Origin of the sequence: Undibacterium sp. RuRC25W, assembly GCF_049339825.1 — a bacterium.
Taxonomy (GTDB): Bacteria; Pseudomonadota; Gammaproteobacteria; order Burkholderiales; family Burkholderiaceae_D; genus Undibacterium.
Genome location: NZ_JBMPPD010000002.1, coordinates 115344 through 173014 on the forward strand (window position 1 = coordinate 115344; position 57671 = coordinate 173014).

Consider the following 57671-nt stretch of genomic DNA (forward strand, 5'->3'; position numbering starts at 1 on the left):
TCAACTAGCAGGAGCAGCTGTAATATTGATCGGCATTGTCCTCTGGCGTGGCGAACAATGGACCGCCTGGAATCAGATTACCTGGATCAGCATGTTCTTTCAAAGCGTGATTGTGGCTTTTGCCAGCTACCTGGCATGGTTCTGGCTGATGCGCCGTTATTTGGTGTCCCGTTTATCGGTTTTTTCTTTTTTGACGCCACTTTTTGGGGTGGCGGCAGGCGTGATGCTGATGCACGATACAATTAGTCCACGTTTTGCAATTGGCGCGGTCATGGTACTCGGTGGTATCGTGCTGGTGAATGTCAAGAAACAAACACCCTAACTGAACAAACCAATTGAACAAAATCACTGAATCCTATTTAGATCTTTTTTAATGCGCCTTCTTTACTCATTCATCTGGGGTTTGTCCCTTCCCTTCGCCTTATTTCGTTTGTGGTGGCGAGGTCGCAAGGAACCCGGCTATCGACAGCATATCGCTGAGCGTCTGGGCTTTTACTCACGCTACGACAGCACGCCAACGATCTGGGTACATGCTGTCTCTGCCGGAGAAACACGCGCTGCCGAGCCACTGATCCGTGCCTTATTAGCAACCTACCCACAGCATCAACTGTTGCTCACGCACATGACCGCCACCGGACGCGAAACCGGCGGCAAACTATTTGCAGATGTGCAAAACCGCCTACGACAATCGTATTTACCCTATGACATCAATTGGATGATACGCCGCTTTTTGATGCATTATTCACCACAGTTATGCATCCTAATTGAAACAGAAGTCTGGCCAAATCTGATTGCGCAATGTCAACAACATCATATTCCAGTCACGCTCGTCAATGGCCGCTTATCAGCCAAATCGCTCAGAAAAGCACAACGCATGGCGTCACTGATTTTACCTGCAGCACACGCCATCAGCGCCGTTGCAGCACAATCCAATCCGGATGCCGAGCGTTTAAAAGAATTAGGCATCAGCCATCCCATCATTACTGGCAACATCAAGTTTGACGTCACACCGCCAATCGTTATGGCGGAGCGCGGTGCCGCGCTGCGGCGTAGTCTTGGAGATCGTGCCGTTATTTTGTGTGCCAGTACCAGAGATGGCGAAGAAGAATTGATTCTCGACGCTTTTCTGGAGCAATTTCCCCTACTGGAGCAGCCACCGCTACTGATGATCACGCCGCGCCATCCGCAACGCTTTGATGAGGTAGCACAAATGATCGAAGCGCGCGGTATTGCCTACGTGAGACGCTCTGCATTTGATCACAATCTCGTCACCCCAATTTCCGAGAAAGTACAGTTGGTGCTAGGAGATAGCATGGGCGAAATGTATATGTATTACGCCATGGCAGATGTCGCATTTGTCGGTGGTAGTCTGGTATCACTGGGTGGCCATAATCTGATTGAGGCTTGTGCGATGGGCAAACCCGTATTAACCGGATTGCATACCTTCAATTTTTCAGAAATTACCGATCAGGCGATCGCTGCTCATGCCGCTGTGCGCGTTGATGGCGCACGTAGTATGCTACGGGAAGCACTGGCTTTAGTGGGTGACGACAAAAAACGCCAGCAGATGGGCAGCAGCGCTCATGCCTTCTTTCTGCAACACCAGGGGGCCACGTCCAGAACGATGGACATATTGAAACCTTTCATCCACTAAACCCGGCCTTTATCCATGCTGCACTCAATGATAAGCAACTACCTTGAGCCGCAGCATCAGCTACGCATCAAAAGCAACGGATCAATACTGAGTGAAATAGTTTAATAAAGTACAAGAATTCCCCCTGATCCAGGCATCTTGATGAGAGTCAAGGCGCCTAGGTCTTCGCCGTCTATACTGATACGGTCAGGTACGCAGTTCACCTGAAATGATCATGACCGGCGACATCACCAGACGAACGACTCTCTCTGATTACATAAAGTACAACTTAAGCACAACATGAACGCCAACGAAAAAATCCTAGGAATCACTGACATGGCTCCTCAAGAAATATCCCTCGATGTCTTGCTAGAAAAATACGCTAAAGGTAATGAGGCCAGCATCCACGATGTGCAGGCACGTGTCGCCAAGGCCTTAGCCAGCGTCGAGCAAGCAGATACCCAGGCTTACTACGAAGAAAAATTCTTGTGGGCACAAAAGAATGGCTTTGTCCCAGCTGGTCGTATTAATTCAGCGGCAGGCATGGATTTGCATGCGACCCTGATCAATTGCTTCGTGCAACCAGTCGGTGACTCTGTTTCCAGCCCAACTGATGGCAAGCCAGGTATTTACGCCGCCTTAGCAGACGCCGCAGAAACCATGCGCCGTGGTGGTGGAGTTGGTTACGATTTCTCCAGCATCCGCCCAAAAGATGCGTTGGTGCGTGGCACACGTTCACGTGCATCGGGTCCAGTTTCATTCATGCAAGTGTTCAACGCCTCTTGTTCAACTGTCGAGTCCGCAGGCGCGCGCCGTGGTGCGCAGATGGGCGTTTTGCGTGGCGATCATCCTGACATTCTGGAATTCATCCGTTCTAAAGACGAAGGTGGTTTAACCAACTTCAATATTTCGATCGGCGTCACTGACGAGTTCATGCACGCCGTCGCGAATGATGTTGATTTCTGTCTGGTCCACAAAGCAGAACCAAGCGAAGACAAAAAAGCCAACGGCGCGTATCAACGTGAAGACGGCATCTGGGTATACGAAACCGTCCGCGCACGCGATCTGTGGGACGTCGTCATGAAGTCCACCTACGATCATGCAGAACCAGGCATTTTGTTCTTGTCACGCATGAACGCAGAAAACAATTTGTACTACTGCGAAAAAATTGAAGCGACCAATCCTTGCGCAGAACAACCTTTGCCAGATTACGGTTGCTGTTGCCTCGGCTCAGTCAATTTGACTCGCTTTATCAACAAGCCATTCAGTGACGTCAGCCATTTTGATTTCACAGCATTCCAAGAAGTCGTTACCGTTGCAACACGGATGCTCGATAACGTGCTTGATGCAACCGCTTGGCCATTGACGCAACAACAGGCCGAAGCGATGTCCAAACGCCGCGTGGGCTTGGGCTTCTTGGGTCTGGGTAGCGCGCTCGTGATGCTGGGTATCCGGTATGACTCCGAAGAAGGTCGTGAATTTGCACGTCAGGTATCCGAAACCATGCGTGATGCGTCTTACGTTGCATCGGCTGAATTAGCAAAAGAAAAAGGCGCGTTCCCCCTGTTTAACAGCAAGGATTACCTCGCTGGTAGTTTCGCACAACGGTTGCCAAAACAAGTCCGCGCGCTGATCAAGAAAAATGGTCTGCGCAACTCACACTTACTGTCGATTGCACCAACCGGCACCATTACCTTAGCATTTGCAGATAACGCTTCTAACGGTATCGAACCCGCATTTTCATGGGTGTACAACCGTAAGAAACGCATGGCCGTTGGCGATGCCCGTATCTATGAAGTAGCTGACCATGCATGGCGCCTATACCGCTCCATGGGCAATGATGTTTCTGATGACAGCAAACTGCCATCGCAGTTTGTCACGGCACTGAACATGTCTGCCAGCGATCACATGAAGATGCTGCAAGTCGTGCAGCCGTATATTGATTCAGCGATTTCTAAAACGGTCAACGTACCGGCTGACTATCCTTACGCCGACTTCCAGAATCTGTATATGGACGCTTGGCGCGCTGGCCTCAAAGGCCTGGCGACATATCGTCCGAATAGTATTCTAGGCAGCGTATTATCCGTCGCGTCCAGTACCCCTGAGGAGGCACCAGAAGCCAAAACGATGCCAGACGAAGACTTACTGCGTAAGCAATTTGATGGCCGCCCATTTGGCGATCTCGAATCCGTGACGTCGAAAATCCAGTACATGACCTACGAAGGTAAAAAAACCGTCTACCTGACCGTGAGCTTTATTCACGTACAAGGCATAGTCGGTGGCGAACACGTGACGATAGAACGTCCATTTGAGTTCTTCATGCCAGCAGGTCAAAAGAACGATGGCCAGCAATGGATTTCTGCCAGTATGCGTCTGCTGTCGATGGCTGCTCGCTCCGGTGGATCGATTGCCAAAGCACTGGCTGACATGCGTGAAGTGGTCTGGGATAAAGGCACCGTTCGCTGCGGTACGCTCACCAAAGATGATGGCACCCAGGCACCACTGTTCCACGAATCTGAAGTCGCAGCGATTGGTTATTCTCTGCAACGAATCTTGATGAAACGTGGCTATCTCGATGCTTCTGGCAATCAGATTCCGGTTCACGTTCTGGCAGAGAAATTCAAAGCCCGTATGCAACAATACGGCCTCGATGACCTCGCCTACGAAGCCGACAGCGCCCCTATCAGCTACATCCCCACTGGCAAAAAATGTCCGGATTGTGGCGCCCACGCACTACAAAAAATAGATGGCTGCAGCCGTTGTGTTTCTTGTGGTTATGTAGGAGCTTGTGGTTAATGATGCTAGACGCTTGGCGCTCACCACTGTAAGGTAAAGCGTCAGCGACGACGTAGCGTTATGAAAAACATGCCAGCGACTACGCTGGCATGTTTTATTGGATTGTGTGTTGATTGCAGTCCCCACCCGAATAAGATGAGAAGCAGGTAATTTTATTCCCAACGATCAGTAATCGCCACAGAAAATATCCGCAGAAAATGAAAGTTATCCTAACTCATCCATGGATACTTTATAAGTTTCGCGACAAGTAGCGACTGAAGTTGCTGAGATCAGCGCTGTCAGTGTCACAAATGCAGCAACGGGCATCCAGCCACTTGGACCAGATTGCAAAATAGAGGCACTGATCGTTGGTGCAAAGCCGCCGAGTGCAAAGCCGATCTGAGTACCAATCGCCATGCCTGACAAACGGACTCGTGTACCAAACATCTCGCCATACAGCGATGGCCATACACCATTTGCTGCACTGTACACTACACCGGACAAGAGCAAACCAAACGTAAAGATCAAAGGAATATTGACTTCGCTGATCGCCCACATATACGGCCATATCAGTGCTGCAGATCCAATTGCACCAAAAATGAATACCGGCTTTCTGCCAATTCGATCAGACAGTGCAGCAAAGGTTGGAATCGCAGCGAGCGCGACCACATTGGCAAGAACCAGAACAGTCAGCATTGTTGAGCGTGGAATATGCATCGTATTGACAGCATATGACAACGTGAACACACTAAAAATCGTACTGACAACCGATACCAATGCTGCAAAAATCACACGTATGACATTCGCTTTATTACTAGTAAACAGCATTGTCACAGGCGCTTTTTGGGATTTTCTATCCCCGTCTTTAAACGCCGGCGTTTCAGGCAAAGTTCTGCGCACCCACATACCAACGGCAACCACAACCGCACTCAAGAAGAAAGGAATGCGCCATCCCCAGGACAATAATTGATCTTCCGGTAAAGCAGAAATAGGCAGAAATACTAAGGTGGCCAAAATCAATCCGGCCTGTGTGCCGCTCAGTGTAAAACTAGTGAAAAATGCACGTCGATGTGCTGGCGCGTGTTCCAGCGTCATTGAATTTGCACCCGCTTGTTCTCCGGCAGCAGACAAACCTTGCAGCATGCGAAGTACCACTAACATAATTGGGGCAGCAATACCAATCTGACTGTACGTTGGTAACAAACCGACTAAAAATGTCGACGTGCCCATCAACAGTAAGGTAAATGTCAGTACCCGTTTGCGGCCATAAATGTCACCGACATGGCCAAGAATAACAGCACCAATAGGACGGGTTACATAGCCAACACCAAAGGTGGCAAACGCTGCAATCGTTGCTGTTGCAGGATCAAAAGAAGGAAAAAATATTTTCCCGAAAACTAAAGCTGCTGCAGTGCCGTAAATAAAAAAATCATAATATTCAACTGCGCTACCTATCCAACTGGCGAGTGCAGCTTTCCGTGAAGCATTGGTTGATGAGTGACTATTCGTAGATGATAGTGACATGGTGGATTCTCAAAAAAAATAGGAAGTACGAGCACCAGTAGCACAAACCTTTGTGCTACTGAACTATCAGGTAAATGTTTAAAACTTGTGAACTACACCGGCTTGTACGCCACTCAGTCGTTGGCCATTCACATCTGCGCCGGCTAGATTCGCGGTTGGACCAGCAGAACCACTAAAGCGGAAGCCAGCATTGGACTGGTTAGTCAACACACTAGCGAACGAATACAAAATCGTTCTTTTGGAGAGATCGTAGAACACGCCAATGTTGCCACCTTTAGCACCTGCACTGGTGTCAGAAGTATCTTTAATGACGCCATACAAAGCACCAACACGCACCTGCGAACTGATGCGGTAATCTGCAGATAATTGGTAGATATTAAAATAGCGGTAGGCATTTTTATCAGTACCAGCCACCAGATTATTTGGATTAGCGATATTGCTAAGGATAGTACCCGCAGTCAGACCATTCGCATTGGATGTGACGTTATTACTTCTTACATAAGCTACATAGACTTTCCCTGAACCATATTCATAGTCAGCATACAAGTTATGATAAACAATCTTTTCCTGCACTGTGCCTGTTGGCGCCGGCTTTGCCGACAACCCAGCATAACCAGCACGATACGGACCATTGGTATAATCTAATGCAAGCTGGACCACTGCACTTTGACTCAAACCACCTCCCGCTTGTTCGCCCAACGCATAATGTGCAACTCCCTGAAACCCGGCAATACGTGGGCTCTTGTATGAGATGTCATTATCATAGCGAGAAGGTACGCCGAACGTGTTGATAACAGAACCGAACGTTGTGCGGTCAGTGTAGTCAATAGCGCCACCAATATAAAATATTTCAGTATTTTGGCGTCCAAGACGGAACTCACCGACTGGCGTACTTATCCCTACCCACGCCTGACGATCGAATAAATGATTCGAATCTGCTGACGCACCAGTACCAGCATTCAATCCTTGCTCAAGCGTGTATTTGACTTGATAACCATGACCTAATTCTTCTGTTCCGCGAAATCCCAAACGGCTTCGCAAAATGCTGCCATCATTGAGGCCAATGACGTTCTTACCGCTACTGCTGCTGATATAGCCAATATATTGATCAATGTCGCCATAAATTGTGACATTGCTTTGAGCCTGAGAAACAGAAGAGCATGCAGCAATCGCTGCAGCTGCTATTATTTTTTTGTTCATGGTTATCTCCAATAAATTAATTTTAATAGTGATTGACAGATGACGTTGTCTCTATCATTTCCCCCTCAAAGTGCAGAAGAAGTGAGGGGCCTTCTTACCTCATACAAATTTCAATGTACGTTCAGAATAAGCACGTGGGATCGCAAACCAGGATAAGGTTACGAGCAGAATGGCAAGACTTAGCATGGTCAACACTAACGTCTCCGACGCTTTAACTGCACTATGAGAAATCAATTGGCCAACGACAAAAGCGGTGGAGGTAATTAAGAAGCCTGACCAAGCAGCGGCGCGGCCTGCGCAATCGGGAAATGGCGCGACCGCACCACCTTGTCCGCACGGCTGATGAAAACCATGACCCAACATATAGATGCATTGAGGTATAACCATTGCCAACACCGTGTGATAGCCGAAATGCCAGAGCAAGAATTCGCTAACGCCACCAATCAACGATAAACTGGCACCCAATTTAACGACATGAGGAACCGGCCATACCGTCAAGGACTTGCGACATACCAAGGTGCCCGCTAAAAATGCCAGAGAACAGAGTGCAGGCAATACGCCATAAGCCACCCGTGACATACCGAATTCACCAATAAAAACAAACGGTGACAACATCAGAAAGGCAATCGCACCGCTGTAACTGAATCCCGCAAGTAATGAGGAAAATAGAAATTTTTGATGCGTCATAAAATGCATCGCCGTCACCGATATATCTTGTTCTTTTACGGCATGATTTTCAGTAAAATAAAAAAATACAGTGCACCACGTCAGCACACCAAAGACAGCAATCATTGCCATCGTGATATGCCATCCGACGTATTCAGTAACTAGTCCACCAAACACCGGTGCTAACACACCAATCACACTCATTCCCGTCATGCTGCGCGCCATGATGCCTAATCCCGCGGCACCACTGTACTGATCACGGATAATTGCTCGGGCACTGATAACAGCTGCGGCAGTTGCTGCCCCCTGCACCACACGACTGAGTAATAGAAAAGGCAAACTAGTCGCAGCAGCACCGAGAATGCCCGCCAAGGTATAGATCGCTAGTCCCCATAACAAGGTACGACGCCTGCCATAACGATCTGAAATCGTACCGGCCACCAACTGCATAAAACCGAACGAAATAATGTAGGCAGTTAACGTCCACTGTACTTGTCCGATCGAGCTAGAAAGATCGTTGGCAATTTGCGGCAATGCCGGCAAATACATATCCGTCGCCACTACCTGCGAGGCGAGCAAGAGCATCAGTAACAGGCTGATCAGGTTCGCTGATGCGGTGGTATTTTTCATATTCTTTGGTCGCATTGAGTCAAGTGCGCCATCGCAGCAATGGCCAGCACATACCCCTGCGTGCCAAAACCAAACATCACACCAGCAGCGACCGCCGATATATAGGACTGATGGCGAAAGCTCTCACGCGCGTGGACATTAGAAATATGTAATTCGATGACGCGTAACTGAGCACCTTTGATGGCATCTGCAATAGCGATTGACGTATGGGTATAAGCACCAGCGTTAAGAATGACCCCAGCAACCTGACCAGCAGCTTGCGCAGCGCCCGCTTCATGTATCCAGTCGATCAGTACACCTTCATGGTTAGACTGGCGAAAATCAGCGCGCAACTGATGCTGATCACAAGAATGCTCACACAACTGACGTACATCGTCGAGCGTTTGTAGGCCATACGTTGCTGGCTCACGCTGACCGAGTAAATTCAGGTTGGGACCATTGAGGATTAAAACGGTTTTCATGATTTGTCTTATTCCTGATTCAATCAAGCCATCATCGGATGACCAGGAACAGGCAAGCGCATGTTCAGACTACGACGCAATACCTGATCGGTCACCCATTTGGCGGCGGCATGCGCACGCCGCGCGACAATCTCAGGTGATAATTGCAAGTAGTCATCATTAAAGACTTCAAAACTAAAATCACCGCGATAGCCATTTTTATCCAGTCTACGCAACAACTCACTGAGTTCACTTGAGTGAATTCCTTCACCAGGAAAGACACGCAGATGACGCGCTGTTTCTAACCGTTCTTCCGCACTGCGGATGTCACGCCACATAAAATCAGATAGCTGCACCATCGCGATTTTATGACTTGGGATGTCTTCCAAGTTGTCTAAATTTGCGCGGTTGGCGAGCATATGAAAACTGTCGATCACTACCCCTAAATTCGAATGATCTGCCATTTCAACGGCGGCCCAGGACTGTTCATATTGGTTAATATGACGCCCCCATGAGAGGGCTTCAAAACCGACCTTCACACCCAACGGCACAGCGAGCGTCGCTAATTTAGCGAGCTGACGCGCGATCAAAGGCATATCCCCACTTGCATGGCTAGAGGTGCTAGAACACACCATCAGCAATGGCGCACCGACCGCCTGACAAACCTGCAGCATATTCTTGGCAATATCGAGTTTGTATTCGTGCAATGGTCCCGTGAGCCCTTCGTAATCACGCATCACCTGAATCCCGGTCACGCGTACGCCGCTGGCACGTACCACACGGACTGCCTCGCTCAAGCCGCCAGGATGCGAGGCGAGATCTTTCGCCCACAACATAATTTGCGAAAAACCAACCGCTTTAGAGGCGGCTAATTTCGATTCCAAAGGGCCGGCCAGTGTAATGCTGTCCATGCCGAAGTTACTCAGATTCATAGCGCTCCCAAGGCTCTAAATTGCTCAGAAGAGACGCCCGGCCAACCAAACAGCTCTAGGTATAAAGGCGCTTGCTCAATCAGCATTTCACGTCCTTTCTGAATCCGGCAACCTCGTTGCTCTGCTAGCGTCAACAAGCGGGTCATCTCAATTTTCATACCGCAATCAGCGACGATGCAATTTGGCGATAAGCCAGTCAGATCAAGTGGTAATGGATCTTCTGCATGCATCCCCAACGGCGTGGAGTTCACAATCAAGTCGTAGCCTTGCGCATGCGGGTCAGCAATGCTGATTTTTATTTCTCGATACGCTTCTTGCAGGCGTTGACGCAACGATTGCGCTTGCTCGATTCGGGTGTCATACAAGGCGACTTCGCCAATACCGCGCGTCGCTAACGCGGTCGCGATGGCACAACCAACGCCGCCGCTTCCTACAACCAGCGCACGTGAGTTGATCCAGTCAAACGGTGCAATCGCACAGGTACGATCAAGCGCACGTACAAAACCTTCGCCATCAATCAAATCACCGATGAGTTGTCCGTCAGCATTTTTATAAACAGCATTACATGCAGATGCCAAAGCAGCCCTTGGCGTAACCTCATCAACGCTGTGTACTGTCATGGGCTTATGCGGAATCGACACGAAGATACCGCCTACATTTTCAATCGCCATGAGTGTGCGTACCGTCGCGGTGTACGCCTCCGGCGCGACTTTGAGCGGGATGACACGGGCATCGATATTATGCTGCTTGAAATACGTGTTAAATAAGACTGGCGCTTTCACTTGTTCTACCGGCCAACCAATAACAAAAAATATACGTGTGGTTCCAGAAATTTCGATCATGCTGTGTGCTCCGGACGGCTGATCACCAGCTCAAAACTGATACCGCCCTTGTAAAGTTGGGTCAACGCACCTTTCTCGCTCGACGGAGCACCCGCTCTATCGACAAACACGATGCCTCTTTGTTTTAATTCGTTCACCGCTTGCAACACGTCAGGCGCACCAATACCGATACGTATCAATTGTTCGTCCCATTGCAAACCAGCAGCACCTTCTGGCGGCTCGATCAATTGCAGATAGAAAGAATGACAAGGACTTTCCAGCAATAAGCCTTTTGGTAATACGCCAAAAAAATGCCCCTCCGGCAAAAGCCGAAAATCCATCAGCTGCTGGTAAAAATCGATCCATTCTGGTGAGCGGTCGCGTCCTATCGCCTGCACCACACCAAAGAAATGCATACCAGCAATTGCAGGAGGATATTGAGGTACGCCAGGGATGGGTTTGAAGTCGACGTCGTAGATAGAAAAATCACGTACACGATCAACAAAATATAAAATCGAATCGCCAGCGCCATGAACGCCAGGAATATTTAGTTCCATCACACCAGCCCGTGTTTGGATGCTCCAGGCGCCCATGTCAATGGCATGACGATAGGCTAGATCTGCATCGCGTACGCGTAGCGCGATGGCGCTGATACTCGTTGATTGTGTATCTGGTACCGATGGCGGCAATGCAGTAGGATCAGCATTGACGATGATATTCATGCTGCCCTGACGATATAAGGTCACTTCGCGAGAACGATGACGCGCGGTTGCTACAAAACCCATCTGTTCTAACAACGCACCAAACACCAATGGCCGGGCAGTTGCATATTCGATAAATTCGATGCCATCAATGCCCAGTGGATTATTCGGTTCAGGCAAATATTCTTGTACACTCATTACATGCTTTCAGAGATGTTGCTATCCATGTAGTGTAAAAAAGACGATGCGCAAAAAATAGCCCTGAAAATCGCGTTTACTGCGACAATCGCTCAAGCTGCGCGATTATCGCGCGAATCACAAGAAAGTTAAGGATGAAACGGCAAGAATTAAGCGACGTAGAAGTTGCGAAACGCGATTTAATTGACGGATTAATCACAGGCATTAATGCCATCACCGCATTCAATGACGACACGGCTCGCCTGACCGCCAGCGAGCTTTCTGAGAAAATAAATATCAGCCGCAGCGCCGCACGCCGTTATCTTTTGACACTGGTGCACATCGGGCTGGCAGCAACCGATGGAAAGTATTTCTGGCTCACGCCTAAGGTACTTAATCTCGGGCGTTCGTATATCAATTCCGCACGTCTGCCACGCGCTATCGTCCCGTTTCTACAGCGTCTTACTTTGCAGTTACAGGAGTCGAGTAATTACTCTGTGTTGGAAGGTGATGATGTGGTGTATGTGAGTCGCGTCAATGCGCCGCGCGTGTTGACCACGGGCTTTGAACCAGGTACGCGTTTGCCTGCCTATACGTCGACCGCCGGACGCGTTTTATTAGCGGCGCTGCCAGAGGCAGAATTACACAGTTATCTGGAACGGATTGAACTGGTCGCCTATACCCATTTGACCATCACCGATAAAGACACCTTGTTCGCTGAAATATGTACGATCCGTGAACAGGGTTTTGGAATGACAGAGAATCAATTTGAAATCGGTTTGCGCGGCATTTCAGTACCGCTTAAAAACCGCCGTGGCAACTTAGTCGGCGCATTGAGTATTTCGATGATGATTAGTAGCTGTTCAAAAGCAGAAGCCGCCGGCAAATGCCTTCCAGCATTGCAAGCGGCTGCCAATAGCATGATGCAGTGGGTGTAATTAGATCGCTTTAGCTTAGTGTTACCCTGATTACTATCCTCATTGCTGTCCTCATTGCTGTCCTAATTGCTGCTCTAGTTGATGCAGAATGCGATAGCAAGGTAGTACCTTGGCGACACTGGAATTCGGTTCACGTCCATCTCTGATGGCGGCAAAGAATTCACGGTCTTGTAATTCGATGCCATTCATAGAAACATCGACCTGACTGACATCGATCTTCTCTTCCTTACCGGTGTAAAGATCATCGTAGCGCGCCAGATAGGTAGCGCTATCGCCGATGTACCGGAAGTACGTTCCTAAAGGACCGTCATTATTAAAACTCAGCGATAAGGTACAGATCGCACCGCTACTGCTTTTTAATTGAATCGACATATCCATGGCGATCCCGAGTTCAGGATGAATCGGACCTTGCAACGCATTTGCCTGCACAATCTCGCCGCCGCTTTGATAGGCAAACAAATCAACGGTGTGTGCAGCATGGTGCCACAATAAATGGTCAGTCCAGCTACGTGCCTCGCCGAGCGCATTGATGTTACTGCGACGGAAAAAATGCGTTTGCACATCCATTTGTTGCAGTTTAAAACGGCCCGACTGCACTTGCTGTTGCACGTACTGATGACTAGGATTAAACCGACGCGTGTGACCGCACATCGCCACCAAACCACTCACACGAGCTTGCTCGACGACCGCTTCTGCACCAGACAAACTATCTGCCAATGGAATTTCTACTTGTACATGTTTACCTGCACGGAGACAGGCAAGTGCTTGCTCGGCATGCAGTTGTGTCGGCGTACACAAGATAACGGCATCGACTTCTGGCAGCGCAAGACTCTCTTCCAATTCAGTAGTGACATGTGCGATCCCATAACGGGCAGCGATGTCGCGCGTTTTTTCAATATCACGACTAATGAGGGAGACGACTTCAACGCCTGGGATCAGTCGTATGCCATCCAGATGTTTAATACCAAAAGCACCAGCACCAGCCAGCGCCACTTTGATCGTTTTTGTCATTATTTATTCTCCAGGATCAGATGACCAACCGCGGTATTCGATGCGGGAACATGATAAAAGCGCTTTACTAATTCAGGCGTTTCACCACCAGCAACATCGTCCATAGCGCCGCGGGCAATGAGCCACATGACCAGTTCAATACCTTCTGAACCTGCTTCACGTACGTAGTCAATATGGGGCTTTTTAGCGAGTGTGTGTGGATCCTTGATGAGGTCATCCAGAAATGCATTATCAAATTCCTGATTGATCAAGCCAGCACGCGCGCCTTGTAGTTGGTGGCTCATGCCGCCTGTTCCCCATATCTGGACATTGAGCGGCGTGTCGTAGGATTCAATCGCTTTGCGGATTGCTTTACCAAGTTCAAAACAGCGGTTACCTGATGGAACGGGGTATTGCACCACATTGACGGCAAATGGAATGACAGGACATGGCCAGGCTTGCGGTTGTCCACACATCAGTGACAAAGGTACTGTCAGTCCATGATCAACATCCATTTTATTCACAATGGTCAGATCAAAATCCTGTTGTATGACAGATTGCGCTATATGTGCCGCTAACTCTGGATGTCCCTGCACCACGGGGACAGGACGCGGCCCCCAACCTTCATCAGCTGGCTGAAATTGTTCTGCACATCCAATTGCAAAGGTCGGAATCATGTCAAGGCTAAACGCCGTCGCGTGATCGTTATAGACCAGAAAAATAACATCCGGTGTATTTTCTTTCATCCATGCTTTAGAGTCTTCATAGCCAGCAAACAGTGGCTGCCAATACGGATCCTGCGTCTTCCCAAGATCAAGTGCCGCACCAATAGCGGGAACGTGCGAGGTGTATACACTGGCTGAAATTTTTGCGTGATTAATGTTTTTTGTCTCTTGCTTCGTCATTTCTTTTCTTCTCCAATGACACGATTACCGATGACAGAACGGCCCCCGGCCAACATCATCGCTGCGTATTCTTCCTGACTCATCCCTGTCATACTGGCTGCCATATATTGAAACGAACGACCATCCGTCGCGCCAATTTTGGCCAGAAAATAAATATTACCGCCAACCGCCAAGCAGCGATTTAAATCGCGCGTCAAGACGCCTTGTTTTTGTTCTTCTGTCATTGGCCATTCGTCAAGGTAAGCACGTTCGTCCGCTTTAAACCGCGCACGATTTTCTGCTTTCATGAGTGACATACAGAATTGATTCAAGTGATATCCAAGACGCGATTGCTCCGCGTCAAAAATAGTAGTACCTGGAATATCTTGATATGGTTTATCGAGTGCCATGCGAGTTAACTCCAATACAGACGCAAAGGATTGTCTACCAGCAGTTTCTGCTGTAATTCTGCGGTAGGCGCGATATGAGGAATATAGTCTACCAGCAGTCCGTCGTCAGGCATGTGATCTTTCAAATTCGGATGCGGCCAGTCGGTTCCCCATAAAACGCGATCAGGGAATTGTTCAACCAGCGTTCGCGCAAACGGAATGACATCGCGGTACGCGTGTGTTTCACCTTGTAATGCCGCTGGGCCACTAACACTCAGACGTTCCGGACAACTGACCTTACTCCAGATATTCTGATGTTCACGCATCATTTTAAGAAAGAGCGCAAAACCAGGGCCATCAACAGGTTGACTCACATCAGGACGCCCCATATGGTCAACGACGACTGTCGTCGGCAGACTGGTAAAGAAGTCATATAATTCTGGCAAATCCTGCGCTTCAAAATAGACAACCACATGCCACCCCAGAGGTGCGATGCGGTGCGCGATCTCGGACAATACTTCACGTGGCGTAAAGTCTGCAAGACGCTTCACAAAATTAAAACGCGTCCCACGCACACCAGCGGCATGCAGCGCCAGCAGTTCGGCATCGGTGATATCACGCTTTACTGTCGCCACGCCCCGCGCCTGATTACCCGCTGCCCGCAACGCATCGACTAACGCGCGGTTATCACTGCCATGACATGTCGCCTGAACAATGACATTTTTGGCAAAACCCAAATGGTCTCGCAACGCGAATAATTGGTCTTTAGATGCATCACAAGGAGTATATTTGCGTTCTGGTGCATACGGAAATTGCGCGCCAGGTCCAAAGACGTGGCAATGCGCATCCACTGCGCCAGCAGGTAAAACAAAACGCGGCGTTGATGGTGTCGGATAAAAATCCAGCCAGCCTGGCGTTTTGGTAAAAAGAGATTGATTATTTTCAGCCATGGGGTTTATCGCTTATGAGATACAAAGAGGCACAAAGATACGGTTCAACAATTAATCAATGTAAGTCAGTCCAGCTTTTGCCAGACCTTCGCGCATGTTGTAATAGTCCAGTCCCAATGTGCCTGATGCAAAAATCGCGCGCTTGTCGCCCTCGTTGGCTTCCCTAGCTGCGGCAGCATCGGCCACTTGCTGCGCCAATGCCGCAGGTACGACGACCACACCGTCGACATCGGCGATCACCACGTCACCGGGATTGACCTGCGCACCAGCACACACCACCGGCACATTCACGGACCCCAATGTCGCCTTGATCGTGCCTTTTGCGTTGATCGCACGACTAAACACCGGAAAATTCATTTCAGTCAAATCTTTCACATCACGGACACCGCCATCAATGATCAAGCCACGTGCCCCGCGTGCCTGAAACGATGTCGCCAACAAATCACCAAAAAAGCCATCTTCATTCTCCGTCGTACAAGCAGCCACTACCACATCGCCTGGCTGAATTTGTTCAGCGGCGACGTGCATCATCCAGTTGTCACCTGGTTGCAGCAGGACCGTGACCGCCGTACCACACAGATGAGCACCTGTATAGATCGGACGCATATACGGTTTCAGCAGACCAACCCGCCCCATCGCTTCATGAATCGTCGCGACACCGAATGTCGAAAGCTGTGCAACGGCAGCAGGATCAGCACGCACAATATTGCGTTTGACGATGCCTAATTGATTGATACGTTGTGTCATAGAATGTCCTTATTAATTATTCGAAAGCCGCGTCGTAGCAGGAGAAAGGCTTAACGGCCTTTGGCAGTCAATACAGTATCCAGACGTGGGAAAACGCGACGTGCATTGCCTTCATAAATTTGAAATTTATCTTGCTCACTCAAAATGGTTGAGGCTTCGATATAACGTTTGGTGTCGTCGTAGTAGTGGCCGGTTTCAGGATCAATACCGCGCACGGCGCCGATCATTTCAGATGCAAACAACACGTTCTTGACGGGAATCACGGTATTGAGCAAGTCTATGCCTGGCTGATGATAGACGCAGGTATCAAAGAAAATATTGTTCAATAAATGATCTTGTAATAATGGCTTTTTCAGCTCTTGTGCAAGACCACGGAAACGACCCCAGTGGTAAGGCACTGCACCGCCGCCATGCGGAATCAGAAATTTCAACGTCGGGAAATCGCTGAATAAATCGGACGTCAGACACTGCATAAATGCGGTGGTATCAGCATTGAGATAATGCGCGCCAGTGGTGTGAAAACAATGATTACAACTGGTGGATACGTGGATCATGGCGGGAATATCATACTCCACCATTTTTTCGTAAATTGGATACCAGGATTTATCACTCAACGGTGGCGAAGTCCAATGGCCGCCACTCGGGTCGGGATTCAGATTAATACCAACATTACCGTATTCTTTGACGCACTTTTCTAATTCCGGAATGCTCGTCGCCGGATCAACGCCAGGTGATTGCGGCAACATCGCTGCTGGCACAAAATGGTCTGGAAATAATTGTGAAACGCGATAGCACAACTCATTACAGATCGCGGCCCATGTACTTGAGACCTGAAAATCGCCAATATGATGTGCCATGAAACTCGCGCGGGGCGAAAAGATCGTCAAATCAGAACCACGCTCACGCATCAAGCGAAGTTGATTACTTTCGATTGATTCACGTAATTCATCATCACTGATTTTTAGCTCTGACACGTTCGGCATTACAGCGCTATCCTGAATGCCGGCGATTTGACGCATGCGCCATTGTTCGAGGGATTTTGGGGCGGTCGTGTAATGGCCGTGGCAATCGATAATCATCGGTTTCTTTTGCATAATACCTGTCTCCGTTATAGCGGGAATTGACAACATTTAAATGGGTTATCGGGATGGTGACCATAATGCGGCAGGCACCATGACCTCGCCGCGCATGATTAGACGTGCAGTTCTCAGTAGTGCAGCACGTAAGACGTTTTGTGGATCGTTGGGATCAATCCTAAGCTCGACACTAAATTCACCCGTCGGATGTTCGACCGAGACACTGCTACCGGTCATATGCGATAAGCCATCGCAGACAGAACCTTGCAATACGCATGCGGTGCCCACCGTTACAGCGGCTAATACACCAATCGCGTCATGGCAAACATGGGGAATAAAGCTGCGAGTACAAATACTGCCACCATCGCGTGGTGCAGCCACAAGCGTCATCTTGGGATAATTTTTAGTCGTCACATCACCTAACCCCATCAGATGACCGCAATGAAGTCGTAGCGCTTCTAATTTTGCTTTGAGCACGAGGTTGGTATTGAGCGCTGCAACGGACTCATACCCGGTGCAATCGACGTCGCGGGCGTTGAATAACACCAACGGCATCCCATTGTCGATACAAGTAATATCGAGATCGAACGTCTCAAATGCGCTACCACTGATGGTGACATGATCACGTACCTGGCCTGTTGGCAGCAAACCACTGCAAACCGACCCTGCTGTATCCAAGAAATTAATCGTAATCGGTGCTGATGTTCCCGGAACACCATCAATACGTGTTTCACCATCGTAACTAATCACGCGGCCATGAGGTCCGAGGGGTGTTTGCACGGTGATGTCGCATTGCATCTGTGTATTGATCGTCAATACACGCGCAGTGGTGGTATCGGCCTGTGGCGTAATTAGACCGCACTCAATGGCAAAAGGAACGACCGCCGCGAGCATGTTGCCACAGTTAGGCGTGGTGTCGACGGTGCTTAATGCGGGTTGTAGTTGCACAAACAAAAAATCAAGCGCGACGCCGGGCGTGCAACTCGGGCTAACGATACCGACTTTGCTAGTCAGCGGATGAGCACCGCCCAAACCATCAATCTGGCGCGGGTCCGGTGATCCCATCACGGCCAGTAACACTTGGTCACGTGTCGCCACATCCGCCGGCAAATCGGAAGCAAGGAAAAAAGGTCCGCGGGAAGTGCCGCCGCGCATGAATAAGGTAGGGATAGGTGTTTGCATGGTGAGGATTATGCGTCGCCTGAGGCAGACAAATAAGTCCAAACTTCCACTACCAGATATAACAAACTGGCATAATACAAACTAACATATACGTTTTTCAGTTACAGAGGCAAAGGATGGATCTCAAGCAATTAGAGTATTTTGTGCACGTTGTTGAGCTGGGAAGCTTTACCCGCGCCTCTGATGTGCTCAATATTGCGCAGCCTGCACTGAGCCGCCAGGTAAGGCAGTTAGAAGTGGAGTTACGGCAAAATCTGCTAGTTCGCAATGGGCGTGGGGTCACCGCCACTGAGGCGGGACAGTTATTGCTGGAGCACGGACGCGGCATTTTGCATCAAGTCGCGCGGGCGAAAGAAGATCTGGGAAGAATCCGCGGTGCGCTTGCGGGACGGGTTAATGTCGGGCTACCACCGAGTGCCTCTAAAATATTGACCGTGCCACTGACACGCGCTTTCACGCAGCGTTTGCCTAACGCAAGCTTATCGATTAGCGAAGGTTTATCCACATCAATGCAAGAGTGGTTATTGACAGGACGTTTAGATATCGCGTTACTTTACAACCCCGTGCTGACCACGGAGTTAGAGATCACACCGCTGGCGGAAGAAGCATTGTATTTTGTCGGACCGCGCAACGGCGTAAATGCAGCTACCGATGTGACACCAATCACACTCAAAGAAATCGCTCAACATGCGTTGGTGATTCCAAATCGTCCGAATGCGATTCGCATGTTACTTGAGACCCAAATGGCAATTATGGGCTGTAAGCCACTGATCCATTTAGAAATTGATAGTGTGGCTGCGATCTTGGATCTGGTGGCTGATGGTGCTGGCTATGCCATTCTGACCAAATATGCCGTCACGACTAGTGCGCACCCAGAAGCATACATAATGCGACCGATCGTTGAACCCCAATTATTGACACGACTGACCATGGCAACAACCTCAGGTCGCATTACCACACTTACTCAAAATGCCATGATCGCCTTGATTAAAGAAGTGGCGGAACAAGTCTATCTCAATTAATCAGTACGACGAATCAGCTAAATTCCTCGGTATCGATTTCTGTTTGTGTCGCAGCGTTGTAACGCCTACCGTTGACCGGATGGGTATGCATCAGCTTATCCAAGGCGGTTACTACCTCCGCACTTAATACACAATCTGCTGCACCAATATTTTCTTTTAGATGAGAAAAACTTGTGGTACCAGGGAGCGCAATTATGTGTTCGCCTTTAGCCAACAGCCATGCGAGCGCTAATTGCGGAATCGTGCACCCTGCCTGCGTAGCGAGTTGCGTGAGATAACGATGCAGACCAAGATTAGCCGTCATATTCTCTGCACTAAAACGCGGCATACTGCGTCGGATATCTTTTTCTTCAAAATGGCTCACATCCGGTAAGGATTCACTCAAAAAACCACGACCCAGAGGACTAAACGCCACAAAAGCGATATCAAGTTCGCGACAAACATCCAGCACCGCGATCTCTGGGTTACGTGTCCACAATGAATATTCTGTTTGCAAAGCAGCGATAGGATGTACAGCGTGCGCTTTTCTGAGCGTTGTCGCCGACACTTCTGACAACCCGATCGCACGAATTTTTCCAGCGGTGACTAATTCAGACAAGGCGCCGACGCTATCCTCAATCGGCACCTGTTTATCCCAGCGATGAAGGTAATACAGGTCAATGACATCAGTCCTGAGGCGCCTGAGGCTATCCTCACAGGTCTTCTTTATTGTGGCCGGACGACCATCAATGACGCGTCGACCATTTTCTTGAAAAATGCCACATTTACTTGCCAGCATATATCGATGACGTTGTCCACTTAACACCTTACCAAGTAACTCTTCGTTAGCGCCAAAGCCATATAACGCCGCTGTATCAAGTAACGTAATACCGACATCAAGTGCGCCGAGTAATACGCTTTCTGCCTGAGCAGCAGATGGAGGCACGCCATATGCATGGCTGAGATTCATACATCCGAGGCCAATCGAAGAAACATGCTGTGTTGCTATACGTCGTGTTTGCATAAGCGCCCTTTTTAATTATTAAACTATTTTATGCTTCCGCTGTCATGTAATACAGACCTCTGCCGCACTAACAGCTATAGCGTTATGGCATAGTGTAGTACAGGCCCAGCAATCGAAGGCAAGCCAACCCTGTACAATAGAAAAGATTTATTCAACGAACAATTCAAAAAAAAGCGGGTAAACCACCTCATAACGATCATGGAGAATAAAACGATGCGTCAGATTCTGATAGGGTTATTAGCAGTCACGACTTGCCTCTGTGGGGCTGCACAAGCAGCAATAACGGACCCACAAATTGAGGCTGTGATCAAGCAAATTAAGGCGTCACAGATCAAATACTACGACGATAAGCTGGTGGCATTTGGTACTCGCAATACGTTATCAGACACTGTTTCAGAGACACGTGGCATTGGCGCGGCGCGGCGCTGGATCGCTGATGAGATGAACAAATGTGCGGCTACCAGTCACGGACGGATGACGGTCACACTGGATGAACACATCGAGCCTGTCGGTCGCCGCGTCCCGCAACCAACCAATATCGTCAATGTCGTTGCCACACTCAAAGGGACGGCATCACCAGAACGTGTGATTATTGTTAGCGGTCATTACGACTCGCGCGCCAGTGATGTGCTCGATATTGTTAGCGATGCGCCGGGCGCCAATGATGACGCTTCTGGTAGCGCAGCAGTGCTGGCAATGGCATGCGCGTTTGCGCCCTATCAATGGCCAGCAACGCTGGTGTTTATGAATGTGGCGGGTGAAGAACAAGGCTTGCTGGGTGCAGAACACATTGCGGAAGTGGCGGCACAAGAACATCGTCATATTATCGGTATGCTCAACAATGACATTATCGGCTCGCCTGTCAGTGATGATGGGCGACGTAACGATATGCAAGTACGACTGTTCGCTGATGGCTTTACACCATTATTGAAAACAGTACTGGATGCACAAAAAGCAGCACCAACCACGACGCTCGCTCGCTCGCCGGAAGAATCACGCAAAATGATCGACACCATTTTGCGTAGCGGCGGTATCGACGATACGCCAACGCATCAGTTGGGGCGTTATCTGAAACAGGCTGCCGAAACGTATTTACCTGGTTTTCATGTCAATCTGATTCATCGTCGTGATCGTTTCTTGCGTGGCGGTGATCACATGCCATTTTTAGAGCGTGGGTATGCGGCCGTACGCTTTACAGAGCCCTTTGAAAACTTCGCCCATCAACATCAAAATATTCGTCTTGAAAACGGTGTCCAGCAGGGTGATTTATCCGAATTTGTGGACGTCGACTACGTAGCACGCGTCGCCCGAGCTAATGCAGCAGGAATGGGAAGCCTGGCACTGGCACCGACGCCACCGCAAGACGTTGGCATGAAGGTGACTGATCTCAGCAACGATACCAGCCTGGTCTGGAAAGCACCCGTCGACAAAGCGGTGACTGGATACCGCATTGTATGGCGCGAACCTGGTGCAGGAATATGGCAGCACAGCAAAGATGTGGGACTGACTGAGCATGAGTTGCTTAAGGGGATTTCGAAAGATAACTACGTATTTGGCGTCGCATCAATCAGTCAGTCTGGCGCCGTGAGTGTGCCGGTGTTCGCGCAGCCGGTGAAATAACCATGCACCTGCGGTGGGTCAAATGAGTGTAATAATAAATTTACTTTTATTTCATTGACACAAGGCGTGAAGCGTCACACCTGCACGGGTAGACATTCGTTTAGGTTACCCACCGAACAGAGCCCTCATCCATTCCACTGCTATCTTTTATTGTCTAAGCGATGGCGACATCAGCGCCATTTTTGCGCGCATCGAATAACAAGAAAGATAGCGTCCTATGAATACAGACCTTCATTTTCTGGTGGTCAGTGATGAGCCACATTTGAGGCGATTAATGGTTGGTCTCTTAAAAAATATCGGATTTGGCAGAATATCAGAAGCTGAAAATGCCGAAATGGCGTTACGTACCTTCAAAACGACAAAATTTATCGGCGCCCCGATCGAATTTATTATCACCGACCATACAATGCCATTCATGGATGGTTTGCATTTGATTCGTTCAATTCGCCATGACCCAGAATGGTATCGCTTACCCATACTGATGTATTCCTCCACAGCCAATAAAGAACACATCCTTGCCGCCGCAGCGGCAGGCGTAGATGATTTTATCGTCAAACCGTTCACCGAATCGAGTCTGCTCAGAAAATTGGAAAAAATGCTGGCAAAACAGCATCTGGTGACGATTGACTTTCCAAGTTCATTACCGCAACTGGCCACCAAGCCCCCTGCTGTGCACGTGGAATAAACATGCAATCAACTCATAGAAACATCGCATCTAAGCACTGATTATTCTCATAACAGCAATAATCAATTGCTACATATCATCTTTATCCCACGCGCCCCAGTCACTACACTTCACTCCGTCACCATCAGAACAATAAATACCCTGATGGATCAGCGATCCGCTTAGCACCATCTGTCTCTACTTTTTAAATACTTGGCGCAACCGGAACGTTTTATTGTCACTTGAGGAGTTCATCATGAAAACGAAACAATTCTTATTTGGATTAATAGCTGCAGTCTTTGCCATCGCAACGGGCGTTGCTTCTGCGCAGGATAGATCAAACAAACATCTCGATTTATTAGGCGATCCAGCCGCTGTCAGCGAAGCACAACGCACCATCGTCATCACGCCAGACACTAAATATGTTAGCGTCACTGGTGGTGAAACAGTCAAATTCGTCATTGGTGAAAAAAGCTTTGCATGGCGTTTTGATGTCGCCATGACTGTGAGCGCATTTGAATTAGGCCAGGTCGCACCTGCAGGTGTTATGAATCAAAAGGTCGTCGCTTACATCATGCCTGATCCTATGTATCGCAATCCTTAAGAGTTACGTTTCAGGCATCGCGATGCCTGTTTCTCAGTAAAAAAGCACCGGCAGCAATTCACTCATCACGAATCGTTGCCGGTGTTTCATTTGTCTGACGCGTAACGTTAAGACGATTAATATCATCTCATTATCATCAATAAAACCGTGAAGCTACCGACCACATCAGAAGTGCTGTTTTCGCTTAAATGCATCGCTGCTTCCTTGCTCGCGCTGTATGTGGCATTGGCGTTCGCGCTTCCACGGCCCTTTTGGGCAATGATGACGTGCTACATCATCGCTAACCCATTCTCCGGTCCAGTGCGTTCTAAAGCAGTATTTCGTGTAATGGGCACTGTTCTGGGATCGGTTGCGACGGTCATTATGGTGCCCCAACTCGCAAATGCGCCTGAATTACTCTCACTGGCACTGGCGCTCTGGGTGGGTTTCTGTTTGTTTATTTCTTTACTTGATCGTACGCCGCGTTCTTATATCTTTTTACTCGCTGGATATACCGCTGCATTAATTGGCTTTCCGTCAGTCAATGATCCCTCCGGTATCTTTGATGTTGCCTTGTCCCGCGTCGAAGAAATCAGTATAGGTATTGTGTGTGGATCGTTAGTGCATGGACTGGTCTTTCCACAGAGCTGGGGGCCGATCATGCTCGGTCGCGTCAGCCATGTGATTCGTGATATTCAACAAACGCTCACCGATGTCTTTGCCGGTAGCGAAAGAGATCAATTGCAGAAAGATAAGCGCATGCTGGCAACCGATATCGCCGAGCTGCGTAACCTGTCTATTCACCTACCATTTGACACATCTCATCTGCGTTGGACGGCGGGTGCTATTTATTCTATGCACGAACGGCTGTCAATTCTTCTGCCGCTGTTGTCAGGAATTCGTGATCGCCTCGAGCAATTACGGGGTTCCGCGCAAGCAAGTAGTAACGAATCCGCAATGACAGAGTGGAATGCGCTGCTTACCCGCATTCAGGACTGGGCAACGCTTAGCACGCAAGATGCTGAGAAGATAGGCCAGCGAAATGAAGAAAAACGCCGCATCGAAGACGCCATCGAACAGTTAACGCCTCAAATCCATGCAGGTGCTACCTGGACAGATTTATTGCAACTGAATCTGGCACGTCGATTAACAGCATTATTACGTGTCATGGATGACGTACTGACGCTGTATAAAACCATCGAGGCAAGTGCTACTGGTGCTTTTCCGGTGTTGCAGAATCAGCCTGTAAGACAAAGCAGTCTAGTTACCCCTTTACACCATGATTACTGGCTAGCCTGTATATCTGCAGCAGCAGCGATCGTCGCAATTTTATGTTGCTGTTTGTTCTGGATAGAAACTGCATGGCCTTCGGGTTCCGTTGCCGCCATGATGGCAGCGGTCTTCTGCTGTTTATTTGCGGTACAAGACGACCCCGTTCCCAGCCTCAAAACCTTTTTGTATTTTACGCTGGCATCGGTACCTATTTCGGCGATGTATGTTTTATGGATACTCCCAACGGCCCATAGTTTTGAAACCATGGCCTTATGTATTTCGCCGTTACTATTCGTCCTCGGTATCTATCTGGCACGACCACAATACGGTTTGAAATCACTCGCGATGACCCTTGGTGTACTGGGTAGCTTTGCGCTACAAGAAAGCGGTGCTGTCGATGTGGGTGTTTTTATGAATGCGACGATTGGCCAAACAATTGGCGTGATCGCTGCCTTAGTATTTACTGCGCTCATTCGTTCTGTCAGTGCCGGATGGCGAGCTAACCGTCTTGTCGCGGCAGGGCGCCAGGAATTGCTGGAATTAACCACGAACATGAACGTCCCTCACATCGACAATATTGCGGCAAAAATGATGGACCGCGTAGCGCAACTTGCCCCGCGCATCTCAGCAGCGACAGAACCGCCGCTGGGAAATGAACCTCAGCACATTGATGCCTTATTGGATTTCCGTATGAGTCTCAATGTGGTTGAGCTACTGAATTTTCAGGCAACGTCAACGCCCGCATTGAGTGCAATAAAACCCTTACTAGAGCAACTTCGTCAGCATTTTTCTAGCACACCTACGTCACCATTATCAGCCTCACAAATATCGGAAAGTCAATGCTTGCTGACTTGCCTTGACGCTACTATTCATCAATTAACGTCAAACCCTGTACTCAATGACGAATCAAATACTGATCAAGTCAATGTCGCTCCTCTCTTAAATGCATTGACAGCATTAACCGCATTACGGCGTGATCTCTTCCCGGATGCAAACGCCTATGTGCCCTTGCTTACCCCTATTAACCCTGTCGTCCCGACACCTTCGGATGAGTAAGTAATGATTGCCGAAATAAATATCGATGGAATGTATTTCCCCACCCTGCTCCTGCTCGCGCTAGTGGCTTTTTTACTGACCAAGATCGTGGTCTTCATACTTGCCAGATTAGGGCTCTACCGTTGGGTATGGCATCCAGCACTGTTTGATTTTTCTTTATTTATCGTGGTGCTGACTGCATGTACCTCAGCGATCACCCGTTTTACATTGAATTGGACCTAATATGACAATCAAAAAAATCTTGGTCAATATCGTACGTGTGGCAGTAACGATTGCCATCGTGGCATTGGCTGTTTTCTGCGGTAAGTGGTTGTGGCAACATTACGAGGTCGCTCCTTGGACGCGAGATGCTCGCGTCAAAGCGAATATCGTTCAGATTGCGTCTGACCTCAGTGGCGAAGTCACACAATTAGCGGTGCATGACAACCAGCAAGTTGTCAAAGGTCAATTGCTGTTTGAAATTGACAGAGCACGCTATGAAATCGCATTGCGTCAGGCTCAAGCGCAAGTCAAGACCGCGCAAATTAATCTCGATCAGGCCGCTAAAGAAGCACATCGCAATACAGAGCTGCGCGAATTAGTAGCGCAAGAATCTCGCGAACAAAGTCAAACCCACATGGATCAAGCTAAAACAGCATTAGAACAAGCACAAATTAGCGTCGACCTTGCCAAGCTGAATCTACAACGGACAAGAATTTATGCCGCAGTCGATGGCAGCATCACTAATCTCGATTTACGTGTTGGCTCTTACGTCACCGCGAGCCGTGCGGTGATGGCCTTGGTTGAGAATAATTCGTTTTATGTCGAAGCCTATTTTGAAGAAACTAAACTGCCCTTCATCCATGTAAATGATACCGCGTCAGTCACGCTGATGGGTTCACAACAAGCGCTATCCGGTACCGTAGAAAGTCTGGCGGCAGGTATTGTTGATCGCGATCGCAGTACAGGCAGCAATTTACTGCCGAACGTGAATCCAACCTTTAACTGGGTCCGACTGGCACAGCGCATTCCGGTACGTATCCACCTTGCACCGCTACCTAAAAATACCCGTCTGATTGCGGGTGAGACGGCAACGGTGTCTGTGGGTACGACAGCCCATTCCAACGACAAGTCTGGAGGTGTCCAATGAAAACAATGCAAACACAACGCCGCGCATATTTCACTGCACTTTCCAGCATCATCGTCAGTCTCAGCTTAGGTGCATGTACCGCCGTGGGGCCAGATTATCATTTACCAAAAGAAGCCGTCATCAACCGCAATGAAGTCAATCAGACCCTGGTTACTAGTAAAGAAAAAATGTTCAGTAACCAGGATCTACCAGCGGATTGGTGGCGTCTATATCAGGATCCGGTGCTCAATGGATTAATCGAAAAAGCATTCGTTGCCAACGCTGACCTACGGATTGCTGCGGCTAACTTACGCGCATCACGTGCCGTCGTCGCTGACAACGAACATGAAAAAACACCAAAGCTAGGTGCAAGCGTTGCACCAGGATATGGCCGTCCCTCCGCAGTAGAAATGGGACTACCTATTACATTACCAGACTCAGGTAATTACGATATAGGTCTGAAAATGTCCTATCAGGTCGATCTATTTGGAAAAATAGCCAGAGCCATCGAATCGGCCAAAGCAGACGATGAAGTTGTCGTCGCAGCTTTTGATATGGTCAAAATTACGGTCGCTGCAGATACAGCACGGGCGTATTCTGAATTATGCGCCGCTGGTCAACAAATGAACGTGCAACAAACCTCGCTGGCACTTCAGGAACGTTATACCCAATCGCTGGCAGACCGCATTCGCATAGGACGTGGCATGGCCTTAGATATGAGTCACGCTAAGGCAAATCTGGCCCAAATCAAATCGATGCTGCCATCACTACAGGCGCAGCAACAGGTGGCACGATATCGTCTCGCCGCCTTATTGGGGGAAGCACCGGGTTCTGCGGCGACTGAAGAAATCCACTGTGAACAAGTACCACGCGTCACCAATGTGATTCCGGTCGGTGATGGACAACAACTGATGCGACGTCGTCCCGATATCCGTAGAGCCGAACGCAACCTAGCAAGCGCTACTGCAAAAATCGGTGTCGCCACTGCGGACTTATACCCGCAAATTCAGTTTGGTGCATCCGTCGGGAGTACCGGATTGTTACCGGGCTTTGGTGATGCTGGTGCATTTCGCTGGGAAGTGGGTCCGCTGATCTCTTGGTCATTTCCAGCCACCAGTTCTGCACATATCAAGATCGCCTATGCAACCGCGGGGACTGAGGCCGCGCTAGCTAGGTTTGATGCAACGGTCTTGGCTGCACTCAAAGAAACTGATAGCGCCCTGACGGTGTACGCTAGAGAACTGGATAAACACCAGCAACTAGAATCAATGCACGAACAAAATAAACTTTCAGCTTCGCAGGCAGAACGCTTGTTCAAATTTGGACGTATCGATTACTTTGCCATGCTCGATGCACGACGTGCTCTGATCACCGCTGATAACGCCCTCGCCGCGTCAGACGCCGTGCTGGCGGGCGACCAAATCAACTTGTTTTTGGCCTTGGGCGGCGGTTGGCAACCACCTACAAAATAGCCCATCAGGAAAAAATCGATGAAAAATGGCACAATACCCGTCAAACTGACCAAGGGGCTTGTGACTATGGATAAATTAATTGCCATGCGGGTATTTAACGAAGTGGTTAAATTCGGCAGCTTTGCGCGGGCGGCGGAGCATCTGGATATGGCAGCCTCCGTCGTCACACGCCATATCGCTGCGCTCGAAACAGAACTGGGATCACAGCTCTTGTTGCGCACGACCCGCAGTTTATCGCTGACCGAGCGCGGTGAAATTTATCTTGAACGTAGCCGACAAATTCTAGAAGATATCGAGCAAACCGAAGCCATGGTGAGCTCGGCAAACAAAGCTCATTCGGGCCCCATCAAATTAGCAGTCACGACTAACTTCGGATTACATTTCATGCCGGCGATCATGCGGCGGTACCAAGAAATTTATCCCGATATATTATTTGATGTGATGGTACTCGATGAGCCCGTCGATCTGGTCGCAAGAGGACTTGATCTAGCGATCACATTTACCGGCAGCGTTCTAAATATAGATACGGTCACGCGTAGCTTGGCATCCAATAAAATGATTTTGTGCGCCACTCCAGACTATTTGCGGCAAGCACCGCCCCTCAACGATATCAATGATTTAATTCACCACCGTTGTATCGCCCTCTCTACTTACACCGGTACCAATGATTGCTGGGAGTTACGCGATACGGATGGTAATGGTTATCAGGTCCCAATTAAACCCGGCATCATCTGCAATACAGCCGCGATGACCTATCAGTGTGTCTTGGCCGATCTCGGCATTGCCCGCTTTACTTCCGTATTGGCACAACATTTGCTCAATAGCGGTCATCTGACTAGAGTATTAGAAAACTATGAAGCACCCGGTCTTGAATTGGTTGTTGCGTATCCCAGCCGACGCTATTTAACCACCAAAGCACGTAGTTTCATTGACTTCTTAATAAGTCATATGGGAAGTAACCAACTTGTTAGCGGGATGTTTAGCGCCCGCCTATAATGTATTTCACGTGAACTAACTCACTTATTTCACTTATCTGCGTCTATCCATTGTTAGTTCAATGATTGCGCTGACAATTCTGGCTTACCAACCTGGGACGACCACGCAAGATTCCAATCATCTCATGTCTTAAAACGTTTCCCACTCAGAGGTGTCGTTTTGAGTGGTCGATAACGTTGATTTTGATACCAGTTGCACCGTTTTTGGAGCACGGTCCATCGAATTTTTTGAGGCTACCTTGGTTACCGTGGAAGAAATAGCAGGGCTATGCTGAGTTGGTCGATTCAATTTAACTGACGAAGAAGATGCACCGTGTATTTTGAAAACACTCACTAGCTGAGCCAGATTTTCTGCTTGATCTTGCAATGATCCCGCGGCGGCGGCAGCTTCTTCCACGAGGGCGGCATTTTGTTGTGTCAGGTTATCCATTTCGGTAATGGCAATGTTTATCTGCTCAATACCCGTCGATTGTTCTTGTCCTGCGGCCGAAATTTCGCTGATAACGTCAGTCACACGCCTGACGCTGTCGACGACTTCGGTCATTGTCGTACCAGCCAGATCAACTAACTTGCTTCCGGCTTCGACTTTTTCGACTGAATCACCAATAAGGGTTTTAATTTCTTTCGCAGCGCTTGCGCTACGTTGTGCCAAATTTCGCACTTCCGATGCGACGACCGCAAAACCACGCCCCTGTTCTCCTGCGCGCGCGGCTTCCACAGCTGCATTTAACGCCAGAATATTCGTCTGAAATGCGATGCCATCAATGACACTAATAATGTCGACAATTTTCTTGGCAGACTCACTAATTGAGCTCATCGTACCGACCACTTCTGAGACTACGCTACCGCCTTTGCTTGCCACCTCGGATGCTGTTTTGGCCAGGCTATTCGCTTGACGAGCATTATCGGCATTTTGTTGAACTACCGACGTGATTTCTTCCATCGATGATGCTGTTTCTTCAAGTGAACTCGCTTGTTGCTCAGTTCGAGTAGATAAATCCATATTACCGACAGCAATTTGACTTGATGCAGTAGCAATGGTGTCAGTCCCACTACGCACCTGACCAACAATGTCTTGCAGTGCATTGTTCATCTCTTTTAGTGCTTGTAGCAATTGACCGGTTTCATCTGTTGACGTAACTTCAATGTTGCTAGTTAAATCACCCGCTGCGACGGTCTGTGCTACCTTCACTGCTTCGTTTAATGGCCTTGTGATGGAGCGGGCAATGAAGATGCCTATGGCGGATGCCAACACGGCTGCGATAGCAGACAAGACAATGACTAGGATCGTTGCGGAATTTGCTTGGTCAAGCGCTGTCGTTGCAACACGATCCATCAGCTCTGCCTGAAACTCATAAAATTTATCGATGGCACCAAAAAGCGCGTTTTGCGGCGGAATAACTTCCTTGAACAAAAATTCCGTAGCCTTTTCCTTTTCGCCATTTTCAATCTGTTTTAATTCTTGTTCAGCAGCGACTCGGTATTTAGACCGCGCATCGGCCATGGCGTCAAATAGCTCCTTACCCCTTGGTGTATTAATTACTTGTTCAAGGTGAGGTAGTATCTCTGCGTTTTTCTTTGCCGCCTCGACAGCTAAGTCAATAAAACGCTTTCGTTCCTCAGGGGTCGTTGCAAGCAGTGCGTTACGCAAATTACGTGCTTCGGTATCGACGTTGCCCTTAATTTGAACAGCCAACATAATCTTCGCATAACGGTCCTTGACGATCTCCTCGGTCTTTTCATTGCCACTCTTTAAGCGATGAATACTGACGAAAGCAATGATGATCAGCAGTAAAATGATACTGCCAAACCCAAATCCAAGTCGCGTACCAATTTTGATATTGTTCATCTTCACAGGTATTCTCCCAAATTGAAAATTAAACGTTAAAAATTAATTCAGCATTCGCAAAGTCAGTCGAAGCAATGTTTCTCTAGGTTAATTATGGCAGTGATCATTGCAAACCAAAAGTTTATTTTTGTTAAGTCTGTGCGATGTAATGATAGTTTGCATTTCTAAAATAAACCATTTTTTTTCTGAGCAAGTCTTATTCAGTTGTTGTTTTCATTTCCTCAAGTTCAATGCAACGTTTAGCGGCTGCTTAGTGACGAAGGAGTACATAGATGACCTGCAGAGACCGTCTGTTTCCGCATTGTCACCAGACATACGTTTTGACACGACATTTACCGGTTGTGGCGCTATTGTGCTTCAACTCAATAAACGAACTTGTCTAATACTGCTTCAAATTACCATGGCGCAAACATCAACACTGTGCTCAGCTAAGAACGGTCATCGTCCCTATGTATGTTGTAAGTAGAAGCAATACTGCAAGGCGGCACAAGCAGTATTGTTGACGAAGAAGGTCAAGACGACCTTCCTTACTACCAACGAACCTCTGTCAGAAGAGGATTAAATTTGAATAGTGGTTTTCTCAATAACCGCGTGATATGTCAATGGACCGAGGGATTTCTCCTTCATTCCTGTATCGCTCAATATTACCAGCAACAATGGCAGATGCAGTTTCTCTGTCAGTCGGCCCAGAGCAATGAGGTAATACGGTGACATTTGGGTGTTCCCATTGCCATTGAGATACTGGCAATGGCTCGACGTCAAACACATCCAACACGGCATGTTTAATATGTCTGTTATTTAGTACATCCCGTAAATCATCATCGTTGACAATTGCACCACGGGAAAAATTGATAAAGGATGCGCCGTCAGGCAAATACGCGAAACGTCTGGCATCTAGCAGGCCTTTTGTTTCAGAGGTAAGAGGGAGCAGGGATATGAGAATGTCGGTCTTTTGCAACATAGTTTTAAGTCCATTGTCACCAGAAAAACATTCGACGCCGGCGACTTGCGCTGGATTCCGGCTCCAACCACACACGTTAAAATCGGATAACAAAAGCCGTTGGGCTGCAGCTTGACCGAGAGCGCCAAGACCAAGTAAGCCTATCGTTTTATTTTCGGGGCGAATGTAGTCCATCGCTTTCCACAATTGTTTTTTTTGCTGTTTCGCGTAGGTGGGAATGTCGCGGTGGAGATATAAAGTCCACGCGATGACTGCTTCGGCCATTGTTTTTGCAAGTTGTGGATCGACAAGACGTACGATCTTCAGATTCGTATTTTCTAACGCGGCGACTAAACGTTCTACACCAGCCCATACACTGTGTACCCAACGCAGGTTTGGCAAATCCTGAATCTCAGCGGGGTTGGGATTAGCAACGATAGCAACCGTGCACGTGGCCCTGTCTTCGGCATTCATATCGTCAAAAAGAACAATTTTCTCGTTGGGCATGGCACGCTGCAGTGCAGTGATCCAATCAGGCGTATTGACGTAGCCTTTAGCCGCAAGGAACGGAATCGATGGTTTGTTCATTTTGCATACACTCCGGCGAACGTTGCAAACCCTTTGACCTCAATTGGATTGTCCGAGGGATCGAGGAAAAACATCGTAGCCTGCTCGCCAGGTTCCCCCGCAAAGCGTATGCTGGGGGGAATAACGAATTTAACCTCATGTTCGACAAGCCGGTTTGCCAATACCTGTCAGTCATTGGTAGAACTACGCCAAAGTGTGGCATAGGTACCATGTGGTCACCAACTTTGCCCGTTTTTGTAGTGGAAAAAGGTTCGCCGACATGCAAGGAAATTTGTTGAGAAAAAAAATCAAAATCAATCCATGTATCGGTTCTCCGTCCTTCTTTACACCCCAATACGGATGAATAAAACTTACGTGACTGTTCAAGATCGCGTACATGGTACGCAAGATGAAATAAGGATTGCATAGATTGCTCCAATTTGTTTTCCGAATGTCCGTTGTGACTCAACAGGATGGGAAATCATAGCCAATATCATCGAAATGAAATAGCATATTATTCTGTCGACTTTCGAAAGAAATACTTATGGATAGCCGCTATTTACGCAGTTTAATTGCAGTTGTCGATCGCGGATCAATCGCCGATGCAGCACGCTCTGAAAATCTGACTGCGGCCGCAGTCAGTCAACGAATACAGGCATTGGAGTGTGAGCTTGGTTTTGAACTCTTATCTCGCCATGGTCATACCGCTAAAGCAACGGAGTCCTGCCTGAACATTTTGCCGCGAATACGACATATTGTTCGGGAAGTCGACTTGATATCGGATGATGCCGACCCGACCGGATTGACCGGCACGCTCAAAATAGGCGCGATTTCCACGGCATTGACTGGACTACTTCCATCGGCATTAAGAATGCTCGCTCAACACGCGCCAAACATTAAACATCGTGTTATTCCCGGTACTTCTGAATCTTTGTTCAACGCGATATTAAACGGCGAAATTGATGCCGCAATTCTGGTTGCACCAGCCTTTGCGTTACCTGTCGCGCTGAGTGCCACTAGTCTCAGAAAAGAACCGCTGGTTTTATTGTCAAAGAAAAAATTCCGTAAAGATATCAAGACTGTACTGCAAAAATATCCTTATATTCGCTACGATAGCCAATCTTGGGGCGGCCGTTTTGCAGAGCAATATTTGCAGGAACATGGACTGAACATCGCACCAATATTCGATCTTGATGCATTGGAGGCGATTGCAATGTTGGTGAATGAAGAAGTTGGCATAAGCCTGGTGCCGAGCTTTCTTGGTCTCGAACGTTTTGCGGGCGATTGCGCTATAACGCGTGTAGGAAATGACAGTTTTTCGCGTGAGATTATATTTGTTTCAGCGACGAAAAGTGACCGCCCTCATATGATAAATGCCTTGTTAAATGCGCTGAAAGGTTAATGCGGACGCAATGCATTCTGCTTACTATCATCGACGCATCCGACTCTTCATACATGTGCCGAGTAAGTCGTCCTGAATGTGACAAAGCACGTTCTTTAACGGAAAGTCTAATCAACTTCGTCAATGACATATCTACCGTAGATACCAGCAAAAATGAATACGTGGTGAGGTGTTTTTTCATGGCATAGCGAATCCCACTGCACGGTAAATCGGCTAGTCGGCTAACCGACTAAAAATAACATCACCCTTTTTTTGTAAAAAGGTAGCGCCTGAAAGCTGATGGTCGCGAGAAAAACGCGGGGACAATCACAGTAAATAGCTTTGTCTTCCGCTTCTTGCACCAGTGCAGCCCCATAAGCAAGACCACGTAAAACCTTCCAAACCCGCATCCAACGGCCAATATGGAAATGTCATTGAAATTTCATATTTAGACATTTTTTTTCTGACATGCTTGCGAACTGTGATTTTTGGCGCGGAAGAATGCGTGCTGCAACGTCACTTTTCCTCAACAAAGCCCACCTATCTCTACAGGATTCAACATGTCGATCTCGAAAAACGCACCATTGCACTTTTCGCTCAGTGCAATTGCTGCGGCTGCTACCTTGCTATCAGCTTGTTCTGGAAGCTCCTCTCCCAACAATATCACTTTGAATGGTGTCGTTTCTGCCAGTGGATTTATCGCAGGCTCGGCAACGGACCCGACAATCAAGGCTGGGTATTATCAAGGCGCGCTGGTTTGTGTTGATGCTAATAACAATGGTAAATGCGATCCAAGTGAGAATCCAGTGACGACGGACAGTAGCGGAAAATTCGCGATTGCTAGCAGCGCGACCGCACCGTTGATTGCAGACATAGGTACAGCAGCGACGAATACAGCAACTGGCAAAAAAGTGACGACGCGTAATGTATTCCGCGCGACGATTGATCAGGTCAACGAGCAAGTAAGTGGCCTGATTGTCTTAAGCCCATTGTCAACCGAAGTAACACGCCTAACTGAAGCAAATAGCTCGACGTACGCCACTGAGAAACAAAATCTGGCGACACGTATCAATGTGCCAGTGGCCAACGTGTTGACTGACGTCAATGCCGCAACCGGTACAGCGCAAACTGCCATGTTGACGGAAGCAAATGCGTTAAACAATCGTTTTGCGTATGCAATCACAAAGTTAGACCGTGGTGACTTATACCCGGATGCGTTAGCAGTACCCGGCGGTGATCCACGTTTGACTTCCTTGACGAATGTGACAGCATTGACCGCAACGACAGCAGATACGCGTACACCAATCACCTTCCTGCAATCACAACAGGCAGCATTCAACGTCGAAGGTGTTCCACGCTACGATAATATTTTCATCGTCATGCTAGAAAACAAAGCAACGTCTTCTATCCTGAATTCTCCGTTTGCACCGAAGATCAATGGCTATCTGAAAGCCGGCAACCAACTGACTAGCTATTACGCTACGGGCTATCCAAGTGAGCCAAACTACACAGCATTAGGCGGTGCGGACGACTTCGGCATTACGGACGACAGTCAATGGAACTGCGACGCCACCGGTGCCAATGCGGTACAGGATTTGCCAGTACCAGACAAAACTCAACCAGGTCTGGCAAGTTCACCCTTTGCAGCAACCTGTACTCAGACAGCAGCGGTCAACCATAACATCATTGGTAAGCCCAACTTATTTAATGCGCTCACAGGAGTTGGTCTGACATGGAGAACATATAGCGAATCCATGAACCCAGGTCAGGATTTCCGTACTGACAGCGTAGCTGATGCCGCAGTTATCGCTCCTGACAACGTTTACGTACCAGGTACATTAGGTGCCAACACAAAAACGATCGGCAACTCACAGCTGAATTTAGCGATGCCAGCAAGCCTTTACAAAACGAAACATCATCCAGGGATGGCATACCAAAATGTACGCAGTGCTCCTGAATGGAAATTTAGCAACCGTACGTTGGGTGGTGGTCAGTGGGATGCAGCGTTAGCAAAAAGCACTGCCTATACGATTCCAGCAGGCTACAATTTTGATCAATTCAGTGCAGACTTGGCCGCAGGCACCGTTGGCAATATCAACTTCCTGATGCCAGATCAATGTGATGATATGCACGGTATTAACGTTACTGGCACAGTCAACGGCGTTGTGACAACTGCCAGCGATTGCGCCAGCGTTGCAAATAACGTCGCTGTCGCAACAGGTGGTGCCATCATTACCCGAGGCGATAACTACGTTGATAAAGTCGTCAAGAGCATCCAAGCATCTCCGCTCTGGAAAAATTCACAAAAACGTGTTGCGATCGTTCTGATGTTTGACGAAGGTAACGCCAGAAGCGGTCTGAACTCCTGCTGCGGTTGGAACGTTGCTAACAGCACCGTTGCTAAACCACTCAAACAAAATGCGGACGGTAGCTGGTCTCCAGACACTGGCATCAACAACTACACTAACGGCAATCGCGGTCACGGCCAAAGTATCTTCGGTATTCTGACAAATACGAGCGGTCCAAAAGGTGTATCGGATAGTGATTCTTACAGCCACTTCTCATTTGTACGCACGTTGCAAGACATGTTCCAACTGGCAGATCCAGCAGTAGATGCAAGCTACATGAATCGTTCTAAGTACACAGAAAAATTCATTTCTGCAAACATCCTCAATTTACCAGAATACACTGGTAGCGCAGATACGCATTTTGACTCTGTACGCCCTATCAATCACGCTTTCGTGATTCCTAAGACGTATGTTCAAAAGCAATCTGCCGACGTATCAACACCTGCACAAGTTGGGGCTGATGCATCACAAACGAATGTCTGGGCAGTGAAATAAGTAGTGATATGACGTAATTAGTAACTAGCGGGGGAATTCAAACGAATTCCCCCTGCGCTCATTTATAACATTGATCAATTATGCGTTTGAATACATGGTTTGGCGCCAGCCTTCTGGCACTTGCTTTATGTGCCTGTGGCGGGCCGAACAGTAGTTTTGGTACATCGGGCAATACAACATCGTCGTCCAGCGGCGCATCACAACCGGCGCCAACGACAGGTTCAGCAACACCAACTAGCACGCTCAGTCTGACTGCACAAGTCGGACAAAAGTTATTCTTCGATCAGAATTTATCTGGTTCTGGAAAAATGTCATGTGCGACATGTCATGATCCAAATGCTGCCTACGCGCCTTCAAATAATCTCGCAGTACAACTGGGTGGGCCAGCACTGAATTTACCTGGAACCCGTGCAGTACCCTCGCTGAGATACAAAAACGTCACGCCAGCGTATGCAGATTTACTCGACAATCCTGATGGAGTCAGTGTGCCGGGACCTGGCGGCGGCTTTACCGCGGATGGCAGGGTCGATACCCTTGCGCAGCAAGCGGCAATTCCCTTATTAAGCCCCATAGAAATGGCGAACGCAAACGCCGCTGACGTGGTGAACAAAATCAAAGCAGCAAGCTACGCGTCACTTTTTGTACAGGCATTTGGTGGCAATGCATTTGCTGATACGGCTACTGCATTCACCAACGCAACCAAAGCGTTGCAAGCGTTTCAACTGGAAGATGTCAGCTTCCACCCTTACACCAGCAAATTTGATCTGCATATTTCCAACAAACTCGGCGGCACACTCACTGCTGCGGAAGAACGTGGATTAACGGTATTTGCCGATCCTAACACTGGCAATTGCGCATCCTGTCACTATCAGGGTGCAGGATTTGGTGGCACTTCTGCGTTGTTCACTGATTTTTCGTATGACGCAATTGGTGTTCCACGCAACAACTCGATCGCAGCGAATCAGGATGCCACTTATGTTGATCAGGGTATTTGCGGACCGTTCCGCACCGATCACAGCCCAGCAGCAGCAAACGCACCGAATGCCTATTGCGGCATGTTTAAAACGCCGACATTGCGCAATGTGGCGACACGTAATGTGTTCTTTCACAATGGTGTGATCACATCGTTATTACAAGCAATGCGGTTCTATAACACCCGCGATACCAACCCTGAAATCTGGTACCCGACAATTGGTGGTACCCCATCAAAAACGACCAGTGCTAGCTTTCTAACGTATGGCTTGATTACGACGCAATACAGCGGAGGGCGCGTCCAGAAATTTAATGACATTCCTGTTGTGTATCAAAGCAATATTGATAAGCAATTACCGTTAGATGGCCGTAAGGCGGGTTCGACGCCACCAATGACGGCACAAAATATTGCAGACCTCATCTGTTTTCTTACTATTCTGACTGACGGCTATCAAGCGGGAGTAACCCCAACCAGCCCAGGTTGCACTAACTAAGGAAACGACTGAAAAGACTGAAAAAACACATTGACTGTAACTCATCCGCATTCACAGAATTAATTATGAAAAAAATTTCCTACCTTTTTTTATCCTTCGCAGCCCTCTCCGGTCTTTCTGCGTGCAATAGTAAAACTGATTTAAATAAAGAAAATCTGACTACCGCGATGCAAACCTATCTAGCAAAACGAGGCGATCTCTGTTTGGCGAAAAATATCTGGCCTATTGATGTCACTCAAAAAGAAATTGATGCTGGTGGACGCAACGCTATTCAGATGCCGATTCTAGAAAAAATGGGATTGGTCAAGTATTCTGTCGCCACCGTCAGAGCAACTGAAGATGGACAAAGTGCAGACATCAAAGTACGTCGTTACGAGCTCAGCGATGAAGGTAAAAAGTATTATCTCAACAAAGAAATGCGTAGTATCAAATCCGATGGTGATATCAAAATTCAACAAGGCGACTTATGCGCCGCAAAACTAACTCTGGATCAAGTCGTCGGCTGGGAAGCAAGTAAAATTAGCGGCAATGAAAAAATGGTTGTCGTCAATTACACGTATAAAGCGGACGCCGCACCGTGGACGAAAGATATCGATGTTCAGCATGTATTTCCAATGGTCGATCGGATCGTCAAGGGTGCAGGTACCATGCAATTGCAAGAGAGTTTCAAATTAACGTCTGCTGGTTGGGTTGCAGTTGATCTGTAACCAACATAGATAAAATACGATGAGCTCTATTATCCGTTTTTCACCTGATTTAAGTGCGTGGATAAGCCAAAACTTAGATCAGGGTGCTACTCCGACAGCGTTAATGACCGTTATGCGCCAACAGCGAATGGAAGAGTTGGCCGCGCAAGCGATCACACAAGCGTTTGTCACCGCCCGTCGTACAGGTCGAAAAGTTCCGGTAGACCACGTTGTGATCGATGAAATATCATTGGATTATATCTACCCATCACCGTTATTTGGTGCAGGTAACCGGATTCAGACGGCTGATCGATTGGTACACATCAATGCCCGCGCTGAACGACCTTTTCTGGCAAACTTAAGCAACGTATTCAGTACGGAAGAATGTGCGCAACTCATTGAGCTTGCCCGCCCTCGCCTAACGAAGTCGACGATTGTCGATCCGATGACTGGCAAAAATATCGTCAGTGAAAAACGTACTAGCTATGGTATGTTTTTTAAACTGAATGAAAATGACTTCATTGCAAAACTGGATCAGCGTATCTCGGCGATCATGAACTTACCGATCGAACATGGTGAAGGAATACAAATCCTGTACTACCCTACTGGGGCTGGTAGCGACCCGCATTTTGATTTTTTGACACCTTTGAATCCACTAAATCATGCGTCGTTGAATCGTAGCGGACAGCGCTGCAGTACACTGGTAACATATCTGAATCACGTCGAAGAAGGTGGAGAAACCGTCTTCCCCGAAGCGGGATGGGCAGTCTCACCGATACCAGGTAACGCCGTGTATTTTGAATACGCCAATGCACATGGTCAGGTCGATCATGCGTCGCTGCATGCAAGTAATCCAGTCATCACTGGTGAAAAATGGGTGGCGACTAAATGGATGCGTCAACGCCCTTTTGTTTCTGCGTAGGATTATCAACGACGCCAATCTACAGCTCACATTGCGTCAAAGAGACACCATGTGGGTCTATACCGGCACGGGGTGATGCGAAAAATATCCTAAGTGTCGTCTCTCTCCTCAAGTTGGGCTGAAATCTCTGACGGATTGCTAGGGACATCGTCAAAAATTAGCGATAATGATGCTTCTATTATTGCTATTCATTGCGACATCATGGAATTTTTTGGATTTTTAAAAACGAAGGCCCTTCATTCCCTCAGTGTTCTCTGTCTTAGTGCATGTGGAGTACTTGCACTGACAATGCCGACAAAGGCAGCTGACAGCAGTGCGTTGGCAGGCAAATCAAACACAACCGCCGCGATGCCAGCAGTGGTCAATGTAAACATACTCCAGCAACCCACTGATAAAAACGAGACTGCTCAGATCAAAAAACATAAGATGAGCAAGCTTAATGAGCGCATAACGACCGACGAAGAAACGCTGAAAAAAAACTGCCGTTATGAATCAGATATTCCTCTTGCTCCACCTGCAAAGGAAGTTGCACTGACATTTGATGACGGACCTGAACCGGTACAAACAGAGTTCATTCTGGCGATTTTAAAGAAACATAAAATCCCAGCAACTTTTTTCATGATCGGTGACAAAGTACAGGCACATCCCGAACTCGTCAAATTAGTCCAAGAATCAGACTACACATTAATCGCCAACCACTCGTGGAGCCATCCTAATTTTCACGAGATCAGTCCGACAGAACAGGCGCTTGAAATTCAAAAAAGTAATGCAATCAGTGAGTCATTGAATACGCACAAACTATTCCGCTACCCTTATGGTAATTCGAGCTGCGAATCGAATCAATTACTCAAATCCATGGATCAAAAAATCGTTGGCTGGCACGTTGACTCTTGTGATTGGGCCTTCGATCATAAAGGCAGTGTAGATCTGAAAGAGGCGCTGAGTTGCGGAGTACTAGCGCAGAATCGTAAAAACTATCTGGAGCATGTGATTTCCTCTGTACACGCACACAACGGTGGAATTGTATTAATGCATGAAATTCATCCAAATACGTTAAAAAGTTTAGATGAAATTATTACGCGTTTACTGGCTGAAGGTTATGTTTTTAAAAGCATGGCAGATGATGACTTCCAGAAATTTTTACGTTAATCGTAGCGTGATCCGGTCGCGACGTTGACCTCAATTCGGTACTAATTTATTTTGCAGGAGTCTCTGATGATCGATGTTTGTTCCACCATACATAGTTTTAATAAAACGCGTGAGCCAGAGCGCTTATTGATGAAGTACCGCAATATGCGTACCTCGTCATTTATTTTTTTGCGTGCCACATGTCATTTATTTTATGAACGTATTGCCGCCGATCTGCATGCACTGTCAATGCCATTAACGTGGTGTATGGGGGATATGCATTTAGAAAATTTTGGCAGCTATAAAGGTGACAATCGTCTTGCTTATTTCGACCTCAATGATTTTGATGAAGCCGTTCTCGCACCCACCTGCTGGGATCTAATTCGTTTCCTGACCAGCATTTTAGTTGGTGCAAAAAGTCTTGGTATTAACAGCGCTGATGCGAAAGATCTGACAAAAGAGTTTCTATTCAGTTATCAGACCGTGCTAGTCAGCGGCAAGAGTCGCTGGGTAGAAAGAGAGACCTCAACGGGATTGATCCGAAATTTATTGACAGCAGTCAAACTCAGACAGCGAAGTGATTTTTTGGATCATCGTACCGTATTTAAAGGTGACCAAAGACGTATCCGCATTGATGGAAAAAAAGCGTTGGCAGTCACTTCTAAACAAAGAGAAATGGTGGCGTCATTTCTAAAAGAGTTTGCACAAAATCAGCCAGATAAAAAATTCTTCAAGCCCATTGATATTGCCCGCCGAATTGCAGGTAATGGCAGTCTTGGGGTTGAACGCTACATTATCCTGGTACAAGGTAAAGGTAGCCCCAATCAGAATTATTTGCTGGATTTAAAAGAGGCTGTACCCTCGTCGTTAGCTCCATATTTGAATACACCACAACTACCGTGGCAGTCTGAAGCGCATCGCGTAGTGACCATCCAAAAACGTATGCAAGCCGTCTCAATGGCCTTCTTACAACCAGTGACGATGAAAGATAAGCCGTTTATTCTGCGCGCTTTACAACCATCAGAAGACCGAGTCACACTCGATGGTTCAGTCAGTACACTGGAAGAAGTGAGAAAGGTGATTCAAGTTATGGGAGAAATCGTCGCCTCTGCACAGTTGCGTAGCTCGGGGCGGCAAGGTTCTGCAAACGCTGATGAATTGATTGAATTTGCACAAGGAAAAGAATGGATGAAGCCCCTGTTAAAACTCAGTCAGAAATGCGCCAAGCAAGTCAATGAAGACTGGAAAACCTATTCCAAAGCTTATGATGCCGGTTATTTTTCTACTGATAGACTCTGATTGCATACAAAGGTGACTAGGCGTATCAGCTAAAACGTCCACTTAAAGGCGTATGCCACACCGGTGAAAACCGGGTGGCATCACACACGCCTCCCCCAGTTTCTCTAACTGCGTACAACGAGATTTCTTCCTTTGGTCTTCGCTTGATAGCATGCAAGATCAACTCGATGAAACGTGTCGGCAGGTATCTTATCTTTTGCCCAGTCAGCAAGACCGACCCCGATACTCGCAGTGAATGGTACCGATAGCGTATCAATCAGGCATGGAGTCTGCTGCAAGTCGCTTCGTAAATTTTCCGCGATGATGTACGCTAACTCTACAGGTGTATTGGGTAAAATGACGACAAATTCTTCGCCACCTATACGTGCAATCAAATCACTTTCACGTCGCATATGTTGCCGCAATACCTGAGAAAAATGTTTCAGGCAGAGGTCACCGGTAAGATGTCCATGTTTGTCATTAATTTTTTTAAAAAAATCGAGGTCAATGACGATCAATGCCAGCACCCCATGTTGACGCGCCGCAATCCACCATACATGATTCCATGTGGTCTCGTAACTACGACGATTTGGTAAGCCAGTCAATGAATCGGTCAATGATAACTGCGCGACTTCGGCCCGACTTTGAATCAGTCTTACTTCGGTTTCTATCTGCGTTTTGTATTCTTCAGCGTTGCTGTGCAGATTCACCATTAAATAACCCAGATAGATGCACAGTGTTATGCCAATTGCGCGCAACTCAAGCGCAAAAAAAATATAAACCAGAATTGGCGGCAGGATAAATTCAATCACACACCACCGTGCCTGCTTTGGATACATCGCAAAAGCATGACTGGCCGCAGTGCTAAAAGCAATCGTTGTAATCATCGTCAAGATAACTGCATTGTTCGATTGCATTTCGAGCGCGCCAGTGACCGCTGCGATAGCACTCCACAAACAGGCACCGAGATGGATCAGAAGCCACTGCCGCTTATTCCAATGAATGTACAGGGATTGGTCAGAATTTGGCTTAGGCGGACGATGCGTATAACGTTGCCACCAAAGACTCAGAAAAATCACCGTTGGTATCACAAGCAGCCAAACACGTCCTTGATAAAAATTTGATAGCTGTATCGTCAGAACACTGGCGATCAGATAAAACAAAGGTCCAATCAGGGACCTTTTGTAAAGGTCATCAGCGAATCTTCTGTTTCGATGAGTTTCAATCTCACGCGCCAATTCATCTGGCTCATGCGCAGTCGAGATCAGATTTGGATCGGTGGCGTCTTGCATAGAGTAGATCTCAAAAAAAATGAGGAACGACTTAGAAACCGGACAAAACTACGCGTGACACCTCAGCTTGCACAATAACAACTCAGTGGACTTCGATCGAAGTCATGCAAAAAAAAACCTAGACTACAGCGATTGGTCGAATGTTTGACCACCTCTGCTTTGAGCGACTAAGTCGTCTCGATGATATGAATTGGTGGATTCGAATCTATCATACACATCAAAAAAATCCCAGCTTAAAAATATTTAATGAAAAGCAACAAAAATGAAAGCCACGTAATGATATTTAACATTGTTTTTGTATCATCGATAAGAAATTTGCGTCAACCACACCTACAATAATGATGTGTTCTTATTAAATTCATTTTTGTAATTTTTCATCACTTTACAATACATCAATCCTTCCCAATGAAAATTACCGTCCTATTTCCAACACAAACTGAAGCCAGCCAATTTCAACGTAAAGACGTGACATCAGTCATCTCTGGCGTTGGCCTGACTGCGACGGCCTACGCAAGCTTGAAAGCGATACAAGAACGTCCTGATATATTGATTCTGGCAGGCATCGCAGGTGTTTTTCCACATTCAACATTTCAAATAAATGATGTCGTACTTGTTCAAAGCGAGGTAGAGGCAGATTTAGGCTTTTTCACAAATGATGGCTTTGTCCATCTTGCACATTTGCCGATCGATATGGAATTTGAGCGACGGCATTTACTCACCTGCACTGATCTGCCAACGCCAGCGATCTTTCCTTTGGCCAAGAGCGTTTCCGTCAATGCTGCGATGGCACCATTTATCGATAGTAGCGCTGCTGACCTTGAGAATATGGAAGGCGCAGCTTTCTTCCATGTATGCCAAAAAGAACATCAGCGTTTTCTGGAAATAAGAGCAATTTCAAATCAGGTTAATATAGAGAACGATCAATGGGATATGCAAAGCTCTGTGCAAGCCCTCACGACAGGACTACATAAATTAATTGATTATTTGCAGCAATAAAATGCAGTAAGTGGGTATGGATACAGCCCATACCGTCTGCTTGGGTTATCTTTGAATCTGCTTGGCAATATATTTGCAGGACCCGTTCATAACGCATTACTTCTGGAGATTTTTTATGCCCAGCATCGCCATGTTAGAGTCTAGCCAACGACTAATCATCGTTGCCATCACATCTTGGTTTCTCTGGGCATTGCTGAGTGGGATTAATGCGCCTTACAACCCGAGCGGACCTGTATTAACGATATTTTTCTACTCAGCAATCATGACGTATCTCGCCTGCATTTGGATTGGTATGCCGCTAGTATCGAGTAAAGTGCCGGTACTGTTAAGGATCCTGCTACTCAACCTGATCGCATTAGGCCCATTTTTCACTATGCTCATGGTTGGTCATTTTATCGTTATCGAAATCAAAATTTTATTAAGCTAATAACGAAAAAAAGCCACCTATGGTACTAACCAATAAGTGGCTTTTTCTTGTGCGTCTGGTTTAGTGCTGGAGTAACGCGTTGACCTCTACTAAGTCAGATTCCTTCAGAATACCGGAAGCAGCCTTTAACCGTAAGCCGCTCATCACAGTGTCATAACGTGCTTTGGCCAAGGTCTGGCGTGTTGTATACAACTGCTGTTGCGCATTCAAGACATCAATATTGATACGTATGCCAACCTGATAACCCAGCTTATTTGAATCAAGCGCTGACTGGCTCGAGATCTCAGCGGCTTCGTATGCTTTTACCTGCGCCAGACCACTGGTCACGCCCACATAGGCCTGACGTGCAGCCAAGGCAGCGGCGCGGCGGGCAGACTCCAAGTCGTTACGTGCTTTATCTTGTAATGCAATCGCTTCATTGACTTTGCTGTTGACTGCAAAGCCAGAAAAAATAGGTACACTCCATTGCACGCCAATCGAATTTGCAGTCGACACACCAGAGGAAGTTAATACAGATTGCCCACCAGATGAGCTTCTCGCACGTCCGGCAACTAAATCCAACGTCGGATAATGGCCAGCACGATTAATTTCAATAGTACGTTTTGCGATTTCCACGCCGACCTGAGACGCCACAACGTTAAAATTCTGTTGCTCGGCAGACGAAACCCAATCTTCAATCCGCTCAGGCTTCGGTGAGTCTAACTTAATACCGACTTTCAGCATCGACAAATCGCCCGCGTCTTTGCCAATAATTTGCTGTAGAGCGGAACGCTTTACCTGTAAATCACTTTGTCCTGCAAATTCTTGCGCAATGACCAGATCGTAACGGGCTTGCGCTTCATGCGTGTCAGTAATAGTTGCGGTGCCTACGTCAAAGTTTCTTTTAGCGGAAGCTAATTGCTCAGAAATCGCAGCCTGTTGTGCATGCAGCGTAATCAAATTATCTTGCGCTGTGAGAACATCAAAATAAGCCTGTGCGACGCGAACAATCAGGTCTTGCTGCGACTGTGCAAATTGGGCATCAGAGGCAACAACTGCCAATTTACCTTGTTCAAATTGCTGCCAGTTAGCCCAACGAAATAGAGGCTGTACTAGCTGCAACTGCCAGACGTTCGTGTAGTTATCACCGTTACCACTGAAACGTGGATTATCGGCAGCGATGTCGTTATGCGCTTTCGTATCACTACCACTCAGTGCTACTGATGGTAATAAGCCTGCTCGCCCCTGGACTGCCTTTTCGGTGCCAGCAACTTGTGAAGCACGGGCACTCGCATACTGTGCATCATTGGCAAGTGCATCCTTGTATATTTGCAACAGATCAGCAGCTTGTGCCTCTACTGAAAAAAAAGCAGTTGCTAATAAGGCCGCAATAACAGGATTACGTACAGGATTACGCATTAAGACGCTCCGGAAAAATAAAATAGATTAATAGGTCGGCATCGAAGGATCAACTTGCAATGCCCACGCGTGTACACCACCCGTCAGATTAATCATCTGACTAAAACCCTGCCGCTCGAGGAAATTTGCCACCTGCATGCTACGAGCACCATGATGGCAAATACAAACAATCACCGCATCTTCGTCCAGCTCATTGAAACGCGTTGGCACGGTTTGCATTGGCATTAACTGCACATCAGCAATATGACAGGTCTCATACTCCCATGGTTCCCTTACATCGAGTAAGACCGGGGGCGTTTTGCTGGCATCAGCAAGCCACGCTGCCAGCTCTGTTGCGGTGATGTTTTGCATACACTCTCTAATCTGTTTTAAATTGCCGATTAAAATTTAAATTGCGATACAGGAACGACACCAGCCAAGGGCGCCAATACTGTGTCAAATACGGCACGTTCGGTCAGTCCAGTCGCAGTACGGGTAACGATTTGCGCGTACATCATCGGCAATTGGCCAACGACTGCGAACAAACGACCATCCTGGTTTAATTGCTTGGTCAGCGCGTCTGGAATTGCGTCTAATGCACCAGCGACGACGATAACGTCGTAGGAACCTGAGTGCTGACCAGATACGCCGTCAGCGAGCAACACAGTAACGTTACGAACGCCGTCAGCATGCAGATTTTTTTCAGCGAGTTCTTTCAATACTGGCGAGATTTCAAGCACAGTAACGTGACGACCAGCGTATGCCAGTAGTGCTGCCAAGTAACCAGAAGCAGCGCCTATCAGCAAAATAGACTCCGTCTTTTTAACATTGAGTTCTTGCAGAATACGTGCTTCTACTCTTGGGGTCATCGCTTTTGAACCGTCTGGCAATGGCAATTCAGTGTCAAAAAATGCCAGTGTTTTTTGATCTTCAGGAAAATAATTTTCACGCTTCACGACGATCAACATATCCAGGACATTCTTGTCGAGCACGTTCCATGGACGAATTTGTTGTTCTATCATGTTAAAGCGGGCTTTTTCGATAGTCATTTCTTCACTCGATTGCAAAATTAAGGGAACCCGCATTTTATCAAAGCGCATGCCGAGATTGATAATTACCGGGCTATTTTCACGCAATCCAAGCATCTAATTGCCTGTATCATCGCCAAAGCGCATGGAAATTATCTAAATACTAACGAAACTTTATCTCAACAAGACCTGTTTAGGCCAGAACTTACACAAAAATGTTCCTACAACGCCTGTCAAGAGTGGAAGTTTAGCCTTCGCATCCAGCCGCATCACGTTGCTGGGAGAGTTTTACATCAGTCGGGTTCACTTTTTAATCATCAATCCATGCATTGCCAGATCAATGTAGTGCTCCAGATAGACGTCCAATTTATCCTCTTCAACCATACAGACGCCTGCTGAATGCTTCCACATCATCATCATTAACATTGGCGCGATCAGCAAGCGCGCATCGACTTCCGGATCGACTGGTCGAATTTCTCCGCGCTGCATTCCTCTTTCCAGCATCGAGGCTACTAACTTTTCACCACGACTGACGACCTCTTCTTGGTAAAACCGCGCCAGTTCAGGAAAATTTCCTGCTTCCGCCATCATCAGCTTAGGTAAACCGGATAACTTCGTCATCCCCATGCTTTGCCACCAATTCGTCATGACGGTCCGAAATAATTCTTCGCTATTACCACTAAATTCGCCTATCATGCCTTCCGCTTCACCAATGAGTGGGATAACGCTTTCACGCACGACAGCTTTAAATAAATCCTCTTTACTGGAAAAGTACAAATACAGCGTTCCCTTAGATACACCCGCCGCCTTGGCGACGTCGTCCAGACGCGTTGCTGCAAATCCGCGTTCAACAAACAAATCCAGCGCGGCGGCAAGCAACTCCTGCGGGCGGGCTTCTTTACGGCGTTCCCATTTGGGTTTAAACGGACATGACATTTTTTTCTGACTTGATTAACTGGTTTACTGAAACTTTATTGCTGAAACTTTACTTGCACATAATTACCCGCAGATCTCTCTAAGAGTCGATCATTTCAAGTAACTTACTTTAGAGTCAGTAATGTAATCCTCGATGAAAACAGCGTCAAGCACCTATTGCTGTGTATGATCAACGAGACGTACCTGAATCGCTACTGGAATGCGATGAAATGCAAATTTATAATACTGAAACGACAAAACGGCAGAGTTAATGCCTGTTTAACAGAAAACTTTATAAAAATATCATGTTTCATCAGAATAAGCCTCAATACAAGACAGAATCAATGAATTGCCGCTCGGGCTGCGCTGGGTGTTGTATTGCGCCGTCGATCAGCAGCCCAATTCCTGGGATGCCAAATGGCAAGCCCGCTGGGATTCCGTGCATCCAGCTCATGGATGATTTACGCTGCGCTATTTTTGGTCAGCCAGATCGCCCTGCTTGCTGCTCAGGCCTGCAAGCGTCAGCGGAAATGTGCGGCGAAACGCAGGAATATGCGTTGACCTGGCTCAGCGCACTGGAGAAAGCGACAACGCCATCGTAAAAAACCAGTCAATCCGCAAGGATGACTGGTTTTCTTGATGACAGCCGCAGGGATAACGGATGCATTAAAAATAAGGATGAGCGCTAATTACAGCTTGATACGCATTCTGTCGCCATTGAGAAATAGCATAGAGATACCATCCTCATTTGGCTGCACTTGCATAACTTGTTGCTCAAATACATTAGCGTACACATTTTTGCCGTCCGCTCTGAAGATGCCCAGCCAGCGCTTACCGCTAGCCAACATTTTGGAGGCCGAGTTTGCTGCCACCAACAGATATTCCGTTTCACGCACTTGCAAACTGGCTGACATTAACGCACCACGTGAAAATATAGAAGGTAAATGCGCGGAAATAATCTGCTGCCCCTGACGCTCAACCTGCATCAACATACCTTTCGCTGCTTTAAACGGTACAACCGTAAACTCGTAGCTACCCATCTTTGTCGGGGTCTTCGCGGTAATTTCTGCTTTTTCACTAAACGCCGCAAAATATGACTGCCGAGAGTCTGAAATCTCTGGCATAGCAAACAGCGGGTTGTTAGATTCAACGTTGCTGATCGGTGTCGATGATAAATACATGGTATATCCTTAGTCAATGCGAGGGATAGAGTTATTCATACCGGTGCCAGCAAGAAGCCCGCTTTCAACGGTGAGCATGGAGCATCTACAGAATTGAGCTATATCTCAATTCAAACTTAAAAAGTACTAAATAACGATACTATGCGTGTTAATATTTGTATTTTCATAATAACTAAAAGATAACATATATTATAAAAAAGTCACTATTTTTACGCATTATGTTGCGAAATCGCACTACGGCGACGAGGTAAAAATACGAACTATCACCATGCCCTCGTGGTAAGCTTCGTGCCGGTCAACATCTTTCAATTCTCGACCACACCGCAGCCACGCACGCGTTGCCCTGCGCTCATCGTCGCCTATGTCCTCATAAGGCGCGACCGATGAACACCAGCAATGGCGTGGCAGTTACTGGTGATGTGTCAGAGGCAGCAGATGGTTCAATCAACGCCAGAAAATGGGCAGAATAAGTAGTGTCATCTTTTAGTAACTCCAGTCATTTCAACAATACCGAAGAGCACGCGCTGCATCTGCTGCAGACGGTTTTCGGCTATCCCGCTTTCCGGTCACAGCAGGGGCAAATCGTCGAGCACGTGGTGCACGGTGGTGATGCTTTAGTCCTGATGCCCACCGGTGGCGGTAAATCCTTGTGTTACCAGATTCCGGCATTGATACGTCATGGTGTGGGTATCGTCGTCTCACCATTGATCGCGCTGATGCAGGACCAGGTTGATGCACTCGATGAGGTTGGTGTACGTGCTGCTTTTCTTAATTCGACCCAAAGTTTCGAAGAGATCTTAGCGGTCGAAAAAAAGATGCGAGAAGGTGATCTGGATCTAGTTTATATCGCGCCAGAACGTTTGCTGACACAACGCTGTCTTGAGCTACTCAACATTATCGATATCGCCCTGTTTGCGATCGATGAAGCGCATTGCGTATCGCAATGGGGACATGATTTCAGACCGGAATATATTCGCCTCTCTGCTTTACACGAGCGTTTTCCGCATGTGCCTCGTATCGCGCTAACGGCGACGGCAGATCAACAAACACGCGATGAAATCATCCACCGCCTGCAACTTGAAAATGCCTTGCAGTTTGTGTCTTCGTTTGACCGGCCCAACATCCGTTATCAAATCGTTGAAAAAGCCAACGGTCGCAAACAACTGCTCGACTTTATTAATGCGCAGCACAGCGGTGATGCGGGTATCGTCTACTGTTTATCGCGCAAAAAAGTCGAAGAAACAGCTGAATTTTTGAACGAAAATGGCATCGCCTCCTTGCCCTACCACGCTGGGATGGACATGCAGGAACGTAGCCGTAATCAGGCGCGTTTTCTGCGTGAAGAAGGCATCGTCATGTGCGCGACGATCGCATTTGGAATGGGTATCGACAAGCCTGATGTGCGCTTTGTCGCTCATCTGGATTTGCCAAAAAGTGTCGAAGGGTATTATCAGGAAACAGGTCGTGCCGGACGCGATGGCGCGAGTGCCAACGCCTGGATGGCTTACGGCTTGCAAGACGTGGTACAACAGCGCCGGATGATCGATGAATCCGAAGCGAACGATACCTTTAAGCGCGTGCAGGGTGTCAAACTCGATGCGATGCTATCGTTATGCGAAACGCTCAACTGTCGTCGTGTTCATATTCTGGATTATTTTGGCCAAGCGTCCGAACCATGCGGTAACTGCGATACCTGCATGAATCCACCGACCTCATTTGACGGCACGATTGCTGCGCAAAAAATTCTGTCGACCATTTACCGGGTCGACCAGCGTTTTGCAGCAGGACATGTGGTCGATATTCTGCGCGGCATCGACACAGAACGAGTAACCCAATGGCGCCATGATCAACTCTCGACCTTTGGTATTGGCTCAGACAAAAGCGAAGCTGAATGGCGCGCGTTGCTGCGTCAACTGATCGCTTTAGGTTTAGTGTCAGTCGATTATGAGAATTTCAGTTCACTCAAATTAACCGAAGCGTCACGTACCGTCTTGCGCGGCGAGACCAAAGTACAGCTGCGTCAGTATAAAAAAGCCGAAAAAGCCGTCAAGCATAAACGTCAGTCAGCGAAAGACTACGCCGAAACCGAGCTCAACACCGCAGAACAAACTCGTTTTGACAAACTACGCTGGTGGCGCGTCGAAACCGCGCGGACACATAATGTACCGGCGTATGTGATCTTTCCAGATGCCACCCTTCGTGAAATCGCCCGCCAGGCACCACAAACCTTAATCGCCCTGCGCGCCATTTCTGGCGTCGGTGATAAAAAACTCGACAGTTATGGTGCAGAGATTTTGCAGTTGATTGAGGAATTAGAGGATAACTAACGCTGCTACGCCATTCGTCTCTCGTTAAAATGACACCCACCGAGGATACCATCACCTAAGTAGGATTTACTGTGCCTTCTTCTTTATCTCATCGCGTTACCCACTTTGCAACTGCATCGCATATTCTTGCCCAACGACGCCTCAACGGGGAAGTAGGAGAGCGTCTACCGACGGTGATGCGTCCTGCAACTATTGAAGACGCTATGCAAGTTCAAGGCCTGTTAGCCACCCACCTGCAAGACGAGATTGCGGGGTGGAAGTGTGGCATGCCGACGAAAGATAAAATCGTTGTTGCACCAATATTTTCCAAAACGGTGTTCAGACAAACACAAGGTCCGGTTTGCAAAGTCAGTGACGAAAGAGTTGTAAAGATCGAACCGGAGCTGGCTTTTATTTTATGTGCAGATTTACCTGCACGTGCAACAGCGTATGCCGAGGCAGATGTACATGCAGCAATCTCGCACGGTCAAATTGCATTAGAAATCATTGGATGTCGTTATACCAAACCGGCAGAGGCAAGCTTTCCGGAACTGCTTGCGGATGGGTTATTTAATCAAGGATTATTTCTGGGGCCGGAGATAGATCTGCCGGCGGCGCAACAAGCGCAAGAAATCGCGATCACACTGCGTGTACAAAATCAGGATCAACAGGTATTTGCCGGACGTCATCCTGCACCGCATCCGCTCGCCCCACTCTACTGGCTTACCGACTATCTGCGCCAGCAGGGCATAGGATTACGTGCTGGACAAGCGATCATCACCGGTTCTTATGCAGGGAGTCCTGACGTACCGCTTAACACAGATATTCAGGTTCAATTCGCTGAATTTGGGTCGATTGAAGTCCACTTTGCACGTGACTAACCGAAGGTAAATAGGTCATTGTCATACCTACGGCGACGTCGGCACAACGGCTTCGATGTATTGTCTAATTCGTTCAATCAACCAGGTTGCCGCTGGAGATAAACTCCTGCCAGCCAGTGTCACGATACCCATTTCTGCGTAGACTTCAATTTGATCAGGCATGGTGATCTCACACATTGAGCCACACTCTATTTCTGCACGAACGACTGGATACGTACTGAGCAAAATGCTATCGCTATGCAGACAAACGTAATGTAGTAAAGTAGGATTGTCACAGGTGAGTGACAATTCAAACGCTTGTTGCGCGGGGAGCCTAAAAAAATGATGCAAGGCTGTTTTGACCTCCGCAGGTAAGCGTACCGAGACTAATGGATAATCAAAAATACGCTGTGGATCCGCTATCTTCGGCCCTGCTAGCGGATGCCCACTGCGACAAAAGAAACCACCGTATTGCCGTGAAAATCGTTGCACCTGAATCTTGCTGTCAGCCGTAATATTGTGAACATCCGCAATAAAAAACTCTAATTGCTCGTCCACGAGCTGCAGCAACAGGGCATCCCAATTGTTGATATTTACTTCCGTCCGCAATTTGGGGTATTCGCTGAGTAATTGCGCCAGCACAGGGGGTAAAAAAGTGGATCCAGGTAAAGGGCCAACACCAAAATGCACATCGCCCATTTCATGATGCTGCATCTGGTGTATGTCATGGAGTAAATTATTCGCCTCCAGCAACAGCGCTTTGGCACGTTGAATCACCTGCCGTCCGATCGGTGTGATACTGACGCCATGCAGGGTACGGTCGAACAGCTTGCCACCCAGTTCCTCTTCCAGCCCTTGAATGCTACGACTGAGCGCTGACTGCGTCAGATTGACCTTCTGCGCTGCCCTTGCAAAATTCAATTCTTCCGATAAAACAACAGCATGTCGAAGTTTTCGCAAGTCCATCGTTATTCGTCCTTTGTCTGGCATACCACGAAGCTGAGGCCATCTTCCCTTAGGGAAGGATAAAACCGATCCGTAATGCATATAACTCATTACCAATAGCAAAATAATGCATTGGACGACAAACAATTACAAGAGAAGAATGAGGATCAACGCTACCTCAGAGAGCGAAAACAACAAGACAAGCTTGCTTGTCACCTATCTGGAGACTGATTGTGAACCCCCTTCAACTCATTGCCATTACGGCGATCTATCTTGGCTTTGCGCTAGTGGAAATTGTCACTGGTCGCTTTAATAATCTCGGCGCATCAAAAGACGACTGGAAGATTGATGGCGCGATGTTACTCATGTTGCTCACGCTCATACAACCGAGCATTGTCATCGCGATCAACTTCCTGGGGATGCATTTCTTCCCGTTGCAACACAATGCCTATAGCTACCTACCAGCGTGGGGCATGTTCCTGATTCTGCTGGTCGCTGACGACATGACGCAGTACTGGTGGCACCGTTTATCGCATACCTCGTGGATGTGGCCATTTCATCGCGCCCACCATTCTGCGGCGTACATGAGTATTCGTGTGGTGTACCGAAATAATTTTTTCTATTACGCTGCAATGCCGGGCATCTGGATTTCTTCTATCCTGATTTATCTTGGATTCGGTAACGTGTATGTGGTGTATGTTGTACTCAAGATGGCCGTCATCATCGGCGCCCACAGCGCCAACCCATGGGATAAGTCACTCTATCAATTCCCGGTGATCAAACATCTGATGTGGATCGTCGAACGCACGATTTCTACCCCAGCCACGCACTATGCGCACCATGCGTTGACAATGGAGGATGGCATCGGACATTACCGCGGCAACTACGGTAATTTTTTATTTTTCTGGGATGTGTTGTTTGGCACAGCGTTGATTACCCACCATTACCCACCCAAAGTAGGCTTGCAGGATGATCTGCAATTTGGCAAGGAAAACTGGCTGGCAGAATTGTTTTACCCAATTCTCAAATCAAAACGCAGTCATTCCGCACTGGGTAAAGAGAAAGTCATTGTAGAGTAGGTGTTGGGGGAGGATGTTTTTCAACAATGTCATCCCACCCCATCGCCCCCAAAGACTTAGATTTTTTCAAACACCAAGTCCCATACACCATGACCTAAGCGTAAGCCCCGGTTTTCAAATTTGGTTACTGGGCGGTAATCGGGACGTGGTGCATAACCATCGGCTGTATTTTTTAACGTTGGTTCTGCACCTAGCACTTCCAACATTTGCACCGCATACTCTTCCCAATCGGTCGCACAGTGCAAATAGCCACCTGGTGCGAGGCGTGAGGCCAGCAACTGTACCAAAGGCCCCTGAATCAGGCGACGCTTGTTATGACGCGCTTTGTGCCATGGATCTGGGAAAAACACATGCACCCCGTGCAAAGACAATGGCGCGATCATGTTGGTCAGCACTTCAAACGCATCGTGCTGAATGATACGTTGGTTTTGCAACCCCATTTCTTCCGTCAGCTTGAGCAAACTACCAACACCCGGTGTATGAACTTCGACACCGATAAAATTTTTCTCAGGCATGCTGGCAGAGATTTTGGCACTGGTTTCGCCCATGCCAAAACCAATCTCAAATACCGTTGGCGCATTGCGACCAAATATAGCATCAACATCCAATATCGCTTTTTGATAAGGGATACAAAAACGTGGCCCCAGCGTCTCAATCGCGCGTGCCTGCGCATCAGACAAACGTCCGGCACGGGTCACAAAGCTACGAATACGGCGCTCAGTAGGATCATAAAACAGCGGCTTAGCGCTATCAGCAGGTTTGGAATCAGACATACGGGAACTTAGCAAAAGAGGAAGATACGGAACAGCTCAAGAGCAGCGACATCAATCTGCCATCGATTATCGTGCTGTCAGGCGGCGTTGAGATCTGACTGCCACTAGCATCAAGGCTTTTCGACAGCATTTCAATTCCGCAAAAGACGTATTTTAACAGAGCATGTCTGTGATTTAAACAAACATGCCAGAAAAGTAGCATGTAGCAAAGTACGGACTACCTAATGCCAAATAAAAATCAACGATGATAGAGCGCTTTCTCTTTATCAAAAGAACAAATACGTCGACATTCAACAGCTATTCATTTGTATCCATACGTTGTCTTTGATAACGTTTTTACTGATTATTTTTCTGCTTGAAAGGCGCTTTCGGCTCTCCACTTTCTTGCTCATCCTTGATACAGGTTTTTACGCATTGATCATAGGAGCGATCGCACGTCACTGATCTTTCTTTGATTAAACTACGCAAATCAGCGCTTGTACGGTTTTGGTATTCGGATAAGTTCTCGTCGGTTTTTCGCTCGTTATTGGTTGTGATTATCGGGTGAACTATTGTGTGCGACTCTGCTTGAGCATGTCGCAAACACTGTTTTCTCTCCGATGAGCACATCGATGGGCATATCGATTTTTCTTGCGCATGAGTGACTGATGACAAAGTACAAATCAACGTAGCGATCAGGTAAGGCGAGACTTTCATTGCGCACTCTTTCTTATAAGAAATTTAAAATTCCAACAGCGAAATGATATTATCGTTGATGTTTAGGCATTTATTGTAGATAGATGACAATGTCCATTTTTAGTTTCATGTTGATCATTTCAGAGTCGATGGCTGTATGAGATATAGTGTCTCAACATGGCTGCTACCATTTCAACCCAATTGACGATCTATTTATGGAAATAATTCACATCTCTAGTTGGAATGAATTTATTTCGCTCACGTCGAAGTATGATGGCTGGGCTTTTCGCGGACTGCCTGATGCAGATTGGCAACTAAGAAGTTCACTATCACGTTATCTGCATAGTTTTGTACAAGATAAAACTTCATGGTGCCAACGCGAAGAACGAGCGATACGCATTTTTCGGCGAAAGGCGCATATTTATTTACAGGATTCGAGTGTTTTACTGGATCACCTCCGCTGCCTAGCGTTAATGCAACACCATGGCGCTCCTACACGTTTGTTGGACTTTACAAAGTCACCATTTGTGGCGGCTTTTTTTGCGCTCTACCGAACCACTAAGAATTCTGCAGTATTCGCTCTTGATACGCCAAAACTATGGACAGTGGTGCCATCGAACGCACCAACCCTGTACCGAGACATGATCGATCCACGTGTTAATGGTAATTTTGAACGTTATTTTGCTACGAACAATAACGAGGTAATTTGGGTAGGTGAACCTGAGCAAATGGATCGTCGGTTGGTAGCCCAATCCGGCACCTTCGTCGTGCCGGGGGTACTCGATAAAACACTCGAAGAAGTAATACAGCAGTACGAAGAGGGTGACACACTAATTAAGAAAATCGTGTTGCCACCCTCTATTCGTGAGGAGGCGATGTTGTCTCTCTACCGAATGAACATAACGCATGCGACACTATTCCCAGACCTTGATGGTTTGTCGCGTTCGATAGGCTACGAGCTTGAAATTACGTGGCCTGGTTACAAGGCGCTGTGAATGGTTTAAGACAGGAACATATTTTATGCCAATACGTTAAACATGGTCTTGACTGCCAACAAGGTCATGAAGATCCCGAATACTTTGCGAAGTATCGGCGTTGGCAACAGTGCTCCTGCTTTAACACCGACCTTCGAAGCGATGATAGAACAGATACTCATCGCCAGCAACGCATACAAGTCGATATAGCCCCAACGCCAATCATGTGGTGAACCAGCAGTGACGCCAAAGCCGATAATTGCACCAAGTGAAATTGGTAAAATCACTCCCGTCGCAGTACCAATGGCCTTACGGAGCGACAAGCCGACATGG

General features: G+C 47.6%; 53 protein-coding genes and 1 pseudogene (2 of these 54 cut by a window edge). 27 read left to right on the forward strand and 27 right to left on the reverse strand.

Annotated elements, in window-relative coordinates:
• The 3 genes from ACO0KV_RS01635 to ACO0KV_RS01645 all read left to right on the forward strand — a co-directional run.
• Positions 1-322 carry the end of a DMT family transporter gene (locus ACO0KV_RS01635; RefSeq protein WP_423039236.1) on the forward strand. The gene continues 581 nt to the left of window position 1, outside the view, so the window shows 322 of its 903 coding nt (coding positions 582-903); its start codon lies off the left edge, out of view; its stop codon occupies positions 320-322.
• Positions 323-373: 51 nt separating this feature from the next.
• Entirely contained in the window at positions 374-1654 is a 1281-nt protein-coding gene (waaA, locus tag ACO0KV_RS01640; RefSeq protein ID WP_423039238.1) for a lipid IV(A) 3-deoxy-D-manno-octulosonic acid transferase, read from the forward strand.
• Between the two features lie 279 nt (positions 1655-1933).
• Positions 1934-4429, forward strand: coding sequence for an adenosylcobalamin-dependent ribonucleoside-diphosphate reductase (locus tag ACO0KV_RS01645; RefSeq protein WP_423039240.1), 2496 nt, complete (start codon positions 1934-1936; stop codon positions 4427-4429).
• A 204-nt stretch (positions 4430-4633) separates the two neighbouring features.
• Here ACO0KV_RS01645 and ACO0KV_RS01650 read toward each other — a convergent pair whose 3' ends face one another.
• The 7 genes from ACO0KV_RS01650 to ACO0KV_RS01680 all read right to left on the reverse strand — a co-directional run bounded on the left by ACO0KV_RS01650 (position 4634) and on the right by ACO0KV_RS01680 (position 11520).
• Positions 4634-5932, reverse strand: a complete 1299-nt coding sequence (locus ACO0KV_RS01650; protein WP_423039242.1) for an MFS transporter — start codon at positions 5930-5932, stop codon at positions 4634-4636.
• A gap of 78 nt (positions 5933-6010) precedes the next feature.
• The gene (locus tag ACO0KV_RS01655) at positions 6011-7132 is read right to left on the reverse strand and encodes a porin (protein ID WP_423039244.1); all 1122 of its coding nucleotides are present in this window, start codon (positions 7130-7132) and stop codon (positions 6011-6013) included.
• A gap of 99 nt (positions 7133-7231) precedes the next feature.
• Entirely contained in the window at positions 7232-8428 is a 1197-nt protein-coding gene (locus tag ACO0KV_RS01660) for a multidrug effflux MFS transporter (RefSeq protein WP_423039246.1), read from the reverse strand.
• On the reverse strand, positions 8425-8892 hold the full coding sequence (gene aroQ, locus ACO0KV_RS01665; protein WP_423039480.1) for a type II 3-dehydroquinate dehydratase: 468 nt from the start codon (positions 8890-8892) through the stop codon (positions 8425-8427). Before aroQ ends, ACO0KV_RS01660 begins: the two co-directional genes overlap by 4 nt.
• A gap of 20 nt (positions 8893-8912) precedes the next feature.
• On the reverse strand, positions 8913-9800 hold the full coding sequence (locus ACO0KV_RS01670; RefSeq protein ID WP_423039248.1) for a sugar phosphate isomerase/epimerase family protein: 888 nt from the start codon (positions 9798-9800) through the stop codon (positions 8913-8915).
• On the reverse strand, positions 9797-10642 hold the full coding sequence (locus ACO0KV_RS01675) for a shikimate dehydrogenase family protein (protein WP_423039250.1): 846 nt from the start codon (positions 10640-10642) through the stop codon (positions 9797-9799). The genes ACO0KV_RS01670 and ACO0KV_RS01675 overlap by 4 nt, the downstream gene beginning before the upstream one ends.
• Positions 10639-11520, reverse strand: coding sequence for a 4-hydroxyphenylpyruvate dioxygenase (locus tag ACO0KV_RS01680; RefSeq protein WP_423039252.1), 882 nt, complete (start codon positions 11518-11520; stop codon positions 10639-10641). Before ACO0KV_RS01680 ends, ACO0KV_RS01675 begins: the two co-directional genes overlap by 4 nt.
• A 134-nt stretch (positions 11521-11654) precedes the next feature.
• Here ACO0KV_RS01680 and ACO0KV_RS01685 point away from each other — a divergent pair, with 134 nt between their 5' ends.
• Positions 11655-12437 (forward strand): IclR family transcriptional regulator domain-containing protein, encoded by a 783-nt coding sequence (locus ACO0KV_RS01685; RefSeq protein WP_423039254.1) that lies wholly within the window; start codon positions 11655-11657, stop codon positions 12435-12437.
• Between the two features lie 51 nt (positions 12438-12488).
• On the opposite strand, the gene ACO0KV_RS01690 is transcribed toward ACO0KV_RS01685, so the two are convergent.
• Genes ACO0KV_RS01690 through ACO0KV_RS01720 form a run of 7 tightly spaced genes read right to left on the reverse strand, consistent with a single transcriptional unit; the run spans position 12489 to position 18655 of the window.
• Positions 12489-13448: a Gfo/Idh/MocA family oxidoreductase gene (locus ACO0KV_RS01690; RefSeq protein ID WP_423039256.1), complete on the reverse strand. Its 960-nt coding sequence runs from the start codon at positions 13446-13448 to the stop codon at positions 12489-12491.
• Complete coding sequence (locus tag ACO0KV_RS01695; RefSeq protein WP_423039258.1) at positions 13448-14332, reverse strand: class III extradiol dioxygenase subunit beta; 885 nt, start codon at positions 14330-14332, stop codon at positions 13448-13450. Before ACO0KV_RS01695 ends, ACO0KV_RS01690 begins: the two co-directional genes overlap by 1 nt.
• Positions 14329-14721 (reverse strand): protocatechuate 4,5-dioxygenase subunit alpha, encoded by a 393-nt coding sequence (gene ligA / locus ACO0KV_RS01700; RefSeq protein WP_423039260.1) that lies wholly within the window; start codon positions 14719-14721, stop codon positions 14329-14331. Before ligA ends, ACO0KV_RS01695 begins: the two co-directional genes overlap by 4 nt.
• Positions 14722-14726: 5 nt before the next feature.
• Positions 14727-15650, reverse strand: coding sequence for an amidohydrolase family protein (locus ACO0KV_RS01705; protein WP_423039262.1), 924 nt, complete (start codon positions 15648-15650; stop codon positions 14727-14729).
• 51 nt (positions 15651-15701) lie between these two features.
• Complete coding sequence (gene ligK / locus ACO0KV_RS01710) at positions 15702-16397, reverse strand: 4-carboxy-4-hydroxy-2-oxoadipate aldolase/oxaloacetate decarboxylase (RefSeq protein WP_423039264.1); 696 nt, start codon at positions 16395-16397, stop codon at positions 15702-15704.
• Positions 16398-16447: 50 nt separating this feature from the next.
• Positions 16448-17476, reverse strand: a complete 1029-nt coding sequence (locus ACO0KV_RS01715) for an amidohydrolase family protein (protein ID WP_423039482.1) — start codon at positions 17474-17476, stop codon at positions 16448-16450.
• 60 nt (positions 17477-17536) lie between these two features.
• Positions 17537-18655, reverse strand: a complete 1119-nt coding sequence (locus ACO0KV_RS01720) for a 4-oxalomesaconate tautomerase (protein ID WP_423039266.1) — start codon at positions 18653-18655, stop codon at positions 17537-17539.
• A 116-nt stretch (positions 18656-18771) separates the two neighbouring features.
• On the opposite strand from ACO0KV_RS01720, the gene ACO0KV_RS01725 reads away from it, so the two are divergent.
• Entirely contained in the window at positions 18772-19677 is a 906-nt protein-coding gene (locus ACO0KV_RS01725) for a LysR substrate-binding domain-containing protein (RefSeq protein ID WP_423039268.1), read from the forward strand.
• A gap of 13 nt (positions 19678-19690) precedes the next feature.
• Here ACO0KV_RS01725 and ACO0KV_RS01730 read toward each other — a convergent pair whose 3' ends face one another.
• The gene (locus ACO0KV_RS01730; RefSeq protein ID WP_423039270.1) at positions 19691-20680 is read right to left on the reverse strand and encodes an aldo/keto reductase; all 990 of its coding nucleotides are present in this window, start codon (positions 20678-20680) and stop codon (positions 19691-19693) included.
• A gap of 213 nt (positions 20681-20893) precedes the next feature.
• Here ACO0KV_RS01730 and ACO0KV_RS01735 point away from each other — a divergent pair, with 213 nt between their 5' ends.
• From ACO0KV_RS01735 to ACO0KV_RS01770, 8 genes are all read left to right on the forward strand, one after another.
• Entirely contained in the window at positions 20894-22300 is a 1407-nt protein-coding gene (locus tag ACO0KV_RS01735; RefSeq protein WP_423039272.1) for a M28 family metallopeptidase, read from the forward strand.
• Positions 22301-22517: 217 nt separating this feature from the next.
• Positions 22518-22985: a response regulator gene (locus ACO0KV_RS01740; RefSeq protein ID WP_423039274.1), complete on the forward strand. Its 468-nt coding sequence runs from the start codon at positions 22518-22520 to the stop codon at positions 22983-22985.
• A gap of 235 nt (positions 22986-23220) precedes the next feature.
• On the forward strand, positions 23221-23568 hold the full coding sequence (locus tag ACO0KV_RS01745) for a CzcE family metal-binding protein (RefSeq protein WP_423039276.1): 348 nt from the start codon (positions 23221-23223) through the stop codon (positions 23566-23568).
• A gap of 147 nt (positions 23569-23715) precedes the next feature.
• The gene (locus tag ACO0KV_RS01750) at positions 23716-25875 is read left to right on the forward strand and encodes an FUSC family protein (protein WP_423039278.1); all 2160 of its coding nucleotides are present in this window, start codon (positions 23716-23718) and stop codon (positions 25873-25875) included.
• A 3-nt stretch (positions 25876-25878) separates the two neighbouring features.
• A complete protein-coding gene (locus ACO0KV_RS01755) occupies positions 25879-26097 on the forward strand; it encodes a DUF1656 domain-containing protein (RefSeq protein WP_423039280.1) in 219 nt (72 codons plus the stop codon).
• A gap of 1 nt (position 26098) precedes the next feature.
• Positions 26099-27004, forward strand: coding sequence for an efflux RND transporter periplasmic adaptor subunit (locus tag ACO0KV_RS01760; protein WP_423039282.1), 906 nt, complete (start codon positions 26099-26101; stop codon positions 27002-27004).
• A complete protein-coding gene (locus ACO0KV_RS01765) occupies positions 27001-28455 on the forward strand; it encodes an efflux transporter outer membrane subunit (RefSeq protein ID WP_423039284.1) in 1455 nt (484 codons plus the stop codon). The genes ACO0KV_RS01760 and ACO0KV_RS01765 overlap by 4 nt, the downstream gene beginning before the upstream one ends.
• A gap of 18 nt (positions 28456-28473) precedes the next feature.
• Entirely contained in the window at positions 28474-29451 is a 978-nt protein-coding gene (locus ACO0KV_RS01770) for a LysR family transcriptional regulator (RefSeq protein WP_423039286.1), read from the forward strand.
• Between the two features lie 129 nt (positions 29452-29580).
• Here the strand turns inward: ACO0KV_RS01770 and ACO0KV_RS01775 are convergent, their stop codons facing one another.
• The 3 genes and pseudogenes from ACO0KV_RS01775 to ACO0KV_RS01785 all read right to left on the reverse strand — a co-directional run bounded on the left by ACO0KV_RS01775 (position 29581) and on the right by ACO0KV_RS01785 (position 33233).
• On the reverse strand, positions 29581-31299 hold the full coding sequence (locus ACO0KV_RS01775) for a methyl-accepting chemotaxis protein (RefSeq protein WP_423039484.1): 1719 nt from the start codon (positions 31297-31299) through the stop codon (positions 29581-29583).
• A 580-nt stretch (positions 31300-31879) separates the two neighbouring features.
• A complete protein-coding gene (locus ACO0KV_RS01780; protein ID WP_423039288.1) occupies positions 31880-32827 on the reverse strand; it encodes a 2-hydroxyacid dehydrogenase in 948 nt (315 codons plus the stop codon).
• Positions 32824-33233: pseudogene (locus ACO0KV_RS01785) on the reverse strand (VOC family protein). The gene ACO0KV_RS01780 and the pseudogene ACO0KV_RS01785 overlap by 4 nt, the downstream one beginning before the upstream one ends.
• Positions 33234-33350: 117 nt before the next feature.
• Between ACO0KV_RS01785 and ACO0KV_RS01790 the strand changes: the two are divergent.
• The 7 genes from ACO0KV_RS01790 to ACO0KV_RS01820 all read left to right on the forward strand — a co-directional run bounded on the left by ACO0KV_RS01790 (position 33351) and on the right by ACO0KV_RS01820 (position 42531).
• Complete coding sequence (locus tag ACO0KV_RS01790) at positions 33351-34208, forward strand: LysR substrate-binding domain-containing protein (protein WP_423039290.1); 858 nt, start codon at positions 33351-33353, stop codon at positions 34206-34208.
• A gap of 539 nt (positions 34209-34747) precedes the next feature.
• On the forward strand, positions 34748-37030 hold the full coding sequence (locus tag ACO0KV_RS01795; RefSeq protein ID WP_423039292.1) for an alkaline phosphatase family protein: 2283 nt from the start codon (positions 34748-34750) through the stop codon (positions 37028-37030).
• Between the two features lie 80 nt (positions 37031-37110).
• The gene (locus ACO0KV_RS01800; RefSeq protein ID WP_423039294.1) at positions 37111-38496 is read left to right on the forward strand and encodes a cytochrome-c peroxidase; all 1386 of its coding nucleotides are present in this window, start codon (positions 37111-37113) and stop codon (positions 38494-38496) included.
• Positions 38497-38561: 65 nt separating this feature from the next.
• Positions 38562-39203, forward strand: a complete 642-nt coding sequence (locus tag ACO0KV_RS01805; RefSeq protein WP_423039296.1) for a hypothetical protein — start codon at positions 38562-38564, stop codon at positions 39201-39203.
• Between the two features lie 19 nt (positions 39204-39222).
• A complete protein-coding gene (locus tag ACO0KV_RS01810; protein ID WP_423039298.1) occupies positions 39223-40104 on the forward strand; it encodes a 2OG-Fe(II) oxygenase in 882 nt (293 codons plus the stop codon).
• A gap of 93 nt (positions 40105-40197) precedes the next feature.
• On the forward strand, positions 40198-41253 hold the full coding sequence (locus ACO0KV_RS01815; protein ID WP_423039300.1) for a polysaccharide deacetylase family protein: 1056 nt from the start codon (positions 40198-40200) through the stop codon (positions 41251-41253).
• A 66-nt stretch (positions 41254-41319) separates the two neighbouring features.
• A complete protein-coding gene (locus ACO0KV_RS01820; RefSeq protein ID WP_423039302.1) occupies positions 41320-42531 on the forward strand; it encodes a DUF2252 domain-containing protein in 1212 nt (403 codons plus the stop codon).
• 104 nt (positions 42532-42635) lie between these two features.
• Here ACO0KV_RS01820 and ACO0KV_RS01825 read toward each other — a convergent pair whose 3' ends face one another.
• Positions 42636-43802 carry a GGDEF domain-containing protein gene (locus ACO0KV_RS01825; protein ID WP_423039304.1) on the reverse strand — a complete coding sequence of 389 codons (1167 nt, stop codon included), beginning with the start codon at positions 43800-43802 and terminating at the stop codon, positions 42636-42638.
• 405 nt (positions 43803-44207) lie between these two features.
• Between ACO0KV_RS01825 and ACO0KV_RS01830 the strand changes: the two genes are divergently transcribed.
• Together ACO0KV_RS01830 and ACO0KV_RS01835 are read left to right on the forward strand one after the other, a co-directional pair.
• Positions 44208-44798, forward strand: a complete 591-nt coding sequence (locus tag ACO0KV_RS01830) for a hypothetical protein (RefSeq protein ID WP_423039305.1) — start codon at positions 44208-44210, stop codon at positions 44796-44798.
• Between the two features lie 115 nt (positions 44799-44913).
• A complete protein-coding gene (locus ACO0KV_RS01835; RefSeq protein WP_423039307.1) occupies positions 44914-45225 on the forward strand; it encodes a hypothetical protein in 312 nt (103 codons plus the stop codon).
• Positions 45226-45285: 60 nt separating this feature from the next.
• Here ACO0KV_RS01835 and ACO0KV_RS01840 read toward each other — a convergent pair whose 3' ends face one another.
• From ACO0KV_RS01840 to ACO0KV_RS01855, 4 genes are all read right to left on the reverse strand, one after another.
• Complete coding sequence (locus ACO0KV_RS01840) at positions 45286-46623, reverse strand: TolC family outer membrane protein (RefSeq protein WP_423039309.1); 1338 nt, start codon at positions 46621-46623, stop codon at positions 45286-45288.
• Positions 46624-46650: 27 nt separating this feature from the next.
• Positions 46651-46974, reverse strand: coding sequence for a rhodanese-like domain-containing protein (locus ACO0KV_RS01845; protein ID WP_423039311.1), 324 nt, complete (start codon positions 46972-46974; stop codon positions 46651-46653).
• Between the two features lie 29 nt (positions 46975-47003).
• The gene (locus tag ACO0KV_RS01850; RefSeq protein WP_423039486.1) at positions 47004-47651 is read right to left on the reverse strand and encodes a protein-L-isoaspartate O-methyltransferase family protein; all 648 of its coding nucleotides are present in this window, start codon (positions 47649-47651) and stop codon (positions 47004-47006) included.
• A gap of 282 nt (positions 47652-47933) precedes the next feature.
• Entirely contained in the window at positions 47934-48566 is a 633-nt protein-coding gene (locus ACO0KV_RS01855; RefSeq protein ID WP_423039313.1) for a TetR/AcrR family transcriptional regulator, read from the reverse strand.
• Positions 48567-48850: 284 nt separating this feature from the next.
• Between ACO0KV_RS01855 and ACO0KV_RS01860 the strand changes: the two genes are divergently transcribed.
• A complete protein-coding gene (locus tag ACO0KV_RS01860; protein ID WP_423039315.1) occupies positions 48851-49147 on the forward strand; it encodes a YkgJ family cysteine cluster protein in 297 nt (98 codons plus the stop codon).
• A gap of 87 nt (positions 49148-49234) precedes the next feature.
• On the opposite strand, the gene ACO0KV_RS01865 is transcribed toward ACO0KV_RS01860, so the two are convergent.
• Positions 49235-49726: a hypothetical protein gene (locus ACO0KV_RS01865; protein WP_423039317.1), complete on the reverse strand. Its 492-nt coding sequence runs from the start codon at positions 49724-49726 to the stop codon at positions 49235-49237.
• Positions 49727-50199: 473 nt separating this feature from the next.
• On the opposite strand from ACO0KV_RS01865, the gene recQ reads away from it, so the two are divergent.
• Positions 50200-52053: a DNA helicase RecQ gene (recQ, locus tag ACO0KV_RS01870; RefSeq protein ID WP_423039319.1), complete on the forward strand. Its 1854-nt coding sequence runs from the start codon at positions 50200-50202 to the stop codon at positions 52051-52053.
• A gap of 71 nt (positions 52054-52124) precedes the next feature.
• Positions 52125-52913 carry a fumarylacetoacetate hydrolase family protein gene (locus tag ACO0KV_RS01875; protein WP_423039321.1) on the forward strand — a complete coding sequence of 263 codons (789 nt, stop codon included), beginning with the start codon at positions 52125-52127 and terminating at the stop codon, positions 52911-52913.
• 27 nt (positions 52914-52940) lie between these two features.
• Here ACO0KV_RS01875 and ACO0KV_RS01880 read toward each other — a convergent pair whose 3' ends face one another.
• On the reverse strand, positions 52941-53858 hold the full coding sequence (locus ACO0KV_RS01880) for a LysR family transcriptional regulator (protein WP_423039323.1): 918 nt from the start codon (positions 53856-53858) through the stop codon (positions 52941-52943).
• A 212-nt stretch (positions 53859-54070) separates the two neighbouring features.
• On the opposite strand from ACO0KV_RS01880, the gene ACO0KV_RS01885 reads away from it, so the two are divergent.
• Positions 54071-54916, forward strand: coding sequence for a sterol desaturase family protein (locus ACO0KV_RS01885; protein WP_423039325.1), 846 nt, complete (start codon positions 54071-54073; stop codon positions 54914-54916).
• Between the two features lie 56 nt (positions 54917-54972).
• Here ACO0KV_RS01885 and trmB read toward each other — a convergent pair whose 3' ends face one another.
• The gene (trmB, locus tag ACO0KV_RS01890) at positions 54973-55689 is read right to left on the reverse strand and encodes a tRNA (guanosine(46)-N7)-methyltransferase TrmB (protein WP_423039327.1); all 717 of its coding nucleotides are present in this window, start codon (positions 55687-55689) and stop codon (positions 54973-54975) included.
• 890 nt (positions 55690-56579) lie between these two features.
• On the opposite strand from trmB, the gene ACO0KV_RS01895 reads away from it, so the two are divergent.
• Positions 56580-57359, forward strand: a complete 780-nt coding sequence (locus ACO0KV_RS01895; RefSeq protein WP_423039329.1) for an FRG domain-containing protein — start codon at positions 56580-56582, stop codon at positions 57357-57359.
• A 23-nt stretch (positions 57360-57382) separates the two neighbouring features.
• Here the strand turns inward: ACO0KV_RS01895 and ACO0KV_RS01900 are convergent, their stop codons facing one another.
• On the reverse strand, positions 57383-57671 hold the 3' end of the coding sequence (locus tag ACO0KV_RS01900; RefSeq protein WP_423039331.1) for a sulfite exporter TauE/SafE family protein. Its footprint extends 494 nt past the window's final position; only the last 289 of its 783 coding nucleotides appear in the window; the start codon falls outside the window, past its right edge; its stop codon occupies positions 57383-57385.

Excerpts from the sequence above, each read along its gene's own strand:
- ACO0KV_RS01770 (WP_423039286.1), top strand. The coding sequence starts at position 28,474 with ATGAAAAATGGCACAATACCCGTCAAACTGACCAAGGGGCTTGTGACT.
- ACO0KV_RS01820 (WP_423039302.1), top strand. The coding sequence starts at position 41,320 with ATGATCGATGTTTGTTCCACCATACATAGTTTTAATAAAACGCGTGAG.
- ACO0KV_RS01830 (WP_423039305.1), top strand. The coding sequence starts at position 44,208 with ATGAAAATTACCGTCCTATTTCCAACACAAACTGAAGCCAGCCAATTT.
- ACO0KV_RS01695 (WP_423039258.1), bottom strand. The coding sequence starts at position 14,332 with ATGACGAAGCAAGAGACAAAAAACATTAATCACGCAAAAATTTCAGCC.
- ACO0KV_RS01810 (WP_423039298.1), top strand. The coding sequence starts at position 39,223 with ATGAGCTCTATTATCCGTTTTTCACCTGATTTAAGTGCGTGGATAAGC.
- ACO0KV_RS01865 (WP_423039317.1), bottom strand. The coding sequence starts at position 49,726 with ATGTATTTATCATCGACACCGATCAGCAACGTTGAATCTAACAACCCG.
- ACO0KV_RS01755 (WP_423039280.1), top strand. The coding sequence starts at position 25,879 with ATGATTGCCGAAATAAATATCGATGGAATGTATTTCCCCACCCTGCTC.
- ACO0KV_RS01685 (WP_423039254.1), top strand. The coding sequence starts at position 11,655 with ATGAAACGGCAAGAATTAAGCGACGTAGAAGTTGCGAAACGCGATTTA.
- ACO0KV_RS01860 (WP_423039315.1), top strand. The coding sequence starts at position 48,851 with ATGTTTCATCAGAATAAGCCTCAATACAAGACAGAATCAATGAATTGC.
- ACO0KV_RS01720 (WP_423039266.1), bottom strand. The coding sequence starts at position 18,655 with ATGCAAACACCTATCCCTACCTTATTCATGCGCGGCGGCACTTCCCGC.
- ACO0KV_RS01645 (WP_423039240.1), top strand. The coding sequence starts at position 1,934 with ATGAACGCCAACGAAAAAATCCTAGGAATCACTGACATGGCTCCTCAA.
- ACO0KV_RS01670 (WP_423039248.1), bottom strand. The coding sequence starts at position 9,800 with ATGAATCTGAGTAACTTCGGCATGGACAGCATTACACTGGCCGGCCCT.
- ACO0KV_RS01895 (WP_423039329.1), top strand. The coding sequence starts at position 56,580 with ATGGAAATAATTCACATCTCTAGTTGGAATGAATTTATTTCGCTCACG.
- ACO0KV_RS01725 (WP_423039268.1), top strand. The coding sequence starts at position 18,772 with ATGGATCTCAAGCAATTAGAGTATTTTGTGCACGTTGTTGAGCTGGGA.
- ACO0KV_RS01780 (WP_423039288.1), bottom strand. The coding sequence starts at position 32,827 with ATGAACAAACCATCGATTCCGTTCCTTGCGGCTAAAGGCTACGTCAAT.
- ACO0KV_RS01655 (WP_423039244.1), bottom strand. The coding sequence starts at position 7,132 with ATGAACAAAAAAATAATAGCAGCTGCAGCGATTGCTGCATGCTCTTCT.
- ACO0KV_RS01675 (WP_423039250.1), bottom strand. The coding sequence starts at position 10,642 with ATGATCGAAATTTCTGGAACCACACGTATATTTTTTGTTATTGGTTGG.
- ACO0KV_RS01840 (WP_423039309.1), bottom strand. The coding sequence starts at position 46,623 with ATGCGTAATCCTGTACGTAATCCTGTTATTGCGGCCTTATTAGCAACT.
- ACO0KV_RS01790 (WP_423039290.1), top strand. The coding sequence starts at position 33,351 with ATGGATAGCCGCTATTTACGCAGTTTAATTGCAGTTGTCGATCGCGGA.
- ACO0KV_RS01715 (WP_423039482.1), bottom strand. The coding sequence starts at position 17,476 with ATGATTATCGATTGCCACGGCCATTACACGACCGCCCCAAAATCCCTC.
- ACO0KV_RS01850 (WP_423039486.1), bottom strand. The coding sequence starts at position 47,651 with ATGACTATCGAAAAAGCCCGCTTTAACATGATAGAACAACAAATTCGT.
- ACO0KV_RS01835 (WP_423039307.1), top strand. The coding sequence starts at position 44,914 with ATGCCCAGCATCGCCATGTTAGAGTCTAGCCAACGACTAATCATCGTT.
- ACO0KV_RS01765 (WP_423039284.1), top strand. The coding sequence starts at position 27,001 with ATGAAAACAATGCAAACACAACGCCGCGCATATTTCACTGCACTTTCC.
- ACO0KV_RS01730 (WP_423039270.1), bottom strand. The coding sequence starts at position 20,680 with ATGCAAACACGACGTATAGCAACACAGCATGTTTCTTCGATTGGCCTC.
- ACO0KV_RS01795 (WP_423039292.1), top strand. The coding sequence starts at position 34,748 with ATGTCGATCTCGAAAAACGCACCATTGCACTTTTCGCTCAGTGCAATT.
- ACO0KV_RS01690 (WP_423039256.1), bottom strand. The coding sequence starts at position 13,448 with ATGACAAAAACGATCAAAGTGGCGCTGGCTGGTGCTGGTGCTTTTGGT.
- ACO0KV_RS01845 (WP_423039311.1), bottom strand. The coding sequence starts at position 46,974 with ATGCAAAACATCACCGCAACAGAGCTGGCAGCGTGGCTTGCTGATGCC.
- ACO0KV_RS01800 (WP_423039294.1), top strand. The coding sequence starts at position 37,111 with ATGCGTTTGAATACATGGTTTGGCGCCAGCCTTCTGGCACTTGCTTTA.
- ACO0KV_RS01680 (WP_423039252.1), bottom strand. The coding sequence starts at position 11,520 with ATGAGTGTACAAGAATATTTGCCTGAACCGAATAATCCACTGGGCATT.
- ACO0KV_RS01740 (WP_423039274.1), top strand. The coding sequence starts at position 22,518 with ATGAATACAGACCTTCATTTTCTGGTGGTCAGTGATGAGCCACATTTG.
- ACO0KV_RS01660 (WP_423039246.1), bottom strand. The coding sequence starts at position 8,428 with ATGAAAAATACCACCGCATCAGCGAACCTGATCAGCCTGTTACTGATG.
- waaA (WP_423039238.1), top strand. The coding sequence starts at position 374 with ATGCGCCTTCTTTACTCATTCATCTGGGGTTTGTCCCTTCCCTTCGCC.
- trmB (WP_423039327.1), bottom strand. The coding sequence starts at position 55,689 with ATGTCTGATTCCAAACCTGCTGATAGCGCTAAGCCGCTGTTTTATGAT.
- ACO0KV_RS01880 (WP_423039323.1), bottom strand. The coding sequence starts at position 53,858 with ATGGACTTGCGAAAACTTCGACATGCTGTTGTTTTATCGGAAGAATTG.
- ligA (WP_423039260.1), bottom strand. The coding sequence starts at position 14,721 with ATGGCACTCGATAAACCATATCAAGATATTCCAGGTACTACTATTTTT.
- ACO0KV_RS01760 (WP_423039282.1), top strand. The coding sequence starts at position 26,099 with ATGACAATCAAAAAAATCTTGGTCAATATCGTACGTGTGGCAGTAACG.
- ACO0KV_RS01775 (WP_423039484.1), bottom strand. The coding sequence starts at position 31,299 with ATGAACAATATCAAAATTGGTACGCGACTTGGATTTGGGTTTGGCAGT.
- ACO0KV_RS01705 (WP_423039262.1), bottom strand. The coding sequence starts at position 15,650 with ATGGCTGAAAATAATCAATCTCTTTTTACCAAAACGCCAGGCTGGCTG.
- ACO0KV_RS01650 (WP_423039242.1), bottom strand. The coding sequence starts at position 5,932 with ATGTCACTATCATCTACGAATAGTCACTCATCAACCAATGCTTCACGG.
- ACO0KV_RS01855 (WP_423039313.1), bottom strand. The coding sequence starts at position 48,566 with ATGTCATGTCCGTTTAAACCCAAATGGGAACGCCGTAAAGAAGCCCGC.
- ACO0KV_RS01825 (WP_423039304.1), bottom strand. The coding sequence starts at position 43,802 with ATGCAAGACGCCACCGATCCAAATCTGATCTCGACTGCGCATGAGCCA.
- ligK (WP_423039264.1), bottom strand. The coding sequence starts at position 16,397 with ATGACACAACGTATCAATCAATTAGGCATCGTCAAACGCAATATTGTG.
- ACO0KV_RS01805 (WP_423039296.1), top strand. The coding sequence starts at position 38,562 with ATGAAAAAAATTTCCTACCTTTTTTTATCCTTCGCAGCCCTCTCCGGT.
- ACO0KV_RS01735 (WP_423039272.1), top strand. The coding sequence starts at position 20,894 with ATGCGTCAGATTCTGATAGGGTTATTAGCAGTCACGACTTGCCTCTGT.
- ACO0KV_RS01745 (WP_423039276.1), top strand. The coding sequence starts at position 23,221 with ATGAAAACGAAACAATTCTTATTTGGATTAATAGCTGCAGTCTTTGCC.